The sequence below is a fragment of the Nitrosomonas supralitoralis genome (genome assembly GCF_003011925.2).
In the GTDB taxonomy this organism is placed as follows: domain Bacteria; phylum Pseudomonadota; class Gammaproteobacteria; order Burkholderiales; family Nitrosomonadaceae; genus Nitrosomonas; species Nitrosomonas supralitoralis.
Genome location: NZ_PXXU01000002.1, coordinates 1 through 57,671, shown reverse-complemented (window position 1 = coordinate 57,671; position 57,671 = coordinate 1). Strand labels below are relative to the sequence as shown.

Sequence of the window (57,671 nt, the reverse complement as noted above, 5' to 3'; positions counted from 1 at the left end):
GGTTAGTGGGTATGTGTTTGTTCTTTGTGCTGATGGCTTTAGCTTTTACTGGATATATTTTGCCATGGGGACAAATGTCTTACTGGGGCGCGCAAGTAATTGTCAGCATGTTTGGAGCCATTCCGGCAATCGGGGATACGCTTCAACAATGGCTTCTGGGTGATTTCACTCTTTCAGACGCAGCGCTGAATCGCTTTTTTGCTTATCATGTCGTGACGTTACCATTGGTGTTGTTGGTATTGGTATTTGTGCACATTCTTGCTTTGCATGAAACTGGATCAAATAACCCAGATGGAATTGAAATAAAAGAAAATAAAAATCCATCAACTGGGATTCCTGTTGACGGTATACCATTCCATCCTTATTACACGGTTAAGGATATAGTAGGTGTTGTAGTATTCTTGATTGTGTTTTGCGGGATTATTTTCTTCGCTCCTGAAATGGGTGGGTATTTCTTAGAATATAACAATTTCATACCAGCCAATACGCTACAAACACCTGACCACATTGCGCCCGTTTGGTATTTCACGCCTTATTACTCAATGCTTCGAGCTGTTACAGTCAACTTCCTGGGAGTGGACGCGAAATTATGGGGTGTAATATTGATGGCGGGATCAGTTGTGATTTTTTGTTTTTTGCCGTGGCTGGATAGAAGTCCTGTTAAATCGGTACGCTATAAAGGACCTTATTTCAAAATTGCCCTAACACTATTTGTTATTAGCTTTTTCGTATTGGGCTGGTTGGGAACGAAATCACCAACTCCTATGTATACTTTCTTAGCGCAAATCTTTACCGTGATATATTTTGCATTCTTTATTTTGATGCCATGGTATAGCAAGATTGATAAAACCAAACCTGAGCCAAAAAGACTATAAGAGTATAAAAATGAAGAAACTAACCATAGCTATATTAATCTTATGCATAGCTCCATTTGGCGTGTTTGCTGCTGAATCTGGCATGCCGCTGGAGCGAGCTCCAGTAGATATAACTGACAATGATTCTTTGCAGCGCGGTGCAGAAAGCTTTGTTAATTATTGTTTGACATGCCATGGTGCGAGTTATATGCGTTATAACCGTCATCGTGATATTGGGTATACGAATGAAGAAATTCTTGAAAAAATGATTCACACAGACCAGAAAGTTGGCGATTTGATGCTGTCTGCTATGCGTAAGGAGGAAGGTGAGGTGTGGTTCGGTGTGGCTCCGCCTGATTTGTCGGTCATAGCTCGGTCAAGAGGAAGCGATTGGCTGTATACCTATTTGAAAGCATTTTATCGTGACGATACAACTGGAACCGGATGGAATAATTTGGTATATGATCGCGTAGCAATGCCTCACGTGCTTTATCAATTGCAAGGTGAACAAATACTAGTAGTAAAAGGCGATCAGAAGAGTTTGTCGCTGGACAAGCCAGGTCAAATGACGAGTGCCGAATTTGATAAATTTGTGGGTGATTTAGTAAATTACCTGGTTTATTTGGGTGAACCGCACGCCAATGAACGGAAAGAATTAGGCATTAAAGTCATGCTTTTCTTGTTGGGTATGTTGGTATTGACTTATTTATTGAAGAAAGAATATTGGAGAGATATTCACTGACATCGTTGTTAAATATATAAATTGCTTAGAGTCAGAGAATAATAGTTATGATGACGTTATATTCAACAATTACGTGCCCGTACAGCCATCGTTGCAGGATTGTATTGCACGAGAAAGATATGGATTTCCAGGTAATTGATGTCGATCCTAATAATAAATCCGAGGACTTGGCAGTAATGAGTCCATACGGAAAGGCGCCAGTGCTCGTGGAGCGCGATCTGGTATTGTATGAATCAAACATTATTAATGAGTACATTGATGATCGTTTTCCACATCCACAATTGATGCCAGCTGATCCGGTTATGCGTGCTCGTGCACGATTATTGCTGTATCGTTTTGAAGAAGAACTATTTTGCCATATTGACGCTTTTGAAGGTAATGACCAGAAGGTAATGGACAAAGCTCGAACTGTCATAGCCGATAATCTTACGATCATTTCTCCGATTTTTGAAAAGCAAAAATTCATGCTGGGTGATGAATTTTCCATGCTTGATGTTGCGATAGCACCCTTGCTATGGCGCCTAGAGCATTTTGGAATTCGTCTTCCCAAACAAGCAGCGCCATTGCTGAAATATTCTGAAAGATTATTTAGTCGCCCGTTATTCATTGATGCTTTATCAGCTTCAGAAAAAATAATGCGAAAATGACGATTAACTCAACAAAGCCTTATTTAGTTCGTTCAATTTATGATTGGTGCTTAGACGGTGGCTTTACGCCTTATGTTTCTGTGCAAGCGTTTCCAGAATTGGATATCCCAAAAGAATATATTAAAAATAATGAAATTATTTTTAATATAAGCGTAAGCGCCGTGCAAGAACTCGTCATTAATAATGATATTATGAGTTTTGCCGCAAGATTTAACGGTGTGGCAAGAAAACTGGAGATACCAATCATTGCTATAAATAGTATCTTTGCCAAAGAAGTGAATCAAGGTATCTCCTTTTCTGGTGAAAAGGAAGACAATCATATAACTATGAGTACGATCGAAAATAGTAATTTAAATCGAAGTTCTAAGATATATCAGGAAAAAAAAATACGTAAGCCAAAACTTAGGATAATCAAATAAATTTACTAATTTGAAGTTATTCTTACCCAATTGCCGGCATAGCTCAGATGGTAGAGCAGCTGATTTGTAATCAGAAGGTCCCGAGTTCGATTCTTGGTGTCGGCACCATAAAGTATCACTATTAAATCTCTTCGGGTTATATTCCCCGCCGCTTGCGGCGTAGAATATATGGATGAGCGAATATATTCATAAGAGTCCAAATGTTACGGTTTTGATGTATCACTTAGTATTTCCGGCAAAATATAGGCGGGTAATCTTTGATGAGCAGGTTGAAGCTGTCCTCAATGATGTCTGTCTTGGGGTGGCAGAGCGCTATCAAGTGAAGTTTTTAGAGATTGGTACGGATAAGGATCATGTTCATTTCTTGGTACAGTCAGTGCCGACATATAGCGTGACCAAGCTTGTGGCGCTCATTAAGAGCATAACCGCACGAGAAATTTTCAGACGATGCCCTCAAGTTAAGAAGAAGCTCTGGGGTGGAGAATTTTGGACTGATGGTTATTTTGCAAGTACAGTTGGCAAGCATGGAGATGAGCAGATGATTGGCAAGTATGTACAAAATCAAGGTAAAACGTATCAGAAATTACACTCGGATTATCAGCTTGCGTTGTTCTGAGCACGAATACCCCGCTGCTTGCGGCGGGGTTCTTTATTTGACATTCCTTGTGCTGTACGTCGCATCACATAGGCTTGGGTTCTCGGCTCACTGCGCATGCGCACCATTGCTATTGTCCACAGCGCATTGTTTGCAGATCGGTCACCTCCTCGATTTAATCGATGGCGAGTAGTCTTTCCCGAGTGGACTTGTTCCACATAACGCAGCTAAAGCTGCTTCATTCCTTAAACGTTCCGGATTATCTCCTGCTACAGCAATAAGTATCGCAGGTGTTTGTGGCCCGACTCCGAATTGACTCCGAAGACGTTTAGCTGATTGACTTGTCAAACGATCAAGCGTCGCATCAAGCTCTTTTAGTTCTGTTGATAGCATTAACCAGCGCTTAGCCAGCAAACGAAGCGTTGCAGTTAATGTTTTAAGCAAAACATTGCCTTCTACATTCCGAAGCCGTGCACAGCCAGCTACACACTGTTCCGGTTTGGTTTTCCAGAGCCGTTCGCGCATAGCGTCTGGCGCACCGATCAGTAGCGATCTCAGTTGGTTGATTGCTTGTGTTCTTGCTTTGACCGCGCTACGTCTGGCAACCGATAACGTGCGCAGTGCCTCAGCTACACCGGATTGTAACTTTGGCGTTGCCACTGCTTCACCAGAAAGTACCGTTCGAGCTGCACTTTCAGCATCGGTTGGATCTGATTTTCCCCTAAGTCTGCGCTTGGCACGATCAGGACGATTTATTTCCCATACTTCAATGCCATGCTCATGCAATAAACGGGCAAGACCCGCGCCATATGTGCCTGTTCCTTCAACACCTGCGCGCCGCACGTTTCCGAGAGATCGCGCCCATGTCAGTAATTTTAGATAACCTGCTGCATTCGTGGGTACGGAAGCAAGTGTGCCTATCACTTTACCGTGACGGTTAATGACTACGCCAACATGTGTATCTAAATGGGTATCAACGCCAAGAATAACTTCATTTTGAATCGATGTGCCGTCCATATCTATACTCCTCAGTCAAGATTGGCGCATTACCAATCCCACTTACCGGACAGGACACTCACGGTACAAGACAAAGCTCCTATTAGGTCACAAGTATTGGGCCCAGTAACGCTCGGGGAATATCTGGACTAGATCGACAGGTCAATGCAAAGGCACTTCGCCAATCCCAGCACGGGTCAAATCAAGTCAGGCATTCCATGACATATTAAACTGAGTATCCCAACAATTTCCCAGGCGGTTCATGCTATCAATAAAACCATATGCTTTCAGTAGACTGCGGTATGCTTTGCCGGCATACTGCGACCCGCGATCCGAATGCACGATCAGGCCAGACGGTGGCCGACGCAACCAGATAGTCATTCGCAATGCATCACAAACCAGTGCTGCTTTCATCCGTGAGCTCATGCTCCAACCGACCACCTTTCTGGAAAACAAGTCTATTACGATTGCCAGATACAGCCAGCCTTCCTGTGTCCAGATGTATGTAATATCGCTGACATAAACTTGATCCGGTTTGGCAACAGTAAATCGCCGATTCAATTGGTTTTCAAACACCGGCAACTGGTGATTGCTGTCCGTCGTCACCTTGTATTTCTTCCGATGCCTGACAGTGACGAAAGCCTCACGCATTAGTTTTCTCGTCTTCCAGCGGCTAATCGAATAACCTAAGGCATTTAGTGCTTGTTTCATTCGGCGGCTGCCATAGGTGTAATCGCATGACTTTGCAATATTCTTCACAGCATCAAGCAGTTGTCTGTGGTGCAGATCATCCGGGCAATTGCGGCGGCGTTGTTCATAGTCATAGTAAGCACTGCGACTGACACCCAATAGCCGGCACATTAGGCCGACCGGGCAGGTCTTTTTCTTTTGGGTGATGAACGAATACTTCACTTCGTTTCTTTCGCGAAAAAGACCGCCGCCTCCTTTAATATTTGTCGCTCAAGCTTTAATTGTTTGTTTTCTAGCTTAAGTCGCCGAATTTCTTCCTGATCCGGCGTCAGTTTCCCATTACCCCGGAATGCCTGGCCATTATTATCCGCTTCGTTCTCCTTGATCCATCGCCCAAGCATGTTAGCCCTGATTTCTAGGCTTCTGGCCGCTTCTGCTATCGTAAATCCCTGATCCAGAACCAGACTGATTGCATCCAGTTTGAATTCCTTTGTATATTGTTTCCTCGTTTCCATTTATTCCTCCAATTAAGATTATTTTCTCTTAACTGGGTTGTCCGAGTCTATTAGACCATGTCAATTTGAGGAAGGCATTGCAACCACGGACGAAGCTCCGGAGTTGGTTTTTTCTCCCGACCTGCAAATTGCTTGGAAAGTTCATATTGCAAGGTAAGTGTCAGGAAGAAATTATTCGGGATTTGGTTTTACCTTGCTAGGTCAAGTACCCGATTGCGGCGAACAGGCAAAGGGATTGCCCGAGAGATGATGGTTATAGCCTTAGCTTAGCAAAGGGACGTCGTGGCTGATTTTGAATCCGTCGCATATAAGAAATTCATAATTTTTGACAGCGCATATCAAGAATTGATGTCATTTGTTAATATATGCTATCATTGATTTCACATAATAAGGAGCGAAATCAAATGTCTGTTGTTACTGTTCGCAATTTGCCCGAAGAAACGCATCGCGCGCTTAAGCTGCGTGCTGCTCAGCATGGACGTAGCACCGAAGCTGAAATCCGGGAAATTCTGGAAGAGGCAGTGCGTCCTAGGACGCGTGTCAAAATCGGATCTGAACTCGCTGCTTTTGGGCAATCCTTTGGGGGGCTTGATTTTAATGACACTCGTGATCAGACGCCGACTGAACCAGCAGTGTTCGAATGATCGTTCTGGATACGAATGTCATATCCGAGCCAATGAAACCCAACGGCAATCCCGCCGTTCAAGCTTGGCTTGATCGGCAAACAGCCGAGACACTGTATCTGACAGCAACATGCCTTTCCGAATTGCTGGTCGGCATTGAAATCCTGCCAGATGGAAAGCGTAAAGAAGGGCTTGATGCTGCTTTGAGGAAACTGATGGAGAGGCTTTTTGGAGCGCGCATACTATCATTCGATCAACAGGCTGCGATAGCATATGCGTCTATAGTCGGTCGAGCTAGGACTAATGGTCGCCTCATCTCTGTGGCAGACGGCCAGATTGCCGCAATCGCGGTCGTACATGGATTCACCATAGCGACGCGAGATACTGCGCCTTTTGTCGCTGCCGGAGTGCCTGTCATCAATCCTTGGGAAGAATGCTCTTAGGTATTTTGTGTTAATGGTAGTTATCAAAGGAACATCGTTATGCGAGAACGAAATAAGATGCGGAATTGACTGTGCCAAGCTACTCTGCAAGTGTCACCGTTTGTGGTTGTGTGAGACAGTTTTTATGCTGGGCAAGCATTGTAAGTGATTGATTTATATGTAACTGGAATTTGTAAATAAGTTTTGTAATTAGAAGGTCCCGAGTTCGATTCTTGGTGTCGGAACCAATAAAACAAAGAGTTATGGATTTTAATGTCTAATGTAAGAAACTAATTGCTACCATATTGCTACCTTTTACGTTAATGAAAGTATCCGCACAGTATGTATCCCGTCAGCAAAAGTTGGACAAAATAGCCTGATTTGTTGATGCCGGTTTAAAATTGACCACCCATTACGGTTGAAATTTGACCAGGGGAAAATAGAGCGCAGGATACTACGCATCTGTGGATAAGTCGACCAGACTGGGTTGGTAATTTGCCTCCTGTTGATGTTTTAGTTTGTTGTAATTGACTACGAATCGACCAGATTTTCTTCTGGTGAGTATTTTTCTTTTTCTCGCTGCTGTATTCTGATCTTTGCATTGGCTGTACTTTGTTTGTAGCGGAAAGACTCGTTGCCGGTTTCGATGATGTGGCAATGTTGTGTGAGTCGATCCAGCAGCGCTGTAGTCATTTTGGCGTCGATGAATACGTTGCTCCATTCTGCGAATGCGAGGTTGGTGGTGTTAATGACACTGGTACGTTCATACAACCTGGAGAGTAGATGAAACAATAGTGCGCCACCGGCTTGTGAGAATGGCAGATAGCCCAGTTCGTCGAGAATGACCAGGTCGATCTGCAACAGCCGCAAGGCAAGCCTGCCTTGTTTACCCGCTGATTTTTCTTGTTCCAGACTATTGGCCAGTTCGATGGCGCTGAAGAAGCGTACCTTTTTATTGTGATGCTGGATGCCTGAAGTGCCGATGGCAATGGCTAGGTGTGTTTTGCCAGTACCGGTGCCGCCGACCAACACCAGGTTCTGTGCAGCGGCTGTAAATTCCAATGTAGCCAGCTGATGAATCAGTTGCTGATCGACTTTGGACTGACTGAAGTCGAAGCCCTGTAAGTGGCGCTGCACCGGGAATCTGGCAGCTTGTGTCTGATAGCGAATGGAACGGAGTTTGCGTTCGGTTGTTTCAGCCTGGGGTAACTGGTTTAGCAGTGTGTCTGCGAAATTAAAACTATCAGCGACATCGGGCGCATTCTGTTGCCTCAGTTCAGCATAGGAGCTGGCCATGCCATATAATTTCAGCGCTTTGAATTGCGCAAGTATGTCAGACATGCGGCACCTCTTTGGTGTTCAAACGATCATAGCGCGCCGTATCGGCCTGCGGTTCTTCATTAAGTTTCAGTGTTGTTTCCACTGACGCTGGTACGTCGGTGTGTTTCAGCCGTGCCAATACATTGGAGACATGCTCGGCACTGGGCAAGCCGGATTCCAGCACCAGTTCAACAGCGACCAGCACAGCTTCCAGCCCATGCGTCGGCACCAGGCTGAGCACTTTTGCCATGATTCGATCAGCCTGCTGGCGTTCTCTGCGCCTCAGTGCAATCTGCAGTTGCAGCAAAGGTGCCGGTAGTTCGGCGAATGGCGCACCGTTGCGCAAGGCTCCCGGTTTCTTCTCAATGACCGGAATATAGTGCTGCCAGTTATAGCTGACCTGGTCGCTATCCATCAGACGACTATGACCGGCTGCTACGGCATTGTCATGGACGATCTCGATACGGTCTGCATACTGATGAACGGCCACCACCTGTTTGACCAGATGACAGGGAACGGAATACCGGTTGCGCAGTAATGTAACCAGACACGTGCTGGATACCCGTGCCAATACTTCGATATAGCCATCGAACGGCGCCGGCATCGGCATCAGATACAGTTGTTCTTGTTCCAGTGCATCGGCAAGGGTAATGCCTGCATAATCAGGATGCTCGATTTCAGACCACAGCTCGCGACAGCGCGTTTCAAGCCATCTGTTTAAGTCATCGAATGAGCCAAACTGTTGTTGTTTGGCTTCATTCCATATGCGGCGGCGCATATCCTGAACATTCTTCTCGACAACACCCTTTCCCCAGCCGGAAGCCACATTGCAGAAATCAGGATCGAACAGGTAATGCGCCGTCATTGCAAAAAAGCGCGTATTCACCACACGCCCGTTGCCTTTGGACACCTTGTCCACGGCCGTCTTCATGTTGTCGTAAATACCGCGTTTCGGCACACCACCAAAAGTAGTGAATGCCCGGGTATGCGCATCAAACAGCATTTCGTGACTTTGTGACGGATAAGCCGACAACATGAAAGTACGGCTGGCGCATAGCTTGGTATGGGCTGCCAGTACCTTGCGGTGGATACCGCCGATCACCAGCTACTCTTCGCTTCAGTCAAACTGGAATGCTTCACCCAGCGCAAACTTCAGCGGCACATACGCCGATTTACTCTGACTTCCTTGATTGCGCCAGTTGCGAACAAAGTCACATACAATCGTATAACCGCCTGTATAACCCTCGTTCAATATCTCTTTGAACAACATCAACGCGGTGCGCCGGTCCTTCTTCGGACGACGCGCATCCGCTTCCAGCGCCAACACTAACCTGGATTCAAACGGTGTCAACTTGCCAGGCTTCTTCGCCCTTTGATATTTAACCGCGCTGTCGCTTGGCACTTTCAACCACTTCTTGATCGTGTTCCGTGACAGGCTCGTTCTTCGTTGAATCTCGATTAATCGACAGATGTTCACGGTAAAAAATCCGTCGTATCTTTGCATACATAACCATGGTAATCACCTCTTAAATTATCCTGCCTAAAATTTAAGCAGGATACGGAAATTACCTGGTCAATTTTCAACCGTTACAACTAGCCTTTTCTGGTCAATTTTCGACCGGTGTCAACAACTGATTCAAGAGCGCGGAGAATCACAAGTTTACACTTTTCACTATTTACATCGAGAACGATAATCATTATCATTTGTTAGGTAAAGTATGCTCTCGTTTTTGACATGTAATGCGACTGCCCCTAAAGCAATATGGAGTGGGGTGAAGTTGCATGAAATAACAGAGTTATTTGTATATTTGACATCGTAATGAGACATGTTATAGCCAGCCAACAAATTTTGTCAGCCAGCCATCACTTAATAATTAGGAGATGGTTCGGTGCGTGTGAGAAAGGAATTTCTACAGAATAAAAAATGTTTCCCGCGATGGGTTTCGAACCTGTGCGGAATTTTAATTTTGTATGCTGTTTATGTAATCAAATATAAATCTTCAAAATTTTCTGCTACCGGTGATTCAACTTCTGAATTACCGGTTGTAGGGCACATTTCTAACGAGCAGATCCTTGCTCGTGATCAACGTCATAGTCTTGCTATGTTTGGCGAATACCGAGCTAGCTTTAGTTTAGTTGTATCCGAACTTCTCTACAGGATTGACAAGCAAGACAAGATCAAAATCCTTCCCTCAAAGGATCCCATAGTCAGTGTGCCTAGATAAGAACTTTCGTTTGCCAAATACTGGCACCCCACTGGGTATGAATTTTTTCCTACGTTATCGTATTTCCCGCACTGGTCTTATCAATCAGCACGACGGCTCACCTAAATTAGCGGGTGTCTACTTTGCTATTGGGTTATTGAAGGAAGCGGAGGTTTAGTCTCTGAGCTATCTATATAAATTTATTGAATGGCTGGTGGAGTAAGTTTTGTAACCGAATATTCGCGAACACAAAATCTTTGAAAATAAACTTTACATAAGTGTGAGGTTTTGATGCGACATATCAAGTAAATGTTTCTGATAATAATTATTAATGTAAATATGATGATAGCTGTAGAAAACTGGACTCAAGAACTGAGCGCTTTGTTCATTATTAACCGTATGCAATTGCGTCGAGCTGCATACAAAATTTTAGGAGATTGGGATCTTTCAGATGACATCATACAAGATGCTTATATTAAGGCTACCGAAATACCGGCGATGCAGAATGTCAAGCAGCCACTAGCCTATCTATTTCAAATCGTACGTAACTTAGCTATTGATCGATACCGAAGAGGGGTATTTGAGACAGAGTTATTTAGGTCAGAGGAGGACGGATTGCTCGTTCAGACTTTGATAGGAATGCCAGAAACCAATGCAATCAATCGTCAACATCTAACATTGATGGCGCAAGCTTTAGCTAAGCTCCCAGAACGCACGAAGCGGGTCTTTATGCTTTATCGATTAGATGGATACACACATCGAATGATTGCAGATGAACTGAATATCTCAACCTCATTGACAAATATTCTTATTCATGAGGCTACAGAGCATTGTAAAAGCGTTCTATTGAAACAGACTGGCAATAACACCACCAGGAAAAATCACAAGTGATATCAAATTGTTCTCCACGGAATTAAATCACACTCAATTTTTTTGCTTTTTTTTGTATTCTTCATGATTCGGTTCGTCTAATCTAAATAAGAAGCATTCTTATTGAAGAAAATTTAAAACTTACTTATTTGTAAATTTGAGGTGTTGGATATGACTAGTTGCTTTGATCGTGAAGATGGCGTGTTCCGTGTGCTGGTTAATCATGAAGAACAATATTCTATTTGGCCGGAATGGAAAGCTGTTCCAGGCGGCTGGAAAGATACTGGCGTATTGGGCGACAAAAAAACTTGCTTGGATTACATTGATAAAGTCTGGACTGATATGCGTCCGCTGAGCTTGAGATTGTTCATGGACAATCAAATTTAGTGCGATGTACCAATGCAAAATCCACTAACACTTTTTTGTTTACCATGCGCAGGCGCAAGTGCAGCAATGTATATTCGCTGGCGGCGGTTATTGCCTTCCTGGGTTAAATTGGTGCCGATTGAGTTACCAGGTCGTGGCAATAGGATGGGTGAATTTCCTAAAGAGAGCTACATAGAATTGACCCAAAGTTTGTGCGATGAACTTGCATCTACTTTGCCTGCGCAATATGTACTTTTTGGTCACAGTATGGGTGCTTTGCTTGCTTATGGTATCGCCCAGTGCTTATGCACCAGACAAGCATATCCACCCAAAGCTTTGCTAGTATCGGGTTGCGCGGCACCGTCTCATCAGGATAGCCGGCGTTACCGCAATATACAGAGTGATGCTGCATTAATAGCGGATTTAGGCAAACAGGGCGGCACACCCAAAGAAGTGTTTGGAAATCAAGAATTTCTGGCAATGACATTGGATTTGTTAAGAATGGACTACCGCGTTTGTGGGAGCTTTGAATACTCTCAATTGACACCTTTACCTATTCCTATCCATTGCTTTGCCGGGCGCTCAGATGAGATTAATGCTACGAAGCTAAATGACTGGCGATTGGAAAGCACTCAAATATTTACGTTGGATTGGTTTGATGGAGGGCATTTCTTTCTGCGGCAATCTGAAGACTGGTTTTTGTTTATGTTAAAAAAACGTCTGCTTCAAAGCCATAGGGAGGTGCCGCGTGAAGCGATTGCATCTGCCTGAAATGGTGCCTGCTGAGATTGAGGTTTGGTTGCTCGAATTTGATTTTGATTCGAAGCAACTGATAAATGACTGGTCTTTGCTGAGTGTGGGTGAACAGATTCATTTGCAATGCTTTCGTCAACATGAGGATCGTGTGCGCGGGATTGTGACACGCGCAACTGTGCGTCGCTTACTGGCAAAATATTTGGCGTTACCTCCCCATAGAATACAGATTGAAATGAACGAGTTTGGTAAACCTCGTCTGCCGGCCTATTACGACATAGAGTTTAATGTTTCTCATACAGGCGACTTTGCATTGATAGCATTATCTGCAAAAGGTGAGATTGGGGTTGATATCGAATATTGCCATAAAGATGTCGAGGATCTGTGGGTTCATGTACTTTCTGCAGAGGAGCGTGCCCAGGGGATTTGGTCAAATAAAAATTTCATTGATCTCTGGGTCATCAAAGAATCTGTATTGAAAGCATTAGGATTCGGGATTGCTGAATACCTGCCAGCTATTACTGTGCTGACCAATAATGATGGAAGTTATCACGTTGCGCATGACCATCCCGAATGGGCGAAAATCAAGGCCTGGTCCATCGAAGCGCCTCTTCACTATGTGGCCGCTCTTGCGTTGACGAATCAGCGTAACCATCGAATACATAATTAATTCTTACCACTTTGTTTTCAAGAAGCAACATGACCCGATTGAAAGCCGGGTCGCGGGCAAGCGATCAACCATTGAATACAGGTTTGGATTATAAAATCTTTTATTTGTGTCAATAAATACAAATTGATTAGGTATAAAAATGAATACAAGATTAATTTCATCTCGCAGTTATCCCGATAATTTCGTTGCGCATATGCAAATACTGGCGCGCGATCGACCAACTGATACCGCGTTGATTGTTGTTAGTGCACAAAACGAAATACTCGTTGATAAGAAATTTGATTATGCATCACTTGATTTGCAAGTCAGGGCGCTGGCTGCAGTACTGCAAAATCATTTCTCACCCGGTGAGCGAGCACTATTGCTATTAAACAACGATGAACACTATGTAATTAGTTTCCTGGCGTGCCTGTATACAGGCATCATTGCTGTACCGATTTTTCCACCGGAGTCTCTACGGGAAAGGCATTTTGCGAGACTGGTCGCGATTGCCGATGATGCAAAGGCAGGTTGTATTCTTACCAGCAGCAAGATTCTGCCGCTGATCGCCAATGTGACGACAACGCAGTTTTCCGAAGCAATTATACTGACCGTAGATACGATAGATCAGGGTAGTGCATCACGATGGCATGCTTATGCTCCGAAGGGAGGCGAGATTGCATTTCTTCAATATACATCGGGCTCAACCTCAACACCTAAAGGGGTGATGGTTAGTCATCATAATCTGATGATGAATGCCAAAGCGTTTGAAGAGGGAATGTCGATCAACGCAGATGACATATTTGTCAGTTGGTTGCCTCTCTACCATGATATGGGCTTGATTGGTGGGCTATTGCAGCCGATACATCGTGGCATTCCGGCGATATTAATGTCTCCCAACCTTTTTATCGAAAAACCTGTGCGCTGGTTGGAAATTATTTCGCGTTATCGTGCCACGGTCAGTGGCGCTCCCAATTTTGCTTTCCAGCTCTGTGTCGATCGTGTTAGAAGCTCGCAGTTAATGGATATCGATTTATCTTCCTGGCGTGTTGCATTTTCAGGAGCGGAGCCGGTGCGTAGCAAAACGATGCAGGCATTTATTGAATGCTTTAACCATGTAGGGTTTTCATCAGATGCGATTTATCCCTGTTATGGCTTAGCGGAGGCCACGTTGTTTGTGACCGGAGGGGTGCGAGGAGAGGGCATGCAAACCCATCAGTTCTCTTCTGAAGCACTTGCGCTAGGATGCGCAAAATTGGCTGCAGAAGGAGCGTCGATCGTGGCGTGTGGCTTCCCGGCATCCAATCATTCGATAAAAATTGTAGATCCGGAAAAGCGGGTTACATTGGCGGATGGCTGTGTCGGTGAAATATGGACGGATGGCCCAAGCCTGGCTTGCGGCTACTGGCAACACTCCCAAGAGACTGCGCAAGCTTTTGTGCATAACGAAGGAAAATACTGGTTGCGAACAGGAGATCTTGGTTTTATTCATGCCCGGCAGTTGTACATCATGGGGCGATGTAAAGATCTCATTATTATCCGTGGTCAAAATATCTACCCTCAGGATATTGAGTTGACTATTGAAGAAGAAGTGGAAGCTGTTCGCAAAGGACGAGTCGCTGCATTTTCAGTGGAAAATAATGAAGGTGAAGGCATTGGTGTAGCCGTTGAAGTATCTCGTAATACGCAAAAATTGATTTCTGCCGAGGCATTGATTAAGACGCTTAGTGAAGTAGTCAGTGCAAGCTGTCACGAATCTTTGTCTGTAGTTATTTTGTTAAATCCAGGTGCCCTGCCCAAGACATCAAGTGGCAAGCTGCAGCGAGCTGCCTGCCGCCAGGGGTGGCTCAAGCGCACGCTGGATGCATATGCAATTTATGAACATGGTTATGTCGTTCTCGGTAAGGATAATTGCTTACCTCAGACACTGATTGATGAAACAGAAATCGCGCTGGCAGCGGTTTGGGAATCTGTGTTAAATCGCGCCGTGTTGGCACGTGAAGATCATTTTTTTGCAATTGGCGGTAATTCATTAACCGCTGTCCAGGTTGCAGCGCGAATTTCAGAACATTGGTCTATTCAATTTTTTCCGCGTAGCTTGTTTCATAATCCTCGACTAAATGAATGTGCAGCTGAAATCAAATGCCTTTTGACGTCAGGCTCATCTCAGCCAGCTTTTGAAAACCGCATCTTACCCATACGAAGCAAAGCCAATGTGCTACCTCTATCTTTCGGGCAGCGGCGATTATGGTTTCTTTGGCTACTTGATCCATTAAGCAACGCCTATAACGTGCAGCATGCATTGCGACTGGCAGGCGCGCTGAATAAGCAAGCATTCAATGCAAGTATTGAGGACTTGATCGCGCGACATGAATCATTGCGCACGATTTTTCGCGCCGGTGCTGATGGTGCGGTTGAACAAGTCATTCATCCGAAAACACTTAACATAATTACTGATATCGATTTACGTGATATCGCCATGCTAGAACGTGAGGCAAGAGTTGTAAAAGAAATGCAGCAGATCATCTCGGCTCCTTTCGATTTAACACAAGGCCCATTACTGCGCATTGCCTTAATTCAGGTAAATGAGAACGAGATTATTTTTGTAATCGTCATGCATCACATCGTTTCGGATGGGGTTTCCGTGCAAATCTTACTGAATGAGCTCGCCTCTTTTTATCAGGCGCATGTACAAGGGAAATCAGCCTGTCTCGATAATTTACCAATCCAATATGTAGATTACGCACTTTGGCAGCTGGAATGGCTGGAAGAGGGTGAGAAAGATAGGCAGCTTGCATACTGGCGTGATCACTTAGGTGACGAACATCCGATTCTACAACTTCCAACCAATCGCGTTAGACAACCGGTTACAAGCTATCAAGCTGGACGCTATAGTTTCGACATTCCTCTCGATGTGCTGAACCAGTTGCGTCAGTTGGCGTTGCGTCATGGAGCAACACTCTTTATAACCTTACTGACAGCCTTCCAAGCTTTTTTATTTCGGTATACGGGACAACAGGATATTCGCGTTGGCATTCCAGTCGCTAATCGCAACCGGGTTGAGACAGCGGGTTTAATTGGATTTTTTGTCAATACACAGGTTTTGCGAAGCCAGTTGGATGGCCGTATGCTGCTTGATGAACTCCTGATTCAAACCCGGGAGGCTGCGATTAATGCGCAAAGTCATCAGGATCTTCCCTTCGAACAATTGGTAGAGTCATTGCATCCTCAGCGTGATTTACGGCATAGCCCGTTATTTCAGGTGACTATCAATCATTTATTGAAGGATTACCGTTATTTTCAGGAATTTTCAGGGCTTACCGTTACCGATTACTCGCTACCTGAGCAGTCTGCGCAACTTGAATTTAGACTAGAAACGATTGAATTGCCCGACGGTAGTGTAAATGCCAGCTTTATTTATGCTTCCGAACTTTTCAATTCTTCATGGGTTGAACGATTGGCGTCTCATTACCTGCGCATTCTGGAAGCATTGGCAAGTTGTCAGAACACGACAATCGGTGACATTGATCTGTTGAGCGAAAAAGATAAACAGCAGCTTGAAATTTTGGGAACCAATCAGTCTGATGTTTCAGTGTTTCATCCTGTTCATCAATTGATTGAGCATCAGGCAGACAGTAATCCCCACAGGGTGGCTGTGATTTCGGGCCAAATTGAGTTGCGTTATGCGGAACTCAATCACAGATCAAATCAACTGGCGCATCGACTGATCGGTCTTGGCGTTAAGCCTGAAATGAGCGTTGGCATTGCAGTCGAGCGTAATTCTATTGAATTGATCATAGGTCTTTTGGCCATTCTAAAAGCGGGAGGGGGTTACGTTCCGCTTGACCCGGAATATCCGAAAGAACGATTAGATTATATGCTTGTAAATAGCGGGATTAAATTTCTGCTGACACAAGCGCATATAAAATCAAGGATTCCTCATAAAGAAGGTATGGAAATACTGGCGCTTGATGCGCTTGATCTGAGTGTTGAGATGGAAACCAACCCCGAGGTTGCTCTGCATGAGCATAATTTGGCTTATGTTATTTATACTTCGGGTTCAACCGGTCGGCCTAAAGGCGTTGCAGTTGCGCATGGCCCACTGTCCATGCATCTGAACGCCATTGGGAATATTTACGATGTTCGGCCAGGCGATCGTGAATTGATGTTTTTCTCCATGAATTTTGATGCGGCTGCCGAGCAATGGATCACTCCGCTGACACATGGCACTGCATTGGTGCTTTCCTCAACAAGTGATTTGGCAGGAGATGGTTTCGTGGGCTTGATTGAGAAACACCAAATAACGACGCTGCATCTTCCTCCAGCCTATCTGAGAATGCTGCTGCCGTTGATGCATGGAAAAGCTCATACGGTTCGTACTTGTATCGCAGGTGGGGAAGCATGGTATGTCACTGACGTGACAGCTGTTCGGGATGCATTCCAGAATGCCCGGCTAGTGAATGCATATGGTCCAACTGAAGCCGTGATAACACCTACGGCATGGCTTAGCCATACTGATAGCGATGACCGGATTTGTTTCGAGGGCGAGTATGTACCAATTGGAAGACCGGTTGGTGCACGCAACTTATATGTACTGGATACGCAACTCAATCTTGTGCCGCTAGGTGCGATAGGCGAACTCTATGTGGGTGGAGAAGGGTTAGCGCGTGGTTATCTTGATCAGACTGCTTTGACTAGCGAGCGTTTTGTGCCGAATCCATTTGATTCAATGGGTGGTCGCCTGTATCGAACGGGTGATTGGGTGCGCTGGCGTGATGAAGGTCAGCTGGAATACCTGGGTCGTGTCGATCAGCAGATCAAGATTCGGGGTTTTCGTGTTGAACTGGGCGAGATTGAGGCGCAACTGCTCGCCCAGACCGGTGTGCGTGAGGTGGCCGTGCTGGCTCAAGAGGGACTCGGCGGCTTGCGGTTAGTCGCTTATTTAGCTCCGCATGACGGGGTTCAGTTGAGCTCGGCGTTGTTAAAAACATCGTTAGCGGCAACGCTTCCTGAATATATGATCCCCAATTTATTTGTTTTTCTGGATATCTTGCCGCTTAATCCTAACGGGAAAATAGACCGAAAAGCGCTGCCTTCTCCAGAGCAATATGACAAAACCGATTACGTCCCGCCGGTTAACGAACTGGAAAAGGCTATAGCTGAAATCTGGTCGGACGTACTGGAAATTCATCCGGTTGGATTACAAAACAACTTTTTTGATCTGGGAGGTCATTCGTTATTGTTGATCAAAGTCAAACAAAAACTAGAAGAACGCTTGAATATTCATATGGCCATCATAGATCTTTTTAAATATACCACCGTGGCAAGCTTGGCAAAATTTGTAAATCAAGGAGATGCCGGCAATGCATCCTTACAACGTCACCTGGATCGGGCGCAACGGCAACGTAGCACTTATATTCAACCAAAACAGAAAGCAAAGAGGATCCATTGATGGCCAGTCCTGAAGAATTGCCAGAAAATACAGAGCTTGATATTGCAATCATTGGCATGGCATGCCGCTTTCCCGGTGCGAGTGATATCGAGTCCTTTTGGTGTAATTTGCACGAAGGAGTTGAATCCATCAATTTCTTTACCGATGAAGAATTGCTCGTTCGCGGCGTGTCTCCCGAGGTGCTTAAAGACCCTCTCTACATAAAGGCAGGTGCACAACTCAAGGATGTAGATCTCTTCGATGCTTCTTTTTTTGGCTATACTCCGCGTGAAGCAGCAGAAACAGATCCGCAGCATCGGATTTTTCTTGAAGTGGCGTGGCAAGCCTTGGAAGATGCAGGCTACGATCCATCGAGGTACGCCAATCCAATTGGCGTATATGCGGGGTGTGGTGTAAACACTTATCTGTTAATGAATCTAATGTCCGGCGGAAGCATGTCAGATATGCAGGATATCTCTGCATTACAGGGACTCATGAATGGCAATAATAAGGATTCCATGACTACCACCGTCGCCTATAAACTTAACTTGCGCGGACCGGGCATTACCGTTCAGACAGCGTGCTCTACTTCTCTTGCCGCAACTCATGTAGCTTGCCGCGGCTTACTCAATCATGAGGCCGATATGGCCCTTGCGGGTGGAGCATGGGTAAATTTATTGCATGACGAGGTGGGTTATCATTATCAACCGGGTGCCATTCTCTCACCGGATGGCCATTGTCGTGCTTTTGATGCTAAGGCTGCGGGGACAGTGATAGGGAGTGGTGTGGGTGTGGTGGTACTTAAGCGATTGACGGATGCCTTGGCTGATGGTGATACCATTCACGCGGTGATAAAAGGCTCGGCGATTAATAATGATGGCTCGGCTAAAGCTGGTTATACCGCCCCCAGCATTGCAGGACAGGCGGAGGTCATACTTGCGGCTCAGGCCAATGCAGGCATCTCTGCGGATACCATCAGCTATATTGAAGCGCATGGCACTGGGACTACGATCGGTGATCCGATAGAGATTGCAGCATTGACGCAGGCTTTCCGGGAGAGTACCGACAAGCGCGGTTTTTGCGGTATCGGCTCAGTCAAGACGAATGTAGGTCATCTGGATGCAGCTGCAGGTATCGCAGGTTTGATTAAAACAACACTCGCTCTGAAATATCGGATTCTTCCTCCTAGTTTGAATTTCGAGCAGCCCAATTCACAAATAGATTTTTCTTCGAGTCCGTTTTATGTCAATACCGAGAATAAAGCTTGGCCGGATGGTTCAACTCCGCGTCGAGCGGGCGTCAGTTCGTTTGGTATCGGCGGAACCAATGTGCACGTGGTGATTGAAGAAGCGCCAGCGAGCAATCCACCGGGGGCTTCGCGTGACTGGCAAACGTTGATGGTTTCGGCCAGAAGTCCAAGTGCATTGGAAACAGCGATGATTCACTTGCAAAACCATCTGATTACTCACCCAGAGCAAGCATTAGCTGACGTTGCCTATACCCTTCAGGTCGGGAGAAAGAATTTTTCTTATCGGGCAATTGCATTATGCCGGAATTGTGAAGATGCGGTGATGTTGCTACGGAATCAGCCCGGAGATCGCTTCATAACTCAACAAGTGGCATTTGAAAACCGTCCGGTTACTTTTCTTTTTCCTGGGCAAGGTGCGCAATATGTCGATATGGCTCGTGATCTCTATCAAAATGAGTTCGTTTTTCGTCAAGAGCTTGATCGTTGCATTGATTTGCTTAAACCGCGTCTTGATTTCGATCTATTCACCATACTTTTTCCTAATGCTGAAGAAGATGGCCGTGCTTTAGCTGCAGCGAGACTTGAGCAAACCGAAGTCACACAACCTGCATTATTTGTTATTGAATATGCCTTGGCGAAATTATGGATGTCATGGGGCGTTCAGCCCACGTCGATGATAGGTCATAGCGTGGGTGAATACGTTGCAGCTTGTGTAGCAGAAGTATTTTCCCTGGAAGACGCGATACAGTTAGTGGCAATGCGTGGACGCTTGTTACAGCAAATGAAAAAGGGGGCAATGCTGGCTGTTATGCTGCCCGAAGACGAACTTATGGCGTTGATGATTGAAGGCTGCGATTTGGCAGCGGTCAATGGACCGGATCTTTGTGTTTTATCGGGCTCTACGGCTGCCATTGATGCAGCTGAAAAGAGGCTGTCCGAACAAGAGATCGGATACCGGAGATTACATGTTTCGCATGCTTTTCATTCCAGCATGGTGGAGCCCATAATTCCGGATTTTGTTGATCTGATGGTCAAAGTTAAATTGCGTCGCCCCACAATTCCATTTTTCTCAAACGTAAGCGGGGATTGGATTACTGACCAAGAAGCAACAGATCCCGGCTACTGGGGGCGACATTTGCGTGGAACCGTGCGTTTTAATAAAGGTCTGCAGCAATTGCTGAGTAATCAGGAGCAAATTTTTCTCGAAGTGGGCCCTGGAGAAACATTGATTGCATTAGCTCAACGGCATCCTTTGGCAAAGCCTAAGCAACTGATGGTTTCCTCGTTACCCCACCCGAACAAAAATCATGATGCCCAGAAACACTTGTATCTCAGTCTTGGCAAGCTTTGGTTAAACGGATTAACCATTGATTGGGAGAGCTACTATGCCCATGAACGCCGCCGCCGTGTCTCATTGCCGACATATCCATTTGAACGGCAATCCTATTGGATTAAACCAGTTAAACAGGAGGGACAAGGGCAAGTCACGCATACCATAAAAGCGCATACCCGCTCAATCAATGATTGGTTTTATGTGCCTTCATGGCGGCGTGCTGAGAAGCTTGAATTTAGAAATATTTTCTCTGAGGTTGCGGGATATTGTCTGATTCTTAAGAATGAGAATACGCTGGGTGCTGCTTTGGTAGAGCAACTATTGGCTTATGGCGTTAAGCCCATCACGGTTTCTGCTGGCTCTGAATTTCATCGCAAAAATGAGCAAAGCTACATCATACGTCCTGATGATAAAAATGATTTTGATCGGCTGCTTCAGGATATTCGTGCTGAAAACAAGTCAATTCAATACATTTTTTATTGTTGGAGCTTAAGCTTGAACGATGAGGTTTTGACTCAGAGAGAAAGCTTGACGAGATATTTCTTCAGCCTGCTTTACCTTGTAAATGCATTAGAAAAACACCAATCCAATGTACTTTCGGGTGAGCGAACGGAAATTACTATCGTGACCAATCAGTTTTCGGATATTACGGGTAATGAAACATTATGTCCGGAGAAAGCATTGTTAACAGGGCCATGTAAGGTCATTCCGCAAGAGCATTCGTATCTGAATTGCCGCCTGATTGATGTTGAATTGCCGGTGTCGGGCAGTGTTGCCGAATCGCGCCTGATTAAGCAGATCCTCGCCGAATCACAAAAGAATAACGATAATTCGATGACTGCTTATCGAGGTCCGCACCGCTGGATTCAATTTTTTGAATCAGCTCAATATCCCACATCAGTAATTAACCGATTTAAATCTGGCGGAGTTTATTTTATTACGGGCGGATTAGGGGGCATCGGTTTGACGCTGGCGGAATACTTGGCGCGAAAGTTTCAGGCTAAATTGGTGTTATTGGGGCGTTCTCCGATTCCACCTCGGGAGAGTTGGCCAGAAGCTTTGGCTGCAAACAATAAAGACAGTGCCGTGCATCACAAAATAGAAAACATCATTAAACTTGAGGGGCTGGGCGCTGAAGTGCTCGTGCTAAATGCGGATGTTGCAAATTTAAAGGAATTGAAGGCGGCTGTAACGCAAGCAAAGCATAACTTTGGCAACATCAATGGTGTTATTCATACTGCGGGTGAAGTGAGCAATGGGTTAATGTCCTTAAAAACAAAGGAGGCGATTGCGCGAGTGCTGGAGCCTAAAGTGCAGGGGACGCAAGCATTGCAAGCAATATTTAAGGAAGATTCGCTGGACTTCATGTTGTTATGTTCTTCACTGGCAACGATGGCGGGCGGCCTTAGTAAAGTTGATTATTGTGCGGCCAACGCCTATTTGGATGCAGTCGCTCATTTTGCCTACCGTGAACATTCATATCCTGTCATTTCGATTAACTGGGACAGTTGGCGCGAAGTCGGCATGGCTGCAAATATGGAGATGCCTGATGATATAGGGATTGCGCCAAAAGAAGGCGCAGAGATATTTGAGCGTATTGTGAATGGACCGAATGTTCCTCAAGTTATCGTTTCAACTCTCGATTTGCAAGCTCGATTGAGTCAAGCGCAGCAAGATCTCCTTGCTCTACCTTTAGCCTTTACACCACCTACGCACAAAGCAGCAAGATTCTCAAGACCTGTACTACAAACAATTTTTAAATCACCAGAAAGTGAATTGGAAATAAGTATTGCAGAAATTTGGCAGAATTTGCTGGGAATAGAATCTGTGGGGGTAGATGATAATTTATTTGAATTGGGTGGTGATTCGCTGTTGGGAGTACAGTTGTTATCCAGAGTGAGAGCAGGTTTTTCTGTTGATTTACATCCGGCGGATTTCTTTAGATTACCTACTATTACGGGTTTAGCAGCATTGGTTGAGGCAAAATTGCTCGATGAAATTGAATGCTCATAATGTAATTGATTTAATTTGATGAACGCAATTACCTTGTGATCAGGCTATCGTATTGAAGATAAATTAGGGATTTCTTATGGCAGATAATGACGATCTTGCGCGACGACGAGCGCGCTTGACACCAGAGCAGCGTCAGCGACTAACACAACGGTTTCAGGCAAGCACTGATGCATTACGTCAAACAATCTCTATTCCTCGGCGGTCGATCAGTGAATTTGCACATCTTTCTTACGCGCAGCAGCGGCACTGGTTTTTATGGCAATTGGATCCGCAGAGTACAGCGTATCATTTGGGCGGCGCGCTGCGTTTGCTTGGGGAACTGGATATTGAAGCTTTGCGTGCAAGTTTCCAAGGGCTGATAGCACGGCATGAATCGTTGCGCACAGTTTTTCAGATGAATGAAGCAGGTTTACCGCAGCAGAAAATCGATGCGGAAGGTAAATTCGAGCTGATTCGGATTGATTTGTGCGATTTGCCGGTTGTGCAACGTACTCAACATGCACATGAAGAAGCGATGCGGATCAACACCACGCCATTCGATCTGACACAAGGACCGCTACTGCGTGTCGCGCTTATCCGGGTGGCGGCGGAAGAGCATCATCTGGTGGTGGTGATGCACCATATCATTTCAGATGCCTGGTCCAACCGCATCATTATCGACGAATTCTCTGCACGCTACCGCGCCGAGGTGGAAAAATTGGAATTTTCGTTACCACCGCTTGCGATTCAGTACGCAGATTATGCCTTATGGCAGCGCAATTGGTTAGAAGCGGGAGAAAAAGAGCGGCAATTAACATACTGGCGCAATCAATTAGGAGAAGCGCACCCGGTATTGCAACTGCCCACTGATCGCCCTCGCGCATCGACAGCGCATTACCGAGCGGGACAGCATGATTTTACTTTACCCGGGTCATTGATATCTCGCTTGCAGTGCCAAGCGCAGGATCGGGGAATGACGCTGTTCATGATGTTTCTGACAGGTTTTCAGGTATTGTTATATCGCTATACCGGGCAAAGCGATATGCGGGTGGGAGTGCCGACTGCCAACCGTCATCGGATAGAGACAGAAAACATTGTCGGTTTGTTCGTAAATACCCAGGTACTATGTAACCGTATCGACAGCCGCATGCCGTTGAGTGTTGCACTTGATCAAACTCATGAAGCCGCGTTGGGTATGCAGACGTATCAAGATCTGCCATTTGAGCAACTGGTCGAAGCGCTGCAGCCAGAGCGCAACCTACATCAAAATCCGCTGTTCCAGGTCATGTTCAATCACTTGCGTGAGGACTATCGCGCACTGGGGCAATTGCCCGAACTGACTGTCGAAGAATATGAGCTCGGCGAACGTAGCGCGCAGTTTGAGTTGACGCTGGATACCGTAGAAAGGCCGGATGGAAGGATTGACGCACGTTTCACCTATGTTGTCGAACTGTTTGAGCCGAGTACAATCACGCGGTTGAGTGAGCACTATCTCAGGGTGCTGGAACAATTGGCTGAAACTCCGCAGCAATGTGTGGGCGACATCACGTTACTAAGTGCAGCGGAATGGCATCAGCTAAAAGTCTGGGGAATCAACGAACGGCACTACGTCAATACGGAACCGGTACATCGCTTGATCGAACGGCAGGTCAACGATCGTCCGGGTGCAATTGCACTTATTTTTGGCGATACGGAACTTAGTTATGGGGAGCTGAACCGGCGGGCGAACCAGTTGGCGCATCAACTGATTGCTTTGGGAGTGAAACCCGAGAGCAGAGTGGGGATTGCGGTAGAACGCTCGATTGACATGGTGGTTGGGTTGTTGGCGACGCTGAAGGCAGGCGGTGCGTATGTACCGCTGGACCCGGCGTATCCGTGGGAGCGGCTGAATCACATGATAACAGACAGCGCAATTGAACTATTGCTGACACAAAGTCATGTCAGGAAACGAATTCCGTATGCCGAAGAGCGTCATGTTGTGGAACTGGATACCCTCGATCTGGCAGATTGGTCGGAGAATAATCCGGTAGTGCATCTGCACGGAGAACATCTGGCTTACATCATCTATACCTCCGGTTCCACCGGAAAACCTAAGGGAGCTGCTAACCGCCATGGTGCGCTATATAACAGGTTAGTCTGGATGCAGGAAGCCTACCTCCTGAACCATGATGATACTGTGTTGCAAAAAACACCTTTCAGTTTTGATGTGTCAGTTTGGGAATTTTTCTGGCCATTAATGTATGGAGCGCGCCTAGCTATCGCTAATCCCGGCGATCAGCGTGATGCCGCGTGGCTAATTACATTGATTGAACGACACAAAGTAACGACGCTGCATTTTGTCCCTTCTATGTTGCGGGCCTTTATGGCAGATGACGGAGTTGCGACCTGTAGCAGCTTAAAACAAATTATCTGCAGCGGAGAAGCGTTGCAATTGGAGATGCAGGAGGCGGTATTCAAGCAACTTCCCAAAGTCAAGCTTTACAATCTTTATGGACCGACAGAATCGGCTATCGACGTAACCCATTGGACCTGTCGCGATGAGGTGTCTACTAATATCCCCATCGGACAGCCGATAACTGCTACCAAAACCTACATTCTGGATGCCAATCTTAATCCTGCCCTACAAGGGGTGGCAGGAGAGCTGTATCTCGGCGGCGTTGGACTTGCTCGCGGTTATCTGAATCGGCCGACTCTGACGGCGGAGCGGTTTGTGGCGAATCCGTTTGATAAGTACGGAGAGCGGCTTTATCGCACGGGGGATCTGACGAGATGGCGATCAGATGGGCAAATAGAATATCTGGGGCGGCTCGATTATCAGGTCAAAATAAGAGGCTTTCGAATTGAACTGGGTGAAATCGAAACACAATTGCTGTTGCAACCGGGGATCAGAGAAGCAGTGGTGGTGGCAAAAGAAGGATCAGGGAGCACAAGGCTTGTTGCCTATATTGCATTGCATGTGGGAAACGAAGTGGATACAGCTGAACTGCGCGGGTCACTGGGGCAGTCCTTGCCCGACTACATGATTCCGTCGGCGATCGTGATACTGGAGAACCTGCCACTGAATGCGAACGGTAAGGTGGAACGCAAACTGCTGCCCGTACCAAAATTTATCAGTGCGAATCAATACGAAGCACCGCAAGGCGAAGTGGAAGAAGCGTTGGGGGCGATCTGGATGGAGGTGTTGAATCTTAATCGAGTGGGGCGAAATGATCATTTCTTTGAATTGGGAGGGCATTCTCTCTTGATTCTGCAAGTTCAACAGAAATTACTACGCAATAGATCTGTTTCAGTGCCACTGCGAATGTATTTTGAATACCCTGTTTTGCATGAAATCGCCGCGATGATAAAAACAAGCTCTTTGGCTTCCGATGAGCGCGATGAATTATCTGAAATGTCTGAGTTACTTGATTTATTGGAGAGTTGATTGGAACTGAATAAGCAAGATATTGCCGAGCGATTTTCCGTGCTTTCTTCCGGAAAGCAAAAGACATTCCTTAACTCATTGAAAGAACGTGGAATTGATTTCGCTTTGCTGCCCATTGTTCGACAATCTTCGGAAAGCCGTCAGATTCTTTCTTACGCGCAGCAGCGGCACTGGTTTTTATGGCAATTGGATCCGCAGAGTACAGCGTATCATTTGGGCGGCGCGCTGCGTTTGCTTGGGGAACTGGATATTGAAGCTTTGCGTGCAAGTTTCCAAGGGCTGATAGCACGGCATGAATCGTTGCGCACAGTTTTTCAGATGAATGAAGCAGGTTTACCGCAGCAGAAAATCGATGCGGAAGGTAAATTCGAGCTGATTCGGATTGATTTGTGCGATTTGCCGGTTGTGCAACGTACTCAACATGCACATGAAGAAGCGATGCGGATCAACACCACGCCATTCGATCTGACACAAGGACCGCTACTGCGTGTCGCGCTTATCCGGGTGGCGGCGGAAGAGCATCATCTGGTGGTGGTGATGCACCATATCATTTCAGATGCCTGGTCCAACCGCATCATTATCGACGAATTCTCTGCACGCTACCGCGCCGAGGTGGAAAAATTGGAATTTTCGTTACCACCGCTTGCGATTCAGTACGCAGATTATGCCTTATGGCAGCGCAATTGGTTAGAAGCGGGAGAAAAAGAGCGGCAATTAACATACTGGCGCAATCAATTAGGAGAAGCGCACCCGGTATTGCAACTGCCCACTGATCGCCCTCGCGCATCGACAGCGCATTACCGAGCGGGACAGCATGATTTTACTTTACCCGGGTCATTGATATCTCGCTTGCAGTGCCAAGCGCAGGATCGGGGAATGACGCTGTTCATGATGTTTCTGACAGGTTTTCAGGTATTGTTATATCGCTATACCGGGCAAAGCGATATGCGGGTGGGAGTGCCGACTGCCAACCGTCATCGGATAGAGACAGAAAACATTGTCGGTTTGTTCGTAAATACCCAGGTACTATGTAACCGTATCGACAGCCGCATGCCGTTGAGTGTTGCACTTGATCAAACTCATGAAGCCGCGTTGGGTATGCAGACGTATCAAGATCTGCCATTTGAGCAACTGGTCGAAGCGCTGCAGCCAGAGCGCAACCTACATCAAAATCCGCTGTTCCAGGTCATGTTCAATCACTTGCGTGAGGACTATCGCGCACTGGGGCAATTGCCCGAACTGACTGTCGAAGAATATGAGCTCGGCGAACGTAGCGCGCAGTTTGAGTTGACGCTGGATACCGTAGAAAGGCCGGATGGAAGGATTGACGCACGTTTCACCTATGTTGTCGAACTGTTTGAGCCGAGTACAATCACGCGGTTGAGTGAGCACTATCTCAGGGTGCTGGAACAATTGGCTGAAACTCCGCAGCAATGTGTGGGCGACATCACGTTACTAAGTGCAGCGGAATGGCATCAGCTAAAAGTCTGGGGAATCAACGAACGGCACTACGTCAATACGGAACCGGTACATCGCTTGATCGAACGGCAGGTCAACGATCGTCCGGGTGCAATTGCACTTATTTTTGGCGATACGGAACTTAGTTATGGGGAGCTGAACCGGCGGGCGAACCAGTTGGCGCATCAACTGATTGCTTTGGGAGTGAAACCCGAGAGCAGAGTGGGGATTGCGGTAGAACGCTCGATTGACATGGTGGTTGGGTTGTTGGCGACGCTGAAGGCAGGCGGTGCGTATGTACCGCTGGACCCGGCGTATCCGTGGGAGCGGCTGAATCACATGATAACAGACAGCGCAATTGAACTATTGCTGACACAAAGTCATGTCAGGAAACGAATTCCGTATGCCGAAGAGCGTCATGTTGTGGAACTGGATACCCTCGATCTGGCAGATTGGTCGGAGAATAATCCGGTAGTGCATCTGCACGGAGAACATCTGGCTTACATCATCTATACCTCCGGTTCCACCGGAAAACCTAAGGGAGTGGGGGTGGCGCATGGGCCGCTGGCAATGCATGTGCAATCAATTGGTGAGCTTTACGGCATGACAGCGGCGGATCGTGAACTACAGTTTGCCTCAATCAATTTTGATGGTGCACATGAACGTTGGCTTGTGCCATTGGCCTTTGGTGCTGCATTGATGCCACGTGACAACGAATTATGGTCGGTTGACCATACAGCTGCTGAGATAACTAAGCACGGCATTACGATTGCCTGCTTTACCCCAGGCTATTTGCAGCAACTGGCAGAATTCACCGGCAAAGCTGGCCGGGATTTGCCGATCCGTTCCTATACGGTAGGTGGTGAGGCAATGAGTCGTACTGGTTTTGACTTTGTGCAGCAGACACTACATTCGCCGCGTATTATCAATGGCTACGGCCCTACCGAAGCAGTAATAACTCCGCTAATTTTCAAGGCATACTCCGGCACTCAGTTTGATTCGGATTATTTGCCAATCGGTTCACCGGTTGGCGACCGCGCCGCTTATATTGTGGATGCCGAAATGAATCCGGTTGCGCAGGGCGTGACCGGAGAACTATATCTCGGTGGGACGGGGTTGGCGCGAGGTTATCTGAACCGGTCGGAATTGACAGCGGAACGGTTTGTGGCGGACCCGTTTGACGAGAACGGAGGTCGGCTCTACCGTACGGGAGATTTGGCGAGATGGCGATCAGATGGACAAATAGAATATCTGGGAAGGCTCGATCATCAGGTCAAAATAAGAGGCTTTCGAATTGAATTGGGTGAGATCGAAACACAAATATTGTTTCAACAGGAAATCAGAGAAACGGTAGTGGTGGCGAAGGAAGGGCCAGGTGGTGCGAGGTTGGTCGCCTATATTGTGCTGCATGCGGGGAATGAGGTGGATATTGCTGAGCTGCGCGGGTCACTGGGGCAATCCTTGCCCGACTATATGATCCCAGCTGCGATTGTGGTGCTGGAGAGTCTGCCGCTGAATGCGAATGGCAAAGTGGACCGCAAACTGCTGCCTGAGCCGGAATTTGCAGGTGTGGGTGGCTATGAAGCGCCACAAGGAGAAGTGGAAGAGCGATTGGCTGCGATTTGGAGAGAGGTATTGAGAATCGGCCAAGTTGGGCGCAACGATAATTTCTTTGAACTGGGGGGGGACTCGATTCTCAGTCTGCAGATTGTGACCAAAGCGCGCCGTGCGGGCTGGAAGATTACGCCGCGGCAATTGTTTGAACGGCAAACAGTTGCCGCACTCGCAGGTATTACTAAGCCCCTGGAGGAGACTGCTAAAACGATTCATGTTCAGAGTGATTCGCTGGATATTGCCATGCCAATTCCCATGTTGCCGATTCAACTGGATTTTTTTGCACAAGTCATACCCATGAGGCACTATTGGAATCAGGCGGTGTTTTTGAAAAATCGCCGGTTTTTTGACGCAATTCGATTGAATCAAGCATTAAAAGCTGTTGTGCAGCGTCATGACGCGTTGCGTTTCTGTTACAGGGAAACGAACGGTCAATGGGAGCAGATTGCCACTAAATCCATTGCCCAAGATATTTTGTGGGTGCGAAATGCAGCGACTGCTGAGCAATTATTGGCACTCTGCAATGAAGCTCAGCGCAGTTTGAATCTGCAACAGGGATCGCTGGTAAGGGCGATGCTGATAAATATGACGGATCAAACCCAGCGTTTGCTGTTGGTTATTCATCATCTGGTGATTGACGGTGTTTCCTGGCGCATTCTAATTGAAGATCTTGAAACTGCCTATCACCAGACAGAGAACCATGAAACCATTATCTTGCCTGAAGCTACTACTGGCTATCCTGTCTGGACTCATCAACTGCAACAATATCCTAATAGCCATGAGGCTGAGTTTGACTATTGGCAAAGGTGGATGGATGTGCCTGTTTCCCTTCCTTATGATTTCCCCAAAGGTTCCAATAGTACATTTAACTTCACTCGTATAACTGCTAGGCTTGGTCAAACGCAAACTCATGCGTTGATTAAAGATGCCCCAGCAGCATATCGCACGCAAGTCAACGATTTGCTGCTTGCCGCGCTGGGTGGCGCGTTATGTCAATGGAGCGGACATCAGAAGATTCTGGTGGATCTTGAAGGCCATGGGCGCGAAGATCTTTATCCTGATATCGATCTATCCAGAACAATTGGATGGTTTACTGCGCTGTTTCCGGTAATTCTGGATCCATCAGGTGACATGCCGCAAAGAGTCAAACATATTAAAGAAAGCCTGCGACAAATGCCCAATAGAGGATTGGGCTTTGGTTTATTCAAATATTATGGTACGTCGGCGCAACGACAAGTTATCCACGATCTTCCCAAAGCGCAAGTTGTATTTAATTATTTGGGGCAATTTGATACCAGTTTTGGTGAACAAGCCCCTTGGGTGTTAGCAGACGAACCGCTAGGTGATTTGATGGCTCGCGATGTAATACAGCAGCATGATCTATCTATTAATAGTCACATTTACAAAGGTGAGCTTTGCCTGGAAGTCAATTACAGTGAAGCTCGATATAGCGAAACAACCATCGCAGCATTCGTTCAGATTTTCCTGACCGAACTTGAATTAGTAATCACTCATTGCAGATTTTGTGCTCGCGGCGTTACGCCTTCTGATTTTCCTCTGATTCAGATGAATCAGAGTGAATTGGATCGGTTACCCATTCCGATTGAGCAACTTGAGGATCTTTATCCGCTTTCGCCGATGCAAACCGGCATGCTGTTTCATAGTGTGTTTGACAGGGATGGCGCGATGTATCTCAATCAGCTGAGCGCTGATATCGAGTATTTGTCGGTTGAGCGATTCAAGGCTGTCTGGCAGGCTGCGGTCGATCGCCATGAGATATTACGTACCGGTTTCGTACAGGAAGGAAAAATACCGCTGCAATGGGTAGCGAAAGCGGTTGAATTACCTTTTGTCGTGCATGACTGGCGCAATCAGAATACCCATCCTTTGGCTGATCAGCAGCGGGAGCTTGAAGCACTTGCTCAATCAGAGCACAGGTCGGGCGTCGATCTGAAAAATCCACCATTGATTCGAATTGCCGTAGTGCGCCTCGCCGATGAACGATATCACTTCATTATGACGATTCATCATCTTCTGTTGGATGGATGGAGTACTTCTCAATTGCTGGGTGAAGTGTTGCGACAGTATGGTGGCGCGACACTGCTGCCTCCCCGTATTCGCTACCGGGATTTTATTGAATGGCTGCACGATCGTGATCATCAAGTAGCGAAAGCGTATTGGCTGGAGCGTTTATGCCATACCACTGAAACTACCCGATTATCAGATGTGTTTTCAGCCCCAGCAACACATGAGGGTTATGGAGAATCCATTTATCCACTCGACCAGGCCTTGACCGATGATTTAATCAATTTCTGCAAACGCGAACACATTACGATCAATACCTTGATACAAGCTGCATGGGCTTTGCTGCTGGGTCATTATACGGGTCAGCAAACAGTTACCTTTGGCGTGACTGTTGCTGGCAGGCCTGCAGATTTGCCGAGATCTGACCAGATACTCGGACTCTTCATCAACACATTGCCGGTGAGTATCGCATTGAAACCTGAATTGACAGTTGGTGAGTGGTTGCGCGAAGTACAAATACAAAACTTGGCTTCACGCGAACATGAACATACTCCACTTTATGAAATTCAACGCTGGGCAGGGCAAAGCCGGCCGGGACTATTTGATAGTATTTTAGTCTTTGAAAATTATCCGGTTGACCAAGCATTCAAACAGCATATGCCGGGCGGACTTGTTTTCTCCGGCGTCAAATGCCGGGAAGCAACCAATTATCCGATGACCGTATCGGTCGTGGAAAATAATGGATTTACCTTACATTATGGATATACCTACAAAGATTTTTCAGCAGCAACTGTCAGTTGTATCGCAGCACAAATTGAACAATTGTTACGTGAGATCACGCGAAGCGAAGTCAAATGTTTAGGTGACATCACGCGACTAAGCGCAACAGAATGGGAACAACTAAAAGACTGGGGAATTAACGATCTGCGCTATCTCAATGTAGAACCGGCGCACCGGCTGATCGAGCGAAAGGTTAATGAGCACGCTGAAGCGATTGCACTCATTTTTGGTGAGACAAAACTCAGTTATGCAGAGCTAAATCGACGGGCAAACCAACTGGCGCACCAACTGATTGCTTTAGGGGTGAAACCCGAGAGCCGAGTGGGGATTGCGATGGAACGTTCGATCGACATGGTGGTTGGGTTGTTGGCGACACTCAAGGCAGGCGGCGCATACGTGCCGCTGGATCCAGACTATCCAAGCGAACGGCTGAATCATATGGTAATTGACAGCGCGATTGAATTGCTATTGACACAAAGCATGCTACGGGGGCGAATTCCGCATTGTGCAACTTGTCATGTATTGGAATTGGACGCACTGGATTTGTCAGGCTGTCCGGATATTAATCCGGATGTGAGATTGCATGGTGAGAATCTAGCTTATATCATTTATACATCAGGTTCTACCGGCAAACCTAAAGGCGTTGGAGTCGCTCATCGTGCACTCGTTGAGCATACATACATTGCCATTGATTTCTTTAAATTGCAAAGCACAGACCGGATGTTGCAATTCTCTACCATTAATTTCGATGGTTTCATTGAGCAGCTTTTCCCTCCCTTATGCGCAGGTGCAGCCATAGTTTTACGCGGTACCACGTTATGGGACAGTGAAACGTTCTATTGGGAATTGATGGATAAGCGAATAACAGTTGCCGATCTCACGACAGCCTATTGGTTTTTGCTGGTACAGGATTTTGCCAGACAGGGGCCGCGCGATTACGGTTTGTTGCGGCAAGTACATGCAGGCGGTGAAGCCATGTCACCGGAAGGAATCAAAGCCTGGAGGCAAGCTGGTATGAATGGGATTGCTCTGTTGAATACCTATGGACCGACAGAGGCAATTGTTACCGCTACAGTCGCTAATTGCGATGGAAATGACTTGGATCATGATGCAGCATCGCCACAAGTCACTATCGGCAAGCCACTCCCAGCACGTCGAATTTATTTACTAGACTCCAACTTAGCGCCGGTGATGTCTGGAATTCCCGGTGAACTCTGCATCGGCGGGGAACTGCTAGCACGCGGATATCTGAATCGGCCGGAGTTAACTGCGGACCGGTTTATTGCAGATCCTTTTGATGATCATGGAGGGCGGCTTTACCGCACCGGAGATCTTGCAAAATGGCGTTCGGACGGACAAATAGAATATCTGGGTCGTCTGGATCATCAGGTTAAGGTGAGAGGATTTCGCATCGAACTCGGAGAGATAGAAACGCAGCTATTATTACATCCAGAAGTAAGAGAGGCCGTGGTGATCGCTAAAGAAGGGCCAAGCGGGGCGAGACTGGTGGCTTATATCTCGTTACATGCATGCAGTACACTGGATGTTGCCATGTTGCGGGAATCGATAGGAAAGGTTTTGCCAGATTATATGATGCCATCGGCGATTGTCATTTTGAAGAGCCTGCCCCTAAATGCAAACAGTAAAGTGGATCGTAAATTGCTTCCCGAGCCGGAATTTGTTATTGCAGACCAATATGAAGCACCCCAAGGCGAAGTGGAAGCAGCACTAACTAAAATTTGGGAGAAAGTGCTAGAACTTAACTCGATAGGGCGCAACGATAACTTCTTCGAACTGGGTGGAGACTCTATCATCAGTTTGCAGATTGTCGCCAAAGCACGTCGGATGGGCTGTAAAATCACGCCGCGACAATTGTTTGAACAACAGACAATTGCTGCGCTGGCTAAAGTGACAGAAATCGTGTCGGAATCTGCGATTGAGGAGCTTCAACCTGAACATGCTTGCCTGGAAGATTATCTTGATGCTGCAGTAATAGCCTCGCTGTCGTTCGGAAATAATGAGATCGAAGACATCTATCCATTGTCGCCGACCCAAGAAGGTATGTTATTCCATACGCTTGAAGCACCTGGTACCGGGCTTTATATCAGTCAGATCAGCGTAGAAGTTGAGGGACTTGATGCCGAACGGTTAGCGCATGCCTGGCAAGAAATGATTGCTCGGCATGCCGTGTTACGCACAGGGTTTCTATGGCAAGATGGGCTTGCTCGTCCATTACAGATTATATTTAAACAAATCGAGGCACCCGTCATCCAGTTGGATTGGCGAGAAAAAGATTGCCTGGAAGAACAGATCATTGCTTATGCCGATCAGGAACTCAAAAGCGAATTCGATTTTCTTAATCCTCCACTGGCTCGATTGATTCTGATTCGGATAGACGAAGATTGTCATCAGTTGATATGGACTAAACACCACATACTGCTGGATGGTTGGGGTGATTCTATATTGATCAGTGATTGGTTGCGTTGCTATAACGGCGAAATGCTTGCGCAGCCCGGGCCGGACTATAGTGTCTATGTGCGATGGCTGGAGAAACAGGATAAGCAGGCAGCTCAGCATTTCTGGCAAGCTGAGCTGGCGAATACTGACGGTCCGACGCTATTAGCGCATTCGGTCAGCAAGGCGGTAAAACAAGATAATCGGCCCGATTTTGCTCAAATCTATACGCATCTGAATGTGGAGGAAACGCGTCGCTTGCAAGCTTTTGCTCAACAGGCGCGCATTACCCTGAATACGATTGTTCAAGCAGCATGGGCGCTATTGTTACAACGCTACACAGGAAAGCAGACGATTATCTTTGGAGCGACAGTTGCGGGTCGTCCACCGAATCTACCGCAAGCTGATGAGATTCTCGGTTTGTTTATCAATACGATTCCTGTTCCGGTTGAGCGACGTAGCGAGCTGACGGTTAGTGAATATTTAAGCTTATTACAGGAAAAGAATGCCAGATTGCGTGATTTTGAGCATACATCGCTAGCTGATATCCAGCACTGGGCAGGTTCCTCAGGTCAACCGCTATTCGACAGTATTGTTGTTTTTGAAAGTTTTCCAATCGATGCTGCTTTGCGGGGTAAAGAATTGTATGGCCTTCGTTTCGGTGAAGTAGCAGGTAAGGGATTGACCGGTTACGCAATGGATTTGCAAGTTATTGTTGGAGATACGTTGGAAATCGAATATTCCTATGGACGCAACGATTTTACCGACGAATTTGTGATCAGTTTGCGTAGTGAAATGGAAGGCCTGATGAGGGAAATGATGACTTATCCGCAACGAGTGGTCGGGGAATTAAAGTGGCTAGGAAAACATCAGCTTGATCAACTATTTCTGCTGCGTGGACATACAGATTCGAGTGCTGCATTATCTCGCGCTTTTCGGCCGGTTCATCATCTAATCGAACAGAATGCGGTACAGCAACCCGATTCCATCGCGCTTTTGATGGGCGAACAGGAAATATCCTATGCTGAGCTGAATGCGCGAGCGAACAAGCTAGCTCATCGGCTCATACAGTTGGGAGTTGGCCCGGAAATGCGTGTGGGTGTTGCGATGGAACGCTCTCTGGATATTATAGTAACGCTGTTGGCCATTCTTAAGTCTGGCGCAGCTTATATTCCTCTGGATCTTGATTATCCGGATGATCGACTTGCATTCATGATAAAAGACAGTGCGATATTGCTATTAATTACGCAAAGTAAAGTACTGTCGAAGCTCGAGTTGGATGCCGCTGTACCTAAACTAATCGTGGATACCATCGAGCTCGAGATTGAGTCAGCATGTAATCCAGAATTACCCGTTCACGAACATAATATTGCTTATGTTATATACACATCCGGCTCGACCGGTTTGCCAAAAGGTGTGGCGGTGACGCATGGTCCGCTTGCCATGCATTGCCAGGCAACAGCACGGATTTACGAAATGCATCCCAATTCTTGTGAATTGCTGTTTATGTCTTTTTCATTCGACGGTGCGCATGAACGTTGGTTGACCGCGCTGACGGTCGGGGCCGGTTTGGCGGTGCGGGACCAGGAATTGTGGACTGCCGAGCAGACCTATGACGCGTTGCGCCATTATAGCATTACTAACGCCGCATTCCCGCCAGCCTATCTGGGGCAGATTGCTGAGTGGGCGATGCCTCGCAATGATCCGCCGCCGGTGGAGCTCTATGTGTTTGGTGGCGAAGCTATGCCCAAAGCTTCGTATGACTTGATTCGTCAAACTTTGCGGCCGCGCACGTTGATTAATGGTTATGGGCCCACTGAAACCGTAGTGACCCCACTGATCTGGAAAACACAAGCGAGCGGAAGTTTTGACTGCGCTTATGCACCGATTGGACGTCCTGTGGGCGAACGTGTTGTGTATGTGTTAGATGTTGATATGCAATTGGCGCCAATAGGTATAGTTGGTGAGCTGTATATTGGTGGATATGGTTTGGCGCGAGGCTATTTAGGGCGATCTGGCTTGACTGCTGAACGCTTTATTGCAGATCCATTTAACGAAAATGGCAATCGCCTTTACCGTACGGGTGATCTGGTCAGGTGGATGAATGACGGTAATATCGAGTATGTCGGCCGTGCCGATTATCAGGTAAAAATACGGGGGTTCCGTATAGAGTTGGGTGAGGTCGAAGCTCGCGTCCGTGAAGTCAGTGGTGTAGCCGATGCTGCTGTTGTTGTGTATCAGGGTGCAGCTGGGGCGCAACTGGCAGCTTATGTTGTTCCTGTCACGGAGCAATCAGAAAAGGATTTGTTAACTCAGCTGAAACAAACGCTTGGTAAACGATTGCCTGAGTACATGCTGCCAGCGTACTTTGTATTAATGACCGCATTGCCTCGTTTGACAAGCGGAAAGCTCGACCGTAGGGCATTACCAGAGCCTGATTTTTTAGCGAGTGATGCCTATCAGGAGCCATCCACTCCTGATGCCAAGATACTTGCAAGTATCTGGCGGGAGGTGTTGGGCGTGGAACGAATCGGAGAAACAGATAATTTTTTTGCGTTAGGCGGTGATTCATTATCAAGCCTAAAAGTGATGGCCCGGATACGCAATCTAACGGATGTTAAATTAGATTTCAAACTAAGAGATTTGATACAACGACCAACTATCGCTGGTTTGCTTGGGTTGGATAAACGAACTTCCGCAAATGCGTGTGGCTTACTGGCGCTTAATCAAACTAGTGGAGATGAGATTGTTAAGCCACTGTTCTGTATTCATGCCGGGTTAGGAACCGTATTTGATTATCATCCACTGGCGCGGCAATTGCAGGGTATTCAGGCTGTTTATGGATTGCCTTGTCGAATGCTCGCTGACTCTTCGCATCGTGATGTATCTTTGGAACAGATGGCGGAAGATTATTGCAAAATGATTCGAGTTATCCAACCGGTGGGGCCTTACTATTTGCTGGGTTGGTCATTGGGAGGTACTTTAGTCGCCATGATGGCCACAATGCTGGAAGCGGATAATCAGACAGTTGCATTTCTTGGACTGATTGATCCCTATGTTCCTGGAGTGGAACTACCGCAATCGGATGATTGGCGGCAGGATTTTATTGAATTCGTTTCCGTAGCGATTCCCTGGGCTGAATCCGATGATGACTTGGAGAATGTGCTTTTTAGTCAATCTGTAGTGATAGAATCAAAGCAAGCGATCGTAGATTTACTGGAGAAAGTGTTGTCCATTCGACAGCCTCAGGTTCTTCGTGCCAGCGGATCCGCCGAAATTCAGGATTACGCTGATCTAGGCACAGAAGAATTGGCGCATGTCTTTTTTATTGCACGTCATTTGAAAACACTTTCTTTGCAAGCCGGTGCATTAAGATCATTGAATACCGAAGCAATTTGCTGGTGGGCGGCGACACGCGATGTAGATGACCGACATGCGCTCGAGCGTCAAATTACGCCAACTGTGATACGTTCGATGGAGATCAACGCAGATCATTTTGATATTGTGCGTGCTGAAACATTGCTCTCAGAAATTAAGCTACTATTGATGGGGGATTCAATTGATCGTGATAAGGATGATCAAGTTACTGTTTCTATATAAGAAAAATTTAGGCTATCTGGAATTCATTCAGGAATGACATATGACGTTGCCAGTATGAGCAGTATTTACTCAATTCTGAGAAATCTTTTAGCTTTGCAAGTATTCGGTTTAATGAAAATTCTGGAAAAATCAAAGTGATCGAAAGATCAGGATAAAACATGACTGAATACGTTTGTAGTTATCAAAAAATTTGATGTTAATTAATCTTGCAAATATTACTTAAGAGGGTTAAATATGAATATGAAAAGATCGGCATTTTTTGCAGCAAGTATACTTATTTTAGGTTTTACGACATTTGTGTCGGCGGATGAACGACCAGGTCATTTTAAAGGTAAGTCAGCAAACACATTGAAGCAGGCGGTGATTAATTTTTCTGAACACAATGCTAAATTAGAAGAAATATTAGCCAAAGAGAGTTTGACTCCCGAGGAGTTGCATATCGTGCATGAGTGGACCTATACTTTAGAAAATGCATTGAATAAAATTAATGAAGAATTTTTAGAGCTTGCAGAAATACTTGAAAAGGTACATATAGCTTCAGAAACCGCCGACATGGAAACAGTAAAGAATCAAGGTCTTCGCTATTTGGGAATCGCCCGTCAAGTAATAAAATAAATAAAAAACTGCTCAGGCAAGTACTTGTTAAAAGCGAAATTAACAGGGGGTAAGTAAGGGATTATTATCCACCAGATCAATCAGATGGCTGTACTTTAGAGCGATGCTTTGTAAGCAGTAATACGCGATCTGATTGAGTCCATTCATCTTGCAGCAGGTTTTCGCTCCTGGCTAATCGAGGAGTTTAGTACTAAATGCTCGTGCATTGCTAAATTTCCTTCAATCTCTTTTAGTGTGCGCCAAGCCGGGCGCAGTTTCTGATCTGCAGTCAATTGCAATTGGTTGTTCATTTTGAAAATATTATCCTGGGTGGCGTTTCCATAAGTTGTTAGTACTTGAGCACGAACAGGCTGTGAGAACTCAACTATTGCAATATAACTATCACCGGAAGAGGACTTAAGCTTCCCATCTTCATCTTTTTCATAGACAATTTCACGGAAAACACCTAGCTCAGTACTAGAGCCGTTACCGGGTAAGTCAACTCCGTTACGACGCAGGCGAGCAATATCCCCCCATGGCATGTCGAGCTTATTTGCGTTAGCTTGCAATTCATTGACGGCATCGTGCAAAGCCGATAAAGCCAATGACACGTCAGCCAAGCCGCGAGGCGAAGTCAGTGGTTCCGATGGAGTAAATGGCTGTGCATAAAAAAGGTCACCCAGTAACTGCTCAGGGAGAAATACAAAATCCGCGTCAACTTCGATAGCTTTGGCAATGGTTCGTTCGACCCATTTCTCGAACCAAACACTAAAAAGCAGTGCGCCACGGCTTTCCGCCAGATACTGTCGATCCCAGTGATTCAGTACTTCGATGGCTTGTTGTAATGACGGCTCACCACTCGCATGCGCAGCTGCCATCAGATCATCGAGCAATTGATCGGCTACCAGTGCGCGCGTCGAATGTTTGGCAGCAGCCAATTCTGCATAACTCATGCGTTGATGCGCGCTCAGCATCTGCAATCCCCGTAGTTCACGATTATTGGTTACATCGGTTGTAATGTTGGAAGGATAGCGAGCTTTGTCGAGAAAAGGCATAGTCATGTACCATGGCGCACCGTTACTATTTTGTACCCAACCTGACGCGGGATCGATTGATTTGGGCAAATCGTGGTAGCTGTGTGTTTCCGTCCAGATCAGACGTGAATCATCTCCTGTCACAGGTTTGCGCCAGAAAGCTGTATCTCCGGTTCCTCGGATCGGAATAATGCCATTGAAAGCCAGCATTATATGCTTATCAGCATCCGCATAAATTATATTGAACAGCGGTAAATGACCGCCTTGTAAGATTTTCTGGAATGCATCTAAATTAACGGCATGTCCCATTTTCCACCATTGCTGGTTCATATTGGTCAGTAACGGTGTTTCCAGTAATGCCAGACGTACCGCTAAAATTTGTCCTTCATGGTTAATCGTTGGCCCCTGTCTTGCCCTTCGGATTAAGAAAGATTCGCTTTCTGTACTATTATCCGGCTGGCGAATCTGAATAGTTTCAGTAGTCACTGTAAAATTTTGCTTTACTCCATCCATCCAATAGCCATCGTCCAGCACGCCGCTGACCAATTTCAGATGATAGAGATCACATCCATCCAAGGAGTTGACAGTATGCGTCCAACCCAGGTGATCGTTAAATGCAATTTGCAATACCGGAGAGCCCACTAGGGCTGCTCCATAAAGATTTACTTCAGGCAGCACGATGTGAGCTTCATAGAATGTTTCCAATCCACCCCAGTCGAGATGAGGATTAACCAATAGCATGGTATTTTCACTACTGGAATAGTTTGCACCCAATGCCCAACCGTTTGAAGCAACTGGTTGATCATAAAAATCAAAGCCAGGCAACACTGCGCCGCATTCTGATATGCCGGCAACAAAGACAGTCATTACTCGCGTGGTGTGAGCAATGACATCTTGTGGGGTAACCGGCAATACGGCTTTCACGGCATCGGAAATTAACTCCGGGTGTTGTTGTGCAAAATCGTTAATTCCGGTAGAAAATTCCGCCAGGTTTTTCTTAAAATCCGCTTCTTGCCGTTCATACCATTCTTGCGCTAAATTCGGAATGCCGAGCAAGCGTGTGGAGCGGTCAGCTGCTAGGTAATCCTCACCAAAAAACTCAGCGCCCCGTCCACGCGCCACAGCATAAAGTTTGAGCAGCAAATCACCATGACTCCGCATTTGCGCCCAGCCGAAAGCATAAAAGGCATCACTGTCCTGGCGAGCGACAATATGCGGAATACCCCAGGTATCCCACAAAATTTCTGCACCATCATGAATCTTTTCGGGTGGCTGAACATATTGACAAGTGCTTAGAAATAAGACGGCCAATAGTATGATGCACTGTGATGAATAGTGCTGGAATCGGTTTTTCATATTGATTTTCCCAATTGAAGCTGATTGCCTGTTGATGTAAATCCGGTTAAACCAACTGAGGACTTAAAAACATTTGTGATTTATTGCGTAGCAGCGTGTTCGGCGCGCAGAGCTTTCTTATCAATTTTGCCAACACTGGTTTTTGTGATTTTTTCAACTTGTTTGAATCGCGTAAGTAACGCATGTTTTGAGATCGATCCGTGCTCGACAAATAAACGCACTTGTTCTTGCGCAGCAGACTCCTTGAACAGTCTGTTATCCACGATCAGTAATGCCAGGGGGCGCTCTCCCCAGCGTTTGTCCGGAACACCGATGACTGCAACTTCATTGACACCGGCGACCTGAGTTAGGGTATTTTCCAGTTCCAGGGAGGATACCCATTCGCCAGCGACTTTGATGACGTCCTTCAAACGGTCGGTAATGTACAAATAACCATTTGGATCCATGATGCCGATATCCTGCGTATGCAAGTAATCATGATGCCAAAGTGCTACACTGGCCTCAGTATCATCGAGATAGCCTTGCGTCAACCAAGGCGCGCGCACGACGATTTCACCGCTGCTTTGACCATCATGAGCTTGCAACTGCATTGCTTGATCGATAATCTGCAAATCCACTAAAGGTATTGCGCGCCCGGCACAGCATAATCTTGCCAATGAATCGCCCGTTACCGAGTCTTGCGCGGTAGTGTTTAATTGAGCCAGCGTCAGTATCGGTGCAGTTTCCGATAAACCATATCCGGCAAAGCAATCGACGCCCATTTCCAATGCTTGTCTGGCCAGTGCTTGAGGCAGTGCGGATCCGCCAACGACGACTTTCCAGCCGCGAAGGTCCACGGCGGATGCTCGCGCTGCAGTCAGTATCATTTTCAATAAAGTTGGCACACAATGCGAACACGTAACCTGTTCTTCACGAATTAATTGCAGCAACATATCGGGCGCATACCGCCCCGGATAAACTTGCTTTAAACCAAGCAATGTAACGATGTAAGGAATACCCCAGGCGTGTACATGAAACATCGGTGTCAGCGGCATATAAATATCTTCGGAATGAAAACGTTGCCGCGCTGCCGGCGCAGTTAACGCCATGCCTGCCGCGAGTGTGTGCAGCACCAATTGCCTATGTGTGTAATAAACACCTTTAGGCATACCCGTCGTTCCTGTGGTATAGAAAATTGTTGCCCGGGTATTTTCATCGAAATCACTAAAATTAAAGCCGCCTTTCTGATTTGCCAGCCAGCATTCGTATTCATCATCAAATTGCAAAATAGTTTGTGGCACTGCCGTTCCGTCCGCCATGACAATATACTTTTGTATTCCAGGTAATTCTGCATGGATGCTTTCGATGATCGGAATGAAATCCGCATGCAACAGCAACATCGAAGCGCGGGAATGATTCAAAGTATAGGCAATCTGTGTCGGTGTCAGTTTGGTGTTGACTGTCATCATCGTCGCGCCATACATTGGTATGGCGAAATAGCATTCGAGATAGCGATGACTGTCATGATCCATAACCGCAATCACGTCGTTCTGCTGCAAGCCATAAGTTGCTAGTGCGGCACAGAACTGTTCAATCCGGGTATATACTTGGTAGTAACTCAAGCGTAATCGATCGCGATAGATAATTTCCTGATCGGCTGCGTTCGCCAACGGTGTATGCCAAAGCTGCTTCAGTAACAGTGGATATGATGTCATATTTATTTTAGCGCCAAGCCCGTAGCGGGTTGTATCATATAAAAATGCCGTGCATCAAATATAATTCATCTTTCAATGGGTTCTGAGATATGATTACTCAAGAGAGTATAGTTTGATCATTTTTGAGCGTGAGCCCAGCGTTTCCTTTGCCAAATAATCACGCCCGTTACTGAAAGCATTGCAACGAGTAATCCCAGTATAGAAATCATGATACGTCCAGGCAGACCAAGGATTCTACCGGAGTGCAAAGGAAATTGAGCGTCCAGAAAGATATCACCTGCACTCCCGGCTCCCGGTATTTTTTCTCCTAATAAGGAGCCATCCTGACCATCGAAATAAATCCATGGATTGCCAAGACCAAATTCTGCATGATCTTGTCCCGGTTCGTGAAATGTAACACCATAAATGCCATACTCCGGATCATAAAACATGCCTCCTAGCGGGATTCTCCAATTCCTTTTTTGAGCTTCCGCAAGGGCTAATTCGATTATTTCGCTGCGACCAATCATGGGCTCGATGGGCTCATCATGTGGGTTGGGGGTACGTATTGCAAAGGGATCGGGGGTAAGTGTGGAAAAAATTGAGACGATGGGGCGGGTGATTTCCAATTTAAGATTCATCGAGACTGCAGTCACGGCGAGTATCAATAATAACCCCCATAGCCATACCCCACCGGAACGATGCAGATCAAAATTCAGTTTATAACCGCCTTGCTGCCAGCGGAAAGCAAATGATTTTCGCCAGACTTCAAAATTGGGAAATGCAATCCATAATGCGATGCAGCAATCGATACACCACACAATTGCCAAAATTCCCATTAATACAATACCTAATTCAATGCCAAAAGCATCCGGGATGTGCATGCTATAGTGCAGTTTATACAGAAAAGGAATGAAGTTCTCCCGGGTAAGCGAGATCTCGCCCCACATGCGGGAGCCACGTAATTCGCCACTAGCTGGGTCCAGTGCGATTTGATTGAATCCCAAATCAAATGCCTTGCCTGTACTCGGATCTATGCGTCCTTTCACACCCAGCCCCAAGTTTTCATCAGGTTCGATCGTTAGCGGTAACCAAGTGACGAGTATTCTGGGATCAGCTGCTTCAAGTTGATCCGCAAGCATAGTTGGAGGAAGCGAATCCCCCTCGCTTTGTCTGTCGAATAATTGCGGATTTAACCATTCATCGAGTTCATGATCCCATGAAATGATTGCTCCGGTAAGACCCGAAATAAAGAGGAAGACAGCTAGAAAAAGACCAGTCCAGCGATGTAATAGGGTTAGAATTTGACGATTTACTCTGGATTTCCCGGATTGTTTACCTTGCTGTCCAGTCGCAGTTAGTATTGTAGAATCAACGAATTTTTTCATAATGTTAAACTACGCCATGAGCTAATATCAGCGATGAGGCGATTGTTTCAGATTCGGTTTCTGAAGGCCATGCATTAACCTGAGTCAAACGGCCGTTTTCCATGCGTATAAGGCGATCGGCTAAGTGAAAATAACGATCATCGTGGGAAATTACTAATATTGTTTTGCCCATTGCACGTAACTCAGGGAGCAATTCATGATAGAAGATTTCCTTAAAAACAGGATCCTGATCAGCGGCCCATTCATCAAATACCAGAAATGGACGATTTTCAAGATAAGAGATCGCAAGAGCCAAGCGTTTGCGCTGTCCTTGAGATAACGTAAGCGTAGTAAAGGCACCATTCTGGATTTTTACTTTATGCTGTAAGTGCAATTTTGTTAAAAGCTCGTTTCCCTTTTTATCCAGATCACTCTCATGCCTTGTTTCAAGCAATCGATCAAAGAGATGAAAATCGGAAAAAATTGTCGAAAATAACTGCCTGTAATAATCACGATTCATATCATCGATAATTACACCATTAAGAATGATCTTTCCTTCTTCCGGTGAATAGAGGCCTACCAGCAATTTTGCTAAAGTTGTTTTGCCGCTGCCATTACCTCCAACCAGGAAAGTAATTTCTCCAGGATGAAATTCCAAATCTACTGGTCCTAGCGTAAACATTTCATCTTTCTGTTCATGATAGTAGCGGTGTAATACACTTTCGAGTCTAATGGATTGCAATGGCGGCAATTCGACTTTATGGGTTTGCGATTCGGAAGAAGACATGGAGCGAGTAATTTCATCGATGCGTTCAGCCGAGACTTGTGCCAGATTTGCGCGGGGAATATTCAATAACAGAGCTTCGAGCGGTCCCAACATATAAACAAATACCAGCGCATATCCCGTCATGATCAATGTTCGATCGGGAATATCGCCGACCAGCATGAATAGCACCATGCCAATAAATGCATAAATCAGAAAATTCCCCCAGCCTGCTGAGGCTACAAAAATGGACATGCCAAGCGTCCGTTCTTTACGCACTTTCTCAATTGATTGCCCAAGCACATCATTATAGAAAGCAGTGCGTTTGTCTCGATTAAGACGTAATTCCTTTGCGCCGTCCGTGAGTGAACGAAAATAAGCGAATAAGTTGTCCTGTTCCTCGGCGGCAATATCCAGGTGCCGTATGGCGCGAAGGTGGGCAAGATGGTATCCAAGCGAACCAAATCCGATAACAAGGAGCGCTAATAAGAAAACCTGCCAAGACAGAAAAGCCATGTAAACCAAGCAACCGGCAACTACGACAGCATTTGTCAGGATTACAGGAAAACTAACGAAAAATTCGGCTACACGAGTGCAATGTTCGGAAAGTGCGGACTGTATACGCGCAGCGCCCAGTAATTCGAGTTGTCGGTAATCAGCGGCAATCACACGTTTTGCAATAAAACCGCGAAGCTCGGCGTGCGCGCGCTGTCCTAGCCGTTCAAACAAAATGGCAGCCACCACATAACTCACCATGACGCAGAATGCTGTCGCCGCGAATATGAATGCCATTTTTCCGTTATCCGCTTCGGCGGTTGTCAGTGCGGCGCTGATTTGTGCAAGCAGCAGCACACTGCAAACTCCATGCACTATGCTGGCAATTGACGCACTTACAAGTAAGGATTTGGATTGTTTAATAAGATACTTCAGCATTGTTTATCCATTTGGAAAAGATATCAATAATGACGAATGGTGAAGACAAATATTTACTCTACCACGACACTGTCTGCAGCAATTTTCAGTAAATTAGCGGTTACTCGCAGAGTATTCATGTCCAGTAGTTTGTCGCTACTTTCCAATAGCATGGCCGCTTTACAGCTTTATTTCTGCGCTTATAAGGTAGTGATAAATCTCAATATGAACGAAAAATATAAATAATAATACTTCTCATTCGTCTTCAACAATTAAGGAAATCGCAAAATACAAAAATAATCTTTTTTATTGGGAATGAATGAAGCAATTTCAATTAAATGATCAATCTTATGAGTTGTTGATGGAGCAAAAGATACTTCCGGTTCGCTTGATATCCGGCCCGGATCAAGTTTGCTTTGGTATTACGTATCAAGATCAAATGCTGCGTGTCAAAGAAATTAAAAATGGGAAAGAAACTCTCTGGCATTTATATAAACAATTTGATCAGCTGAGATTGGAATGGGCGGATCCTTCTTTTGACTATCCTGATGTGACTGAATTGCTGGCAGCCATAGAGGCTTCAATAGTGAACTATCCCCACCAGAAAAAATTATCTCTATTTATTCCCTGTGGTCAATTAAAGGAGCTATTTGATTCTGGTGTTTTGTTTATGGATGAGGATAATCAGATTACAGTTTATGTAGATCTGTTTTGGCAGCAAGCCAGAGTATGGTGCCCCTCAAACTCTGTTCGGGATTTTCCTATTCACTATGTCGTCAGTCATGGGCGCCGACATCCACTTCGACCGCCAAAACCTATGGGGAAAGTTTATCAACGATATATTTCGTGGCTGGGTCGTACCTTGTCTTTTCGAGCAATCGATCCTGCAGCTGACCTAAGTTGTTTCAATCGCTGGATGAACGATCCAGTTGTAGCAGAATTCTGGCAACAAGAAGGTGATTTATCTAAGCATCTTGCTTATCTCGCAGCTATCGAAGCAGACCCACATGTAATCAGCTTGATTGGTTGTTTTGATGATGAACCATTTGGTTATTTTGAAATTTATTGGGCAAAAGAAGACCGGATCTCGCCACATTATGATGTAAATGATTTCGATCGAGGCTGGCACGTATTAATTGGAGAGCCACATATGCGTGGTAAGCCTTTTGTTACAGCCTGGCTTCCATCTATTTCGCATTTTTTATTTCTTGATGATCATAGAACGCGGCGCCTTGTGATTGAGCCTCGTACAGATAACTACAAGATGATACGGAACCTTACGCAGTGTGGCTATGAAAACGTAAAGGAATTTGCATTTCCTCATAAGCGCGCGATGCTTGGCATGTTGTCACGTGAACATTTTTTTGCTGAACAAATGTGGGTTCCGCATCTTAATTCGTTATCTCAGTCTGTTTCAATATCCTAAGGATTGCGTCATGAAAATTTTTGATTTGATCGGTATTGGTTTTGGTCCATCCAATATAGCGCTTGCTATAACTCTTGAAGAGAAGAAACAGGTTGATTGTCCCGCTGAGTTTTTTTTTATTGAGAAGCAGCCTAGCTTCGCGTGGCACGCAAACATGATGCTGGATAACGCACATATGCAAGTTTCTTTCCTCAAAGATTTGGTCACGACGCGAAATCCGGCTAGTCATTTCACGTTTATTAATTATTTGCATGAAAAGAGAAGGCTGCAGGATTTCATTAACCTAAAAACTTTTTTTCCGAGTCGTCGTGAGTTTAATGATTACCTTGCGTGGGCCGCGGCTCATTTTGATCATTGCTGCGCCTATGGTGAAGAGGTAATTGAAGTTTTACCGGAAAAATTGGGTGATGAGATTGCGTTACTACGAGTTCGTTCCCGCGATAAATGGCAAGTCGTACATGAGCGATTAACCCGAAGCTTGGTGGTCAGTATTGGTGGTCAGCCCAGAATTCCGGATTGTTTTGTACCGATACGAGAAGATGCGCGAGTTCTTCATTCAAATGACTATCTGAAGCGGATTAAACAGCATGCGCATGTAAGAAAAATTGCTGTAGTTGGTGCGGGACAAAGCGCATCCGAAATTTTTATGGATTTGCATCAACGATTTAACAGCATACAAATTGATTTGATTATGCGTGCTCGTTCAATCAAACCATCGGATGATAGTCCCTTTGTCAATGAAATTTTTAATACTGATTTTACCGATTTTGTTTTTAATACACCGGTACAGGAGCGAGAAACAATACTCGGAGAGTTTTGGCATACCAACTATGCAGCACCAGACCTGGTTTTGATCGAGCAGATTTATAATGTGTTTTATCAACAGAAAGTTGCTGGCATTAATCAACATCGTTTTTTACGACGTCATGCAGTTAGAAAGACTAAAGCTCAATCAGATGGTATTCAGTTCACCCTTCATGACTTGAATAACGATTGCGAGAAAACCTTAATCTATGATGCTGTGGTGCTGGCAACAGGATATCACCGCGATCATTACAAATCATTATTGGCACCGCTCATGCCTTATTTGAAGGATTGCTCGGTTAATCGTCAATATCGGATAAACAGCGTACCGTCGTTTAAGCCGGCAATTTTTCTTCAAGGCGCTTGTGAGGGCAGCCATGGCTTAAGCGATACCTTGCTGTCAGTGACAGCGGTGCGTACCGCTGAAATAGCGCAAGAATTGATGAATGTCATCAATCAATCAAAAAACAATCAATCACAGCGCTCAGTGACTTCTGCGCTAACTTAGTTGGTTATGTAGAAATAATTAACTAATTATTTCTAATATATAAATAATAATATGAAGCTCTTGAGTATACTTAAAATCCATCTGAAATATTCGTTCATGTTTTTTGTTTCACAGCTGATAATTCTTCCGCTATCTATGGAAAGTTATGCTCAGCCGAAGCAAGAGCCTGCAGATCAATCAAAAAAACAGCAAATAACCCCCGCTACTGCATCCAAAGCAGAATCCGAGGAATCGGATCCAACAGTTTTCCCCATGGTTACAATCGAGGGAAAAGGTCCCGAAGATATCATCGGATATGTTGCCAAGCGTAGCATCACCGCAACAAAGACGGATACACCCATTCTGGAGATCCCACAATCGATTTCTGTGGTAACGCGTAATGAAATGGACATGCGAAGTGTTCAAAATTTTACCGAAGCCTTACGCTATGTTCCTGGAGTTACTGTTGATCAGTTTGGATTTGATGGTCGTGGTTTTGAATATCTGTTAATGAGAGGTTTTAACGCGCTTACCACTGCTAATTTCCGTGATGGCTTGAGTAATGCGGCGCAAGGGTTGCTTTTTAATTCATTTATTACAGATACCTATGGCCTAGAACGAGTCGATGTATTGCGGGGTCCTTCTTCAGTGATGTTTGGTCGTGGTGACGCCGGTGGTATTGTAAATCGTGTTACTAAAAGACCGAATGCAAATCCAGTTCGTGAAATTGAATTCCAGTATGGCAATTTTGATCGTAAGCGAATTGCGGCTGATGTAGGTGCTGTCAATAAGGATGGAACCATAATGTTCCGATTAGTCACGACAGCACTGGATAGTGATACGCAAGTCAGATATCCCAACACTGGCGGTGAACGTGCGCATAATGAGCGTTTTTACATTGCTCCATCAATAACTTGGCGCCCGACAAATGCTACCTCTATCACATTGATGGGTGACATACTTCATAATCGTAGCGGATCATCCCCTTTTTACATTGCTGCGCCCGATGGTGGTTTTTCAAATGTATTACAAAGTGATCCGAAATTTGCACGATACAATACCAATCAATCCTCGTTCAGTTATCAAATTGAACATCATTTCAATGAAGTCTTGACTGCGCGCCAGAATTTTCGCTATACACAGCAAACCGGGCGTTTCCAGGATTTGTTTTCGAATGGATTTAATACGGTTGATCAACCCACATTCGCCGACAGGGGCGCTTATGCTACCAACGAGAGGTTGAACCAGATTGTTCTAGATACTCATTTGCAAGCCAGGCTTGATACCGGTCCATTCAATCATACCGTGTTGTTGGGCGCAGATTGGAATCAGACCAATGCATCTCTCAGGTATTTTGGAGGTTACAATAATGGCTTCATTCCACCCGGTATTGATATTTTGAATCCTGTATATGGTGTGCCAATTCCGAGGCCGGATGCGCTTGGGATAAATGCAAAACAAAGGATTGATCAATTGGGTTTTTATATTCAGGATCAAATACGTTATAACGAAAATTGGATTCTGACACTGAGCGGGCGGTATGACCGAATTATTTCTAAAGATAATGATTTTTTAAATGATTCAACAACAAATGTTAAAGATAGCGCATTTACCGGACGAGTGGGTTTGACCTACTTGTACTCGAATGGTATTGCGCCTTATTTTAGTTATTCGCAATCATTCCTGCCACAAGCAGGTTTTGACTCCAGCAACAAGCCTTTTGATCCCACACGCGGCGAACAATTTGAGGCGGGTATCAAGTATCAGCCTGTGAGAGGAAGAAGTCTTTACACTGTAGCATTTTTTGATCTCACCAAAACAAATGTATTGTCACGGGATCCAACCGATGAAACGGGTTTTCGCTTTATGCAATTGGGCGAAGTGAGATCACGTGGGGTTGAACTGGAAGCACGTGCAGAATTGTTGCGTGGCTTGAATATGATCGGTTCTTTTACTTATCAAGATGTGGAGAATGTCAAGGATACTGATTTCAAGGGCAAAATGCCTGTGCAAGTTCCAACGACGATGACATCCGGGTGGCTGGACTATTCTTTCGGCGGATTAGGTATTGACTGGTTGCGAGGGTTTGGGTTGGGTGGCGGGGTGCGCTATGTGGGTAGAGTTTTTAATGAGGAAACAAATATAAGTTCAACGCCAGCATTTACATTGTTCGATGCAACGCTGCGTTATGAAAGAGGTCCCATGCTTTTTTCCATCAATGCCAGCAATATCTTTGATAATAGATATATTGCCTCAACATTTTTCGGTAGACACTATCTAGGTACCGAGCGCACAGTGATCGGTACGCTGACCTTTAGATTCTAGGTAACGTCCGCTGGATTTGTATTAAGAGTACTGTGCACATTCGTGCGTAAATACACGCAAAGGTTTTTTGTATTTACGCACAATCTATCTCATTTCTTTTTTTCTTTGGAGTATTCATGCCACTTGATGAGGATTTGGCGGCATTTCTTGAGCTTGTTGAGAAAAGCATAATTTGCGGGGAAAAAACTGTGATGCATATGCTGGCGCCCGAGAAAGCGCGATTAGATTATGACCTTTCAACACAAATACTGGATGTTTCCGGACCGACCGTTGCAAACGTGACTGAAGTTTCTATATCGTGTCGTGACGGAGGAGCAGTTAATGCGCGGCTATATAAACCAATCGAGTTCGCGCATGTTACAGATCCCTGCCCGGTGTTACTCTATTTTCACGGAGGAGGGTACTGCATTGGCGGGCTTGAGTCGCACGATTCTCTATGTCGGTCTTTCGCAGCGTTGACACCTTGTTATGTACTAAATGTGGCTTATCGCTTGGCGCCAGAATATCGTTTTCCTACGGCAGTACAGGATGCACAGGATGCCTATCAATGGCTATTATCAACCGGAGCCGAATATTCTTTGGATCCAACACGGTTGGCAGTAGGTGGAGATAGCGCAGGAGGGACATTGGCCACAGGATTGACAATTACAGCTCGTGAAGAAATGTGGCCACAACCGGTCTGTCAGATATTACTTTATCCCTGCACGGGTGCTTGGCAGAACACTGAATCGCATCGGCGTTTTGCACAGGGGTATTTGCTTGAAGAAAAAACGCTGCAATGGATGTTTATGAATTATCTTCGCAATGAGGCTGATCGAACCGATTGGCGTTTTGCACCGCTACAAGCAGGCAATTTGTGTAACCTTGCTCCGGCTCTTCTGATTTTGGCAGAATTTGATCCTTTGCTGGACGAAGGAATCGAGTATGCTAATAAAATGAAAGCTGCGGGTGTCTCTACTCGTGTCAAAATTTATCCTGGAATGATTCATGATTTTGCTCGCCTTGGAAACATTGTGAATGAGGCCCAGCAGGTGCGAAAAGATATTGCCGATGTTCTCGCTCGTACGTTTTACCCGAACTAGAGATAAAAATAATGAAGAAGTTTATTTAATTATTCTCTATTTAAAAGATTGGATCAGCTTAGGTGATTGGGATTCTTATTCGTTTGACATTATTTCTTGTCCTGACGGGATGCAATATGCTACCTCAGCGAGACCTGCAAGAGATTGGTGCGAAGCTTCCAGAGCAGTGGAATGTCAGACAGCAAGCGATCAATCAACCGATACCTGAACAATGGGTGGAAATTTTTAATGATTCGCAACTGCGAGAATTGATTGAAGCTGCTTTGGCCAATAATTATGAATTGAAGGCGGCGGCGGCACGAGTTGATGCGGCAATTGCACAAGCACGAATTGATGGATCAGGACGCTGGCCGCAAGTTTACTTTACTGCCGATCACCAACAAGTTCAGATACGCGAGGCGGGTTTTGGTTCGTCGAGATTTGGTGTGTTTGAAGCGTTGTTTGGTGTTAGCTGGGAAGTCGATGTATGGGGGCGGATACGTGATTTCCAGCAAGCGGCGATGTCGGAAGCCGATGCCACCAACACCGATTATTATGGCGCACGGCTATCCTTGGCCGCGCGCGTAGCACAAAGCTATTTTGAATTGGTCGAAGCAAAATTGCAGGCAGCGATAGTAGAGCAATCAATCAAGGATCGCGCCATCATAGCCAATTTGGTACGTGGACGCTTTCAGCGTGGCCTTGTGCGTGGACTGGATCTACGCTTAGCACTGACCGACCTGGCTAATGCGGAAGCAGAACTTAAAGAAACTCATAATCGAATTCAAGGTGCTGCGCGCCGCTTAGAGATTTTGCTGGGCCGTTATCCAGAAGGAGACAAATTGCAAGCTACGACTCTGCCATCTTTACCTGATGTCATTACAGCCGGATTGCCCGCTGAACTGCTGGAACGCAGACCCGATGTTGTTGCCGCATTCAGTCGTTTGCAAGCGGCGGATTTTCGGGCAACCAGCTCAAGTAAGCTGCGTCTGCCGCGCATTACACTCACTGCCGCAGGCGGTACACGCAGTCCCGATCTGACTGAACTGGTCGACCCCAGATCGGTGGCGTGGAATGTGTTTGCAGGGCTTATGCAGCCACTATTTGCCGGTGGACGCATCGCAGGCGAAATCTTTCGCAATCAGGCACGCGCAGAGGAATCGCTGAATCTCTACAAGAATACCGCGCTCAATGCTTTTCGTGAAGTGGAACAAGCCTTAGCCGCTGAAGAATGGTTGCGGGAACAAGAAACTTCGCTCAGAAAGGCTGTTGAACAAACTGAAGCGAGCCAGAAACTGGCGGTTTATTCCTATCGCAATGGTTTGATTCAGATTCTCACGCTGCTCGATAGTTATCGCAGCACACTCGTGGCGCAAAGCGCACATCTATCGATTACCCGGCAATTACTCAGCAACCGCATCAATCTGTATCTAGCTTTGGGCGGGCATGTGTAGTGAGGGCGACGCAGTGATCGTAAAACACAACTTTATGGCCACCGACGCATGAGCACGCGACGCCAATTATTCATCGCATTCCTGCTTGCGATTGCTGGAGTATCGGCAGCCATTACTATCATCAGCTTGCCTCCTCAAGCTGATCAGCAGGAAAACATTGTTAAACCGCTTTCAGTACAATACATTCAGGTAAAGCCAGAAAGGCGACGTATGGATGTGCGCTCGCAAGGCCGCGTAATGGCGCAAACTGAAATAGATTTGGTGACGGGGGTTTCGGGCAACATCGTCAAGGTCTCACCTCAATTTGTCAGCGGCGGTTTTTTTAAAAAAGGCGATTTATTGGTTTCTATCGACCCTGCGGAATACGATTTACGGGTAGCGCAAGCGCAAGCCAGAGTGATGGAAGCGCAATATCAATTGACACGGGAAGAAGCTGAAGCAGAGCAAGCCCATGATGAGTGGCAACAATTAGGGCAGGGAGATCCGAATCCGTTGAGTCTGCGGATTCCACAACTGAAGGAAAAGCGAGCAAAGCTCGCAGCCGAGCAGGAAGAGCTGAGGAATGCACGCCTGTTACGCCAACGTACAGATATAAGAGCGCCTTTCAACGGCCGGGTGCGCAACAAGGAAATCGGACTGGGGCAATATATCGATGAGGGCAGGATATTGGGTAGGATTTACAGCAGCGATATGGCCGAGGTGCGGTTACCTATCAGCACGCAGGAACTGGCCTTTATTAATATTCCTGATTTACTCAATCAGAACCAAGCAACCCCAAAAACCACGGTGCAACTCACTGCTAATTACCAAGGACAACAGCAAACCTGGCTTGGACATATTGTGCGCAGCGAAGGCGTTATCGATCAAGACACCGGAATGATAATCGTCATTGCACAAGTTGCTGATCCGTTTGGTTTAACAATCCTGAACAATCAAGCTGTCGATGAAAAATCGCCCACCGCCATTTTACCGGTCGGTTTATTTGTAGAAGCTACTATTGAAGGACGCTGGTTTGATGATTTGGTCGTTTTACCGTCCGGTGCGCTGCACAAGGATCAGTATGTTGTGATCATCGATCCTGAGAATCGATTGCGATTCCGCAGTGTGGTGGTATTCAAGCGGGAGCGTGAACAGGTAATTATTAAGGGGGGGCTCAATGAGGGCGAGCGAATACTTACAGCCGGATTTCATCATCCGGTTGAAGAGATGGAAGTTACACCTGCTGAGTTTATTCGATGAGTTTGATTGTTAGGTTCGCCAGAAATCCGATTGCCGCCAATTTCCTCATGCTGATTATTATCGCGGGCGGCGTTCTGGGCTTAACGATTTCTAAACGATATACGATTCCTCCTGCACCTCAGAATCAATTAAAGATAGAAATTGCTTATCCAGGCGCGAGTCCTGCAGAAGTGGAGCAAGCGTTATGTATTCCAATTGAAGCGGCTATCCACGATCTGGAGGGTATTCGACATATCAATTCGGTTGCCGATCAGGCTGAGTGTGATGTGATTGTGGAGTTTGATCCGGGAATTGAGGCTGCACGTTTCCAGGCAAATGTACAAGCTAGAATAGATCGCATTACAGTTTTTCCGAAAGGAGCTGAGAAGCTAAAAATTCAGGAATTAAGTGCTGCTGATATGAACGCAGTGACAATCATGGTGCATGGTGAAGTCGATATACGCACTCTGATGCGCCAACGCGATCAATTACAAGTCATGTTAAGAAAACATCCCGACATAGGAAAACTCTTTGCGTGGCCAGAGTTCCCTTATGAAATTTCGATTGAAATTACGGAATCTGATTTGCGTCGATATGAATTAAGTTTTGAAGAGATCGCTGAAGCTATTCGATCTACTTCCAATAATATTTCGGCAGGAGAACTTAAAAAAACGGATGGAAAATTATTGCTAAGAAGTATAAACCAAGCGATGACTGTGGCAGATTATGCTGCGATTACTCTGCGATCTGATCAGGATGGCATGCGTTTTTTGCTTGGTGATATTGCGCAAATTCGTGAAACAGTCGATGAACGAGATTTCTTGGCAAGAATTGATGGCAAACCAGCGGTGTCAGTATACGTCATGTCAAAAGACCGGATCACGACAACAGTGGAAGCGGTTAATGAGGTTATAGCCGCATTCCGTCCTGGATTGCCTGATGGTATCGGTATATCGACCTGGGATGATTGGTCGAAATACTATGAGCAAAATATGTCGATGCTCATGCATTCAGCTTTATTCGGTTTTTGTTTGATCTTTCTGATATTGGCATTAACTTTGCAATTTCATCTCGCGCTGTGGGTAAGCAGCGGGATTCTGATATCAGTCATGGGTGCTTTCTGGATCATGCCGATGCTGGGGATTTCATTGAACACCTATTCAATCGCAGCGTTGATTCTAGTACTAGGCATTGTGGTGGATGACGCTATTGTGGTCGGTGAAAATATTTATGCGCATCAACAGCAAGGATATATCGGCTTGTCTGGCGCAATCAATGGAACGGTGGAAATTGCCCCGTTAGTGATCATTATGGTGCTATCGACAATAATTGCATTTATACCCGGTATTTTTTTACCCGGGCTGAGTGGCCATTTGATGTATAACGTATCAGCAGTAGTTATTATAACGTTGATGTTTTCTATGTTAGAAGCGCTACTAATATTGCCTGCTCATGCGGTGGCACACTATAGCCAGACTGCCGATCAGGCTCAGACTGGTTTCACAGCTTATTTTAACGTGCTTCGAAGAAAGGTCAATGCAGGGCTGCACTGGTTAATTAACAGCGTATATATTCCGATACTTGAAATACTGCTACGTTTTCGTTACATCACGTTATCAGCATTCGCTTTTGTTCTGTTGATTACTATTACGTTAGTTTCTTCCGGACGTATTCAGAGCGTTATGGATATGCCGGTGAATGATTATTACTTGTTTGCTATTCTTCAGTTAGCCCCCGGTACTCCGTTTGAAGTAGTTAATCATGAAATGATGCGGCTAGAACGAATAGCCAATGAGATTCGGCTTGAATTAAACGCAGAACTCGGGATTGATGCCACGACCCAATTAAAAGACAGTTTCCAGCATATTATTACAGTGATTAATGACAATTCGGGTTATGTAGATATCGAAATAGCTATTGACGAGCGTATTCGTTCTCGGGTCGACAGTATCAAACATAAATGGCAGGAGCGTTTCGGTGAACCTCCAGTTGGCGGAACTTTATCTATCCAGACTTTCTGGCCAAGGAATCTTGGGATACCAGCAGCGCAATCGGGAAGTGCAATCGAATTGAAATTGATCGCTCCTGATACTGCAAGCCAAAGTGCTGCCAGTGAGATACTTAAAGCCAGGCTTTCTTCTTATGCGGGGGTTCATAGCGTAACGGGTTCTATGCAGATAGGAAAGCCTGAGTTGAACTTTAAACTAAAGCCTGAAGCTGCACTTCACGGGCTAACAATGAAAAATCTGGGAGAGCAAGTGCGCAGTGGCTTTCTGGGGCTTGAAGTGCAGCGATTCTTTCTTGACCGAGATGAAATCCGGGTTATGTTGCGCTTTCCTTCCGAACATCGTCGTTCTCTGGCTGATTTGAATCGTATGCCGATAAAACTAGCTAATGGTAATACCGTTCCTTTTTTTACTGTTGCAGAGGCAGAATACTTGCCAGGTTTTGTTAGCATTGCCCGTCAGGATCGTGAGCGGATACAGCTTGTTAGTGCGGAAGTGTATAAAGATAAAGCGAGTGTTGAAGCTATTATTGCGGACTTGCGTACGACTGAAATTCCCAGACTTGAAGCGCAATATCCAGGACTCAAAATTGCACCAGGTCAGTCTAGGCAAAAGCAGGAAGAAGCGATGTCGGCGTTGTGGGGGTATGGGATATTTGCTTTACTAGCGATCTATGCACTTCTGGCGGTTCCTTTGCGTTCCTACGCCCAACCACTAATTATTATGTCAGCGATTCCTTTTGGTTTCATCGGTGCAGTACTGGGTCATTTGCTAATGAGTATACCGCTATCGCTGGAATCGTATCTGGCATTGTTTGCGGTAGGGGGGATAGTAATCAACGATAGTCTGATATTAGTTGCAAAGATCAATGATATTTTACAAGAAAATGCATCAACTTATAATGCTGTGATCGCTGCCAGCAAAGCCCGTTTTCGTGCGATATTTCTCACGACGACTACCACCTTCATGGGATTGATGCCCCTAATAAATGCGCAAAGCTCAGACGCGGAAAAGATTATGCCAATGGCAGTTACTCTTGCGTTTGGCATATTGTTTTCGTCTTTGGTCACTTTATTTCTGGTTCCAGCCGCTTGTGTTGTTTTAAAAGAAATGTCTTTTCATAAGCCTAGCTCGAATGTTGCATGAGATGAAGTGAGAGTTACACT

At 45.8% G+C, this 57,671-nt stretch carries 29 protein-coding genes, 1 tRNA gene and 3 pseudogenes (1 of these 33 running past the window's edge); 25 read left to right on the top strand and 8 right to left on the bottom strand.

Going from position 1 to position 57,671, the window contains the following annotated elements:
- The 6 genes from C7H79_RS00815 to tnpA form a co-directional block, all read left to right on the top strand.
- On the top strand, nt 1-875 hold the 3' portion of the coding sequence (locus C7H79_RS00815) for a cytochrome b (protein ID WP_106705399.1). The gene continues 367 nt to the left of window position 1, outside the view; the window shows 875 of its 1,242 coding nt (coding positions 368-1,242); the start codon falls outside the window, past its left edge; its stop codon occupies nt 873-875.
- A gap of 10 nt (nt 876-885) precedes the next feature.
- Nucleotides 886-1,596: a cytochrome c1 gene (locus C7H79_RS00810; protein WP_106705398.1), complete on the top strand. Its 711-nt coding sequence runs from the start codon at nt 886-888 to the stop codon at nt 1,594-1,596.
- A gap of 47 nt (nt 1,597-1,643) precedes the next feature.
- Complete coding sequence (locus C7H79_RS00805; protein ID WP_106705397.1) at nt 1,644-2,243, top strand: glutathione S-transferase N-terminal domain-containing protein; 600 nt, start codon at nt 1,644-1,646, stop codon at nt 2,241-2,243.
- Nucleotides 2,240-2,662, top strand: coding sequence for a ClpXP protease specificity-enhancing factor (locus C7H79_RS00800; RefSeq protein ID WP_106705396.1), 423 nt, complete (start codon nt 2,240-2,242; stop codon nt 2,660-2,662). Before C7H79_RS00805 ends, C7H79_RS00800 begins: the two co-directional genes overlap by 4 nt.
- A 32-nt stretch (nt 2,663-2,694) precedes the next feature.
- Nucleotides 2,695-2,770 (top strand) — tRNA-Thr (locus C7H79_RS00795).
- Nucleotides 2,771-2,834: 64 nt separating this feature from the next.
- The gene (tnpA, locus tag C7H79_RS00790; RefSeq protein ID WP_106705395.1) at nt 2,835-3,278 is read left to right on the top strand and encodes an IS200/IS605 family transposase; all 444 of its coding nucleotides are present in this window, start codon (nt 2,835-2,837) and stop codon (nt 3,276-3,278) included.
- Here tnpA and C7H79_RS00785 read toward each other — a convergent pair.
- Together C7H79_RS00785 and C7H79_RS00780 are read right to left on the bottom strand one after the other, a co-directional pair.
- Nucleotides 3,260-4,274: pseudogene (locus C7H79_RS00785) on the bottom strand (IS110 family RNA-guided transposase). The gene tnpA and the pseudogene C7H79_RS00785 overlap by 19 nt on opposite strands.
- Nucleotides 4,275-4,490: 216 nt before the next feature.
- Nucleotides 4,491-5,458 (bottom strand): annotated as a pseudogene (locus C7H79_RS00780) (IS3 family transposase); the annotation flags it as partial.
- Between the two features lie 404 nt (nt 5,459-5,862).
- On the opposite strand from C7H79_RS00780, the gene C7H79_RS00775 reads away from it, so the two are divergent.
- The gene (locus C7H79_RS00775) at nt 5,863-6,102 is read left to right on the top strand and encodes a FitA-like ribbon-helix-helix domain-containing protein (protein ID WP_106705394.1); all 240 of its coding nucleotides are present in this window, start codon (nt 5,863-5,865) and stop codon (nt 6,100-6,102) included.
- Nucleotides 6,099-6,524 carry a type II toxin-antitoxin system VapC family toxin gene (locus tag C7H79_RS00770; protein WP_106705393.1) on the top strand — a complete coding sequence of 142 codons (426 nt, stop codon included), beginning with the start codon at nt 6,099-6,101 and terminating at the stop codon, nt 6,522-6,524. Before C7H79_RS00775 ends, C7H79_RS00770 begins: the two co-directional genes overlap by 4 nt.
- A 510-nt stretch (nt 6,525-7,034) precedes the next feature.
- Here the strand turns inward: C7H79_RS00770 and istB are convergent.
- Both istB and istA read right to left on the bottom strand, forming a co-directional pair.
- On the bottom strand, nt 7,035-7,844 hold the full coding sequence (gene istB, locus C7H79_RS00765) for an IS21-like element helper ATPase IstB (protein WP_106705392.1): 810 nt from the start codon (nt 7,842-7,844) through the stop codon (nt 7,035-7,037).
- Nucleotides 7,837-9,337, bottom strand: a pseudogene (gene istA, locus C7H79_RS00760) (IS21 family transposase). The gene istB and the pseudogene istA overlap by 8 nt, the downstream one beginning before the upstream one ends.
- Nucleotides 9,338-10,034: 697 nt before the next feature.
- Between istA and C7H79_RS17795 the strand changes: the two are divergent.
- From C7H79_RS17795 to C7H79_RS00710, 10 genes are all read left to right on the top strand, one after another.
- Nucleotides 10,035-10,205: a hypothetical protein gene (locus tag C7H79_RS17795; protein ID WP_172592316.1), complete on the top strand. Its 171-nt coding sequence runs from the start codon at nt 10,035-10,037 to the stop codon at nt 10,203-10,205.
- Nucleotides 10,206-10,366: 161 nt separating this feature from the next.
- Complete coding sequence (locus C7H79_RS00750) at nt 10,367-10,918, top strand: sigma-70 family RNA polymerase sigma factor (RefSeq protein WP_106705455.1); 552 nt, start codon at nt 10,367-10,369, stop codon at nt 10,916-10,918.
- Between the two features lie 150 nt (nt 10,919-11,068).
- Nucleotides 11,069-11,284 (top strand): MbtH family protein, encoded by a 216-nt coding sequence (locus C7H79_RS00745; protein ID WP_106705390.1) that lies wholly within the window; start codon nt 11,069-11,071, stop codon nt 11,282-11,284.
- A gap of 12 nt (nt 11,285-11,296) precedes the next feature.
- Nucleotides 11,297-12,034, top strand: a complete 738-nt coding sequence (locus C7H79_RS00740) for a thioesterase II family protein (RefSeq protein ID WP_106705389.1) — start codon at nt 11,297-11,299, stop codon at nt 12,032-12,034.
- Complete coding sequence (locus tag C7H79_RS00735; protein WP_106705388.1) at nt 12,012-12,686, top strand: 4'-phosphopantetheinyl transferase family protein; 675 nt, start codon at nt 12,012-12,014, stop codon at nt 12,684-12,686. Before C7H79_RS00740 ends, C7H79_RS00735 begins: the two co-directional genes overlap by 23 nt.
- A gap of 139 nt (nt 12,687-12,825) precedes the next feature.
- Nucleotides 12,826-18,117 carry a non-ribosomal peptide synthetase gene (locus C7H79_RS00730; RefSeq protein ID WP_106705387.1) on the top strand — a complete coding sequence of 1,764 codons (5,292 nt, stop codon included), beginning with the start codon at nt 12,826-12,828 and terminating at the stop codon, nt 18,115-18,117.
- A complete protein-coding gene (locus tag C7H79_RS00725; RefSeq protein ID WP_106705386.1) occupies nt 18,117-22,691 on the top strand; it encodes a type I polyketide synthase in 4,575 nt (1,524 codons plus the stop codon). The genes C7H79_RS00730 and C7H79_RS00725 overlap by 1 nt, the downstream gene beginning before the upstream one ends.
- A 76-nt stretch (nt 22,692-22,767) precedes the next feature.
- A complete protein-coding gene (locus C7H79_RS00720) occupies nt 22,768-26,094 on the top strand; it encodes a non-ribosomal peptide synthetase (RefSeq protein ID WP_106705385.1) in 3,327 nt (1,108 codons plus the stop codon).
- Nucleotides 26,095-38,025 carry a non-ribosomal peptide synthetase gene (locus tag C7H79_RS00715; protein ID WP_106705384.1) on the top strand — a complete coding sequence of 3,977 codons (11,931 nt, stop codon included), beginning with the start codon at nt 26,095-26,097 and terminating at the stop codon, nt 38,023-38,025. It begins immediately after the preceding gene.
- A 234-nt stretch (nt 38,026-38,259) separates the two neighbouring features.
- Nucleotides 38,260-38,640 carry a DUF6746 family protein gene (locus C7H79_RS00710; RefSeq protein WP_242447070.1) on the top strand — a complete coding sequence of 127 codons (381 nt, stop codon included), beginning with the start codon at nt 38,260-38,262 and terminating at the stop codon, nt 38,638-38,640.
- 143 nt (nt 38,641-38,783) lie between these two features.
- Here C7H79_RS00710 and C7H79_RS00705 read toward each other — a convergent pair whose 3' ends face one another.
- From C7H79_RS00705 to C7H79_RS00690, 4 genes are all read right to left on the bottom strand, one after another.
- Nucleotides 38,784-41,009: a penicillin acylase family protein gene (locus C7H79_RS00705; RefSeq protein ID WP_106705383.1), complete on the bottom strand. Its 2,226-nt coding sequence runs from the start codon at nt 41,007-41,009 to the stop codon at nt 38,784-38,786.
- An 80-nt stretch (nt 41,010-41,089) separates the two neighbouring features.
- Nucleotides 41,090-42,703 (bottom strand): long-chain-fatty-acid--CoA ligase, encoded by a 1,614-nt coding sequence (locus C7H79_RS00700; RefSeq protein WP_106705382.1) that lies wholly within the window; start codon nt 42,701-42,703, stop codon nt 41,090-41,092.
- Between the two features lie 116 nt (nt 42,704-42,819).
- Nucleotides 42,820-44,070, bottom strand: a complete 1,251-nt coding sequence (locus tag C7H79_RS00695) for a PepSY-associated TM helix domain-containing protein (protein WP_106705381.1) — start codon at nt 44,068-44,070, stop codon at nt 42,820-42,822.
- A 4-nt stretch (nt 44,071-44,074) separates the two neighbouring features.
- Complete coding sequence (locus C7H79_RS00690; RefSeq protein WP_106705380.1) at nt 44,075-45,745, bottom strand: cyclic peptide export ABC transporter; 1,671 nt, start codon at nt 45,743-45,745, stop codon at nt 44,075-44,077.
- A 298-nt stretch (nt 45,746-46,043) separates the two neighbouring features.
- Here C7H79_RS00690 and C7H79_RS00685 point away from each other — a divergent pair, with 298 nt between their 5' ends.
- The 7 genes from C7H79_RS00685 (at nt 46,044) to C7H79_RS00655 (ending at nt 57,651) form a co-directional block, all read left to right on the top strand.
- A complete protein-coding gene (locus tag C7H79_RS00685; protein ID WP_242447069.1) occupies nt 46,044-47,150 on the top strand; it encodes a GNAT family N-acetyltransferase in 1,107 nt (368 codons plus the stop codon).
- A gap of 10 nt (nt 47,151-47,160) precedes the next feature.
- Nucleotides 47,161-48,462 (top strand): lysine N(6)-hydroxylase/L-ornithine N(5)-oxygenase family protein, encoded by a 1,302-nt coding sequence (locus C7H79_RS00680; RefSeq protein WP_106705379.1) that lies wholly within the window; start codon nt 47,161-47,163, stop codon nt 48,460-48,462.
- 135 nt (nt 48,463-48,597) lie between these two features.
- Nucleotides 48,598-50,766 carry a TonB-dependent siderophore receptor gene (locus C7H79_RS00675; protein WP_242447068.1) on the top strand — a complete coding sequence of 723 codons (2,169 nt, stop codon included), beginning with the start codon at nt 48,598-48,600 and terminating at the stop codon, nt 50,764-50,766.
- Nucleotides 50,767-50,882: 116 nt separating this feature from the next.
- The gene (locus C7H79_RS00670) at nt 50,883-51,848 is read left to right on the top strand and encodes an alpha/beta hydrolase (RefSeq protein ID WP_106705377.1); all 966 of its coding nucleotides are present in this window, start codon (nt 50,883-50,885) and stop codon (nt 51,846-51,848) included.
- A gap of 62 nt (nt 51,849-51,910) precedes the next feature.
- Nucleotides 51,911-53,281 carry an efflux transporter outer membrane subunit gene (locus C7H79_RS00665; protein ID WP_258577618.1) on the top strand — a complete coding sequence of 457 codons (1,371 nt, stop codon included), beginning with the start codon at nt 51,911-51,913 and terminating at the stop codon, nt 53,279-53,281.
- A 48-nt stretch (nt 53,282-53,329) separates the two neighbouring features.
- Entirely contained in the window at nt 53,330-54,520 is a 1,191-nt protein-coding gene (locus C7H79_RS00660) for an efflux RND transporter periplasmic adaptor subunit (RefSeq protein WP_106705375.1), read from the top strand.
- The gene (locus C7H79_RS00655) at nt 54,517-57,651 is read left to right on the top strand and encodes an efflux RND transporter permease subunit (protein WP_106705374.1); all 3,135 of its coding nucleotides are present in this window, start codon (nt 54,517-54,519) and stop codon (nt 57,649-57,651) included. Before C7H79_RS00660 ends, C7H79_RS00655 begins: the two co-directional genes overlap by 4 nt.
- Nucleotides 57,652-57,671: the final 20 nt, after the last annotated feature.

Bases quoted from the DNA above. Each gene is read 5' to 3' on its own strand.
- C7H79_RS00680 (WP_106705379.1), top strand. From the start codon at position 47,161: ATGAAAATTTTTGATTTGATCGGTATTGGTTTTGGTCCATCCAATATA.
- C7H79_RS00800 (WP_106705396.1), top strand. From the start codon at position 2,240: ATGACGATTAACTCAACAAAGCCTTATTTAGTTCGTTCAATTTATGAT.
- C7H79_RS00705 (WP_106705383.1), bottom strand. From the start codon at position 41,009: ATGAAAAACCGATTCCAGCACTATTCATCACAGTGCATCATACTATTG.
- C7H79_RS00810 (WP_106705398.1), top strand. From the start codon at position 886: ATGAAGAAACTAACCATAGCTATATTAATCTTATGCATAGCTCCATTT.
- C7H79_RS00750 (WP_106705455.1), top strand. From the start codon at position 10,367: ATGATGATAGCTGTAGAAAACTGGACTCAAGAACTGAGCGCTTTGTTC.
- C7H79_RS00775 (WP_106705394.1), top strand. From the start codon at position 5,863: ATGTCTGTTGTTACTGTTCGCAATTTGCCCGAAGAAACGCATCGCGCG.
- C7H79_RS00770 (WP_106705393.1), top strand. From the start codon at position 6,099: ATGATCGTTCTGGATACGAATGTCATATCCGAGCCAATGAAACCCAAC.
- C7H79_RS00805 (WP_106705397.1), top strand. From the start codon at position 1,644: ATGATGACGTTATATTCAACAATTACGTGCCCGTACAGCCATCGTTGC.
- C7H79_RS00675 (WP_242447068.1), top strand. From the start codon at position 48,598: ATGGAAAGTTATGCTCAGCCGAAGCAAGAGCCTGCAGATCAATCAAAA.
- C7H79_RS00710 (WP_242447070.1), top strand. From the start codon at position 38,260: ATGAATATGAAAAGATCGGCATTTTTTGCAGCAAGTATACTTATTTTA.
- C7H79_RS00690 (WP_106705380.1), bottom strand. From the start codon at position 45,745: ATGCTGAAGTATCTTATTAAACAATCCAAATCCTTACTTGTAAGTGCG.
- C7H79_RS00670 (WP_106705377.1), top strand. From the start codon at position 50,883: ATGCCACTTGATGAGGATTTGGCGGCATTTCTTGAGCTTGTTGAGAAA.
- C7H79_RS00695 (WP_106705381.1), bottom strand. From the start codon at position 44,070: ATGAAAAAATTCGTTGATTCTACAATACTAACTGCGACTGGACAGCAA.
- C7H79_RS00655 (WP_106705374.1), top strand. From the start codon at position 54,517: ATGAGTTTGATTGTTAGGTTCGCCAGAAATCCGATTGCCGCCAATTTC.
- C7H79_RS00740 (WP_106705389.1), top strand. From the start codon at position 11,297: ATGCAAAATCCACTAACACTTTTTTGTTTACCATGCGCAGGCGCAAGT.
- C7H79_RS00730 (WP_106705387.1), top strand. From the start codon at position 12,826: ATGAATACAAGATTAATTTCATCTCGCAGTTATCCCGATAATTTCGTT.
- C7H79_RS00720 (WP_106705385.1), top strand. From the start codon at position 22,768: ATGGCAGATAATGACGATCTTGCGCGACGACGAGCGCGCTTGACACCA.
- C7H79_RS00660 (WP_106705375.1), top strand. From the start codon at position 53,330: ATGAGCACGCGACGCCAATTATTCATCGCATTCCTGCTTGCGATTGCT.
- C7H79_RS00745 (WP_106705390.1), top strand. From the start codon at position 11,069: ATGACTAGTTGCTTTGATCGTGAAGATGGCGTGTTCCGTGTGCTGGTT.
- C7H79_RS00700 (WP_106705382.1), bottom strand. From the start codon at position 42,703: ATGACATCATATCCACTGTTACTGAAGCAGCTTTGGCATACACCGTTG.
- tnpA (WP_106705395.1), top strand. From the start codon at position 2,835: ATGAGCGAATATATTCATAAGAGTCCAAATGTTACGGTTTTGATGTAT.
- C7H79_RS00725 (WP_106705386.1), top strand. From the start codon at position 18,117: ATGGCCAGTCCTGAAGAATTGCCAGAAAATACAGAGCTTGATATTGCA.
- C7H79_RS00685 (WP_242447069.1), top strand. From the start codon at position 46,044: ATGAAGCAATTTCAATTAAATGATCAATCTTATGAGTTGTTGATGGAG.
- istB (WP_106705392.1), bottom strand. From the start codon at position 7,844: ATGTCTGACATACTTGCGCAATTCAAAGCGCTGAAATTATATGGCATG.